We start from the raw sequence: 57,671 nt of genomic DNA on the forward strand, positions 1-57,671 counted from the left end.
GAAGATCACGCCCGCGCTTTGGTGCTGGTTGCAACGACAGGGCAAGTGGGCGAAACCTACAATATTGGTGGCCACAACGAGAAGCAGAACATTGAAGTAGTCACTACACTCTGCGCGTTGTTGGAAGAGCTGGCGCCACACAAACCAGCCGGTGTGGCAAAATTTGCTGACCTCATCACTTATGTCAAAGACCGGCCCGGCCATGATGTGCGTTATGCCATTGATGCCAGCAAAATTGCCAGTGAACTGGGATGGTTGCCGCAGGAGAGCTTTGAAACCGGCTTACGCAAAACCGTATTGTGGTATTTGCAGAATCAGCTTTGGTGGCAAGCAATTCTGGACAACACTTATCAACAAGTACAACAACAAAATCAGGCAGGGCAATGATGATGCGCCGCATTGTATTGTTAGCGCCAAATGGCCAGGTCGGTTTTGAGCTGCAACGTAGTTTGGCACCACTCGGGCAGTTATTTTGCCTGAGTCGCGCTGATGTAGATTTTAGCGATACGGCAGCAACCAGCGCTCGCGTGTTGGCATTGCAACCAGATCTGATCGTCAATGCTGCGGCCTGGACAGCGGTAGATAAAGCCGAAACCGAGCAGGACGCGGCCTATCTGCTGAACGCGGCGTTGCCGGCCGCGCTGGCTGCCATCGCCCGGCAACAAAACTGCTGGCTGGTGCATTATTCCACCGACTACGTTTACCCAGGCACAGGTGAACAACCGTGGCGCGAAGATGACGTCACAGCACCTTTATCTGTTTATGGTGCCAGTAAACTGGCCGGCGACCTGGCTATCAGCCAAAGCGGTGCGCGCCACCTGATTTTCCGCACCAGCTGGGTGTATGCAGCCCGTGGCAATAACTTCATGAAAACAATGCTGAAATTGGCCGCCCAGCGCGAAACTCTCAGTGTGGTTGCTGATCAATTTGGCGCCCCAACTCCAGCGCGCTTGATCGCTAATGTTACGGCGTTAGTGCTACAGCAGCTGTTGCTGCAAAACGATGAGCATAGCAGCGATAAAAGTGGTGTATATCATCTGGCGGCCGCTGGCTATACCAACTGGTATCAGTTTGCTGATGCCATTTTTGCTATGGCGCGCCAGGCGGGAATACCGCTGGCGTTGCAAGAACAGCAGTTCAGCGCGATCACCACAGCACAATATGCGACACCGGCCCAACGGCCGGCCAATTCCAGATTAGAATTGTCTAAACTAGAGCAGACATTTGGTCTGACCCTGCCAGACTGGCACAGCCAGTTAGCGCAGACATTTAATGAATATTACAGTGCAGTATCGGGCTCATAGTAACAACAGTTACAAGAGCAGTGATGAGAATAAGGATGGTTGTTAATGCGTAAAGGTATAGTTTTAGCCGGCGGTTCCGGCACCAGATTACACCCTATTACCTTGGGTGTATCAAAGCAACAGTTGCCGGTGTACGACAAACCGATGATCTATTACCCGATTTCAGTGCTGATGCTGGCCGGGATCCGCGAAATTTTAGTTATCTCTACACCGGAAGATTTACCGGGCTTTCGCAAATTACTGGGCAGCGGCGAGCAGTTTGGTGTGCGTTTCCAATACGCTGAGCAACCTTCGCCGGACGGGTTGGCCCAGGCCTTTATCATTGGTGAAGACTTTATTGGCAGAGATCCGGTATGTTTGGTACTTGGCGACAATATCTTCCACGGCCAAGGTTTTAGCCATCAGTTGAAAAACGCCTCGGCTAGACAAAGTGGGGCAACGGTTTTTGGTTATCTGGTCAATGACCCCGAGCGTTTTGGCGTGGTTGAATTCGACGCCAATGGCCATGCTCTTTCTATTGAAGAAAAGCCAGCACAGCCCAAATCTCCTTATGCAGTAACTGGCTTGTATTTTTATGATAATCAAGTGATAGACATCGCCAAATCGATTAAACCTTCGTCGCGCGGTGAGCTGGAAATTACCTGCGTCAATAACGTCTATTTACAGCAACAACAGTTAGAAGTGGAACGGCTGGGGCGCGGTTTTGCCTGGCTGGATACCGGTACCCATGACTCACTGCTGGAGGCCAGCTCTTATGTGCAAACCATTGAGCACCGTCAGGGGTTGAAAATTGCTTGTTTAGAAGAGATCGCTTGGCGTAATGGCTGGATTGATAATGAACAATTAAGACATCAGGCCAGTTTTTATCTGAAAACACAGTATGGCCAATATTTAATGAATCTTCTAAAACATTCTGCGTTTTAAGTAGAAAACTTATGCTGAACCACGTTAGCAGGACTACCAACTTAATTATATTTTTCATGTTGCAACGCGGCTATTAATGAAATTTCAACAAAAATTAGTAAAAGACACTGAGCTAACTGAGTTATATACACCGACTCAGATAGAAAAATTGTATGGTTACTATTTTATTGTTGACTGTTGGCATCACCGTGTTTTGTATTCTGAACATATGTATGATGCTGTTTGCGATTGGCAGGTGCTAGATGATATTACATTGTCTGGACCTCACAGTATTGCCAGTGATGGTGAGTTTTTTGTCGTGGACAATACTGACCGGCACCAACTAAATGTTTATAAATTGGTGAATGGTTCGTTTGAACTCATTCAGGTCGTTATTTCTGTGGGTAGCAGGCCGCATAAAGTTGTTTTTTGCCAACAGCGGAAAATATTTATGGTACTAAGCAGCTATACGCAAGAACTATATACCTTTGTCAATAACAACGGGTTACTAAAGTTGCACGGCAGGCATAAGCTAAATGAACTGTCAGGGGTCTATTGCCGCTCTTTTAGTATTGTTAATTATGATTTGTTGGTTTGTGGTGCTAATGGAGATATCTGTACTTACGATATAGACGCAGGTTTTAGTTTTAAAAATAAGATTACGATATCTGAAAAGCTGACTGGCAGACATGGTCTCAATGAAATTGCATTTATCGATAATGAGTATTACCTGTCAGCTACACCATCGGTATTACTAAAGGCTAAATGTCTCGACGGTTTCACAACTGGGGAATATGACGTAGTTGAATTTCCTGTTGCGATGAGTACACCTTATTATTTTTCGAGTTTTGATAATGCTACTTGGGTATGTTCGATTGCATTACCAACTGAATTCGTGCAGCAGGAAAACGAGCAGGCCAGTTATATTATTGGTATGCCTGAAAAAAATGAATCTGATTATTCAGCTGAGTCAAATAGGGTGATGTTTTTCTCGCCTAAAGCAAATGACAAATCAATCACAAGAAAAAATGTATACCCAGAAAGTAAATCTGGTTTTGACAGCTATGCTGGAGTGACTCTTAGTGTATTTCACCCTGCAAAAATGGTTGAATTTAATAATGAGTACGTTGCTGAACATTACTTCATTACAGCAGAAACAAACCTGGTAAAAGGGAATGCTGCTATGAAACTAAAAATGAATGACTTAGCTATATATTACTACCATAAAGTAAAAGAAGAGTCTGATTTACTCTATCGGCTTTTGAATGTGAATATAGATATCATTAAAAGAAGAGCCAATGCTTAATTTGCAAAAATTAGAAGGTTTATATAGATGGAATATGTGAAAACCGAAATCCCTGAAGTTATTATTATCACACCAAAAGTTTTTGGGGATGAGCGAGGTTTTTTTATGGAAACCTTCCGGCACGAAGAATTTGTAAAAAACTGCGGTAATTACAATTTCGTGCAAGATAATCACTCCAGCTCTGGGCACGGCATATTACGCGGATTGCATTACCAATTGACTCAGCCACAGGGCAAATTGGTGCGTGTTACGCGAGGCGAGGTATTTGATGTTGCGGTGGATATGCGCAAAGATTCCCCGACTTTTGGTAAGTGGGTAGGTGAATATCTCAGTGAGCAAAATAGAAAAATGCTTTGGGTTCCGCCAGGCTTTGCTCATGGATTTTATGTAACTAGTGAAATGGCTGAATTTCAGTATAAATGCACAGACTATTATGCGCCACACTCTGAATGTTCACTTTTATGGAACGACCCAATAGTCTCTATCAAATGGCCTATTTCTGATCGGCCGCCACTGCTTTCAGACAAAGATTCAAAAGGAAAGCTGTTTATAGAATGTCCCTATTACTAATATTTATTTAAGCGCCATATTGAATAACGCAGTGTTTACCTGAGAAAGTACTTGAATGATGAATAATAAAGAATGTACAAATTTACAAAAAGCTAATATTTGTTTTAGGGCAGGTGATTATTCTTCTGCATTAGAGTATTACTCAAAAGTTATAGAACAGCAGCCAGAGCTTATAAGTATGGTTGAGGTAAATGTTGCTCTGTGCAAGTCACGAATGGGTACTTCACATTCAGTTATATCAGAGATTTCACAGACTGATTTGCAAGTTAACGGTTCTACTGAAGACCTTCATAGTGCATACGTAGAATCATTTGATATTGAATTCTACTTGAAACGTTATCCCGACATAATGAATTCTGGAACTGACCCGTTTTCTCACTACTCTACATGGGGGTGGCGAGAAGGTCGTCTTCCGAATGCATGGTTCGACCCAGTTTATTACTTAGAAAAGTATGACGATGTAAAAGATTCAGGCTTTGAACCGTTGTTGCACTATGTAAAGTTAGGGGTGCATGAAAAGAGAAAGACAAAAGAGTTCTCAATTTCTGCAGTTTCTGAATCGGTAAAGGCGAATATTCAGAAAATTAAGTTTGATGACGTTTCTGAAGGTTTCGTTGAATACAAAGAGAATGTAAAAATTTCACCTGGAGTGAAGCTTTTAGCATTTTACCTACCTCAGTTTCATCCATTCCCTGAAAATGATACATGGTGGGGCAAAGGTTTTACTGAGTGGACAAATGTAACCAAAGCACAGCCAAATTTTTCAGGTCATTACCAACCCCACTATCCAATCCACAATGGGTATTACGATCTTCGAGTTCCTGAGGTTATGGCAGAACAAGCAGAACTAGCAAAAAACTATGGAATTCACGGATTCAATTTCTATTATTATTGGTTTGATGGCAAAGTTCTTATGCATCGACCATTTGAGATTTTATTAAAACATAAAGAAATCGACATAAACTTTTGTATAACATGGGCTAATGAAAATTGGACTAGGCGTTGGGATGGCGCAGAAAATGACGTTTTAATTGGTCAGAATCACTGTGAAGAAGATTCCATAAAATTTATCGAACACATGTTCCAATATTTTAATGACTCTCGTTACATTAAAATAAATAACAAACCTGTTCTCATTGTTTATCGGGCCAATATTATCCCTGACATGGCTGCAACAATTTCTTTATGGCGTCGTAAAGTCGAACAAGCAGGGTTTGAAGGTATATATGTGATTGGCGCGCAAACTTTCGGATTTAAAGATCCTAAAGAATATGGTTTTGATGCAGCAATGGAGTTTCCGCCGCATACAGTCAAGAGTAATAGAATAAATGACATGTTAGAAATTACGAATGACAATTTTGAAGGTAACATCTACTCATATGACGAAGTAGTTAAAAATTCTTGCACGCAGCCTCGTGTAGATTACAAAAAATTTAGGACAGCAATGTTGTCTTGGGATAACACTGCGAGAAAGCAGAATGCGAGTCACATTTTTGCGAATTTTACGATGTTAAAGTACAAGCAGTGGTTATCCAACATAACACATCAAGTTTTCAACGATGATCAATTTAATGATGATGAGAAAATAGTGTTTGTAAATGCTTGGAATGAATGGGCAGAAGGCACGCATTTAGAACCAGACAGGCGCAAAGGTTATTCATATTTACAAACGACTTTCGACGTGTTGAAAGAGTTTGATGCGAATAACTCAAAAGTTCTAGGCAAGAAAATAAAAAACCGAACAAACGCATACGCTGTTGTAATACACATTCATTACACAGATGTTTGGTTTGATATTCTTAAGTACCTTGAAAACATGAGCAGTATTGGTTTTGATCTTTATGTGACAATCACTAATACGAGCAATAATATTGTCGAGAATATACTCTGTAGCTTCCCTAACGCTCAGATTACACTTGTTGAGAACCGAGGTCGCGATATAAGGCCATTCATTGAGGTGTATAGTCAGATTAAATATTTTGGTTACTCAGCTGTCTGCAAGATTCATTCAAAAAAGAGTGTTTACCGTCAGGACGGTGACAAGATTAGAGATGAAATATTTGATGCATTGCTAGGAAACAAAGAACGAATTTCTGAGATAGTTCAGATGCTTAAAAATGACAAAAATAAAGTCGGGTTAATTACACTGGAAAAATACCTGATTGAGCATTCTGACAAAAACATGATGTATGACAGGGATATCGTATACTCTTTGGCAGAATTGCTTGAAATTGAATTCGAATTTAGCGTTTTTCCTGCTGGGTCTATGTATTGGTTTAGACCCGAAGCGTTGAATGGCATTGAGAAAATACAAGATCATCTATTTGAGCCTGAAGAAGGGCTTGCTGATGGTACTCTTGCACATGGAATCGAGCGTATATTGCATACTATTGTCTGTAGTAATGGATTTAATTCAAGTGTAGTACCTGGGGTCTAAAATGGTCGATGCATTTTTAATGGCATATGACAAAGAAATGCATGTTAGTTTGTATAATAAAGTTATTGGTGGTTTTGACTTTCCAAGTGGCGAGATACAATTAAGTCTAGACGAAGTAACATTCTCTGGTTGGTTTTTCTCTGACTCTGAGGATTGTATTTACATTCAAGTTACGACTGGTTCCGATATACTTGGGATATATGACTTAGATTTCATTAGACCCGATGTCAATGCAACGTTGAATTTGGATGCAGATTTCAGACTTGGATTTTTTTTCAAGATTGAACCTGAACTTACGAGCTTAGCCTCTGCTTTTGATGTGTCTATTGTCATAGGTGCTGATGTTTTCACAATATGGCATGCTAGTAAATTTACACTTACTAGTGTGCAAGAAACTCAGTTATGTCGTAGTTTTCTCGAGCAGTTGCACTCAGATAGATTTTCAAGCAGGGAATTTTACCAGAATAATTTAATAACTGAACAATTGTTCTTTGGTTTCTTTAAGAGTATATCGGCACAATTTTCTGTGAAGAATATTGAAGAGTGCCTCGAATACTACAATGCAGAAATGTCTATCGATTACTTTAATATAGTCGAAGACTATCAGTCGCATGATTTTTCTATTCGCCTAATAAATATGAGTTCTCAGGCTTGTTGCCGTATAGCGGATATATTTTCTGGTGATTATTTCAGTCCAATACGGAGTTATGTCGTTGGGGACATTAATTATGTATTATTTTCAAATGGCGAGTGTTGTTTTTACTTGGCTCAGCATAGTGGTGTGGTGTGCTTGATTTATCCTTCACGTTATTTGATTTTAAAGCTGTCTGTTGAGTCTTGGGTGAATGTTGTAGTGGACTCATTGTTTGATTTGTTTTGTAATGTTTCGAAATTTCATCCGGGTAATCTATCTTGCGATAATCAGAGCTTTCTTGGTTTGAACGTGTCGCATTCGAGGCCTTATCATTATTTTTACGACTATTTAAATGGTGTTTTTGAGCTTAGTCAAAGTTCTGAATTAACATTCGATGCAGTTTCTGTTTGTGGATTTGATTTTTATAATTTGGCGTTTTTTCCAAATATTTCTAATTTTACATCTTTGCCTGAATATGGTGTTAATAGTTTGGCACATGAGAAATGTGGTTATTTCCTAGCTCCGAGTCTACCAATTGTTAATCTTACGAAAAGCGAATATTCAATTGATAGTTTCAGAGATGAAGTTCGAGCCCGCTTTACAGATTTATCTAATTTTGTAACTAAATCAATAGAGTCAGATTTAGAAGCGTTAGAGAATTTTAGTCCGCTAACAAGCGGAAACCTAGTTATATGGATTGGCGTCTCATCTGAAAAGCGACAATGGGTGGAGCAAGTTTCTGGGGTTCGTTCGTTAATAAATGAACTTAAAAATTCGTTTAAGACTATTACTGTCATTATTGATGGTAGAACTTTTCCGTTGAACCCAAATGATCAAGATTTTTATATCTCGGCAAGCGAGAGGGTTATTTTTGATGCCATTAGTTCGGGGGTTGACGATGTGTTATTTATTAATTCGTCGGGTTTAACAGCTCGGCAGAAATTAATTTACGCTAGTTCTGTTGATATATTTTTTACTTCATACGCCACTGACTCTATGTACCCATCAGCATTTCTCCGGAAAAAGGGGGTTGTCTACGTATCACCCGTTATTTTGGAAAGTCAAAAACTGTTACATGTGCATTATTCTATTATTGAAGTACCATCTTCGTTGGTTCGACAGGTTTCAGTTGACAAGTCGTGGGACTTTTCAAATGTCAGCATGGATTGGCAGGATGTATACAAGTGCATTGCAAATATTCTTAATATAGGTGACTAATATGGTCGTGCTCGATTGCACTCTTCGTGACGGCGGTTATTATAACGACTGGAATTTCCCTTTAGAGGTTACTAACCAATATTTGAATGCCATGAATACTGCTGGCATTGATATTGTTGAACTAGGTTTGCGTTCGTTAATTAATACCGACTTTAAAGGTGCGAATGCTTACACGACAGATAGCTATCTTAGAACTCTGACTATTCCTGTTGGTTTGAAAGTAGCTGTAATGGTTAATGCTGCAGAGTTAGTTGGTGAAATTCCGCAAGACGAAGTCTTGAAAAAGTTATTTCCCCGAGACTCTCAAGAATCGTTAGTTGATGTTGTTCGAATCGCTTGTCACACGCATGAGTTCTCAAAAGCCCTACCTGCCTGTAATTGGCTAAAGAAACGTGGATTTATCGTTGGCTTTAATCTGATGCAAATTGCCGGACGTACTCAGGCTGAAATAGAATGCTTATCGCACGAAGCAAGTCATTATTCCATAGATGCTTTGTACTTTGCTGACAGTATGGGAAGCATGAACCCAGCACAAACAACACAAATAATCGGATGGTTGCGTAAGCATTGGCAGGGTGCTATTGGCGTGCATACTCATGATAATATGGGATTAGCTCTATCAAATACTCTGCAAGCTATAAATGATGGTGCAACTTGGCTGGATGCCACTGTAACTGGTATGGGGCGCGGCCCGGGTAATGCCCGTACAGAAGAGCTTGTCATAGAAATCGCTGAAAAGCGTTGTCAAAGTATCAACTTAGTACCGCTGATGAATATTATCCGCAGCTACTTTCAGCCACTTAAAAATCAGTGTGGGTGGGGGACAAACCCATATTATTATTTGTCTGGAAAATATGGTATTCACCCGACTTATATTCAGGAAATGCTGAGTGACTCACGATTCTCTGAGGAAGATATCCTTGCCGCCATTAGCCATTTAAAGTCGGAAGGTGGCGCTAAGTTTAGTTTTAATGCGCTGGACGCAGCCAGACATTTGTATCAGGAGGAACCTCGCGGCAATTGGGCGCCTGCGGCTTTGATGGCTGGAAGAGAGGTTTTGGTTCTTGGTGCCGGTTCAGGTGTATCTGCTCACAAGTCAGCGATCGAACGTTTTATCGGTTTGTATAAGCCGATTGTCATCGCTTTGAATACACAGTCTGCAGTTATGCAGGGGTTGATTGACTTTAGGGTCGCTTGTCACCCGGTCCGTCTTCTCGCTGATTGCGTTGCACACACTGCTTTACCTCAGCCTTTGATCACTCCGGTTTCTGCATTACCTGCAGATGTTCTGGCCGCGTTAGGTGATAAAGCTCTGCTTGATTTTGGGTTAATGGTTAAGACCGCGACTTTCCGGTTTTCTGAAACTAATGCTGTATTACCAAACTCGTTGGTCATCAGCTACGCCCTAGCGCTTGCCACAAGCGGGAAAGCAACTCGAATTTTACTAGCAGGGTTTGATGGCTATGGTGCTGACGATCCAAGAACCAAAGAAATGCAAACCGTTTTTGAGTTGTATAAAGACGCGTCTATGTTGGATGTAATTTCGATAACGCCAACCAGCTACAATGTTCCAACAATATCAGTGTATGCGATGCAGGAGGTTGAATGAGGGCCGTAGTGTTGATCCCCGCCAGATACGCTTCCAGTCGCTATCCAGGAAAGCCGCTCATTCCGTTATTGGGAAAGCCTATGGTGTTATGGGTTGCAGAACTGTCTGCTAAAGCCGTTGGTAAAGAAAATGTGTACATCGCAACGGATGATACTCGAATCGAGTCAGTTGTGAAGGATGCAGGTTTTCAGGCATTGATGACATCTACTTCGTGTCTTACCGGCACTGACAGGTTAGCGGAGGCTGCATTACAGCTAAACGCAGATATTTTTATCAATGTTCAGGGCGACGAGCCTATTGTCGACCCGGATGACATTCGTAAGGCAATTGCGATTAAAAAGCAGGACATGAGTAATATTGTGAATGGATATTGCTGGATCTCCGAGCACGAATGCCCTGAAAGCGTCAATATACCTAAGGTTATTACGACTGAAGACAATATATTGGTGTATATGTCACGTAAAACCTTACCGGGTTTCAAAGAATCAAAATACGCACCAACACGGTTTAAGAAACAGGTGTGTATTTATGCCTTTACTGCTGAAGAACTTTTGGCCTTTAAGGCTTTTGGTCGAAAAAGTGAGCTTGAGTATAGTGAGGATATTGAAATCCTACGTTTTTTTGAACTTGGAAGAAAAATTCAGATGTATGAAACTCAGTCTGGTAGTTTGGCAGTGGATGTACCGGCTGACGTGGCGCCAGTAGAAGCAGCATTAAAGCGGTTGCATGTTGGATGAATTTAAATTCGTATAAAACACTTGTATTCGATTGTGATGGCGTCGTACTCGATTCCAATAAAGTTAAAACTGCTGCGTTTTATCAGGCTGCATTGCCTTATGGTGCTGCTGCCGCGCAATCGTTGGTCGATTATCATCTCGCTCGGGGTGGTATCTCCCGGTATAAGAAGTTTGACTGGTTTTTAGCCAATATTGCTGGAAACAGGACAGGACCAAATCGACAAGAATTGCTTGAAGCATATGCTACGCAAGTGCGCCTCGGGCTGCTTAACTGTGATATAGCTGATGGATTGTGGCAGCTTCGTCAGTATACTTGCAATGCTAATTGGGTAATCGTGTCCGGCGGAGACCAGCAAGAATTGCGGGAAGTTTTTGCGCTTCGGGGTTTGGCTGAGCTTTTTAATGGCGGTATTTTTGGCAGTCCGGATAGTAAAGAAGAGATTTTGATGCGGGAGTTAACAAATAACAATATTCACGTACCTGCATTGTTTTTGGGGGATAGTCGTTACGACCACGTCGCGGCTGAGAATTCAAAACTTGATTTCTTTTTTTTACATGGCTGGTCAGAATTTGACGGTTGGTCAAACTACTGTGCCTCAAATAAAATCACATCTTTTGAATCAATTCAAAAACTATTGTTGTCAGCCAACCAGTGACTAATTGTTAGTTTGCTGTTTTTTGCGAGAATCAACCAGTAATGCCAGCTACCTCGAAAACTGAAAAGATAAAGCAGCCCCGTAAATCGGTTACGAGTCGGAGCGCAACAATACCGGGCAAAGCGCCTAGAGCTGCCGACTTTGGTGATACCTTATTACAAAAACTCAGATTACATTGGCAGTTAGGTGACTGGCGTGCCCTTGAAATGTTTTCGGAGCAAGACATTGAAAACGTTGATGGACGTGCTGAGTGTGCACTTTACATAGCCGCAGCTTGTTATCAACTTGGGGATTTTAATAAAGGTGAGATCTTCCAGACATTAGCTCTGCAGTGGGGCGGACACAAAGCGGATATAGCCAGAGTGATGGTTAGTGGTGTGTATAACACCCTTGCTATTGCGTCGGTAATTGCATACCCGGATAATTTAGCCGGTGCCAAAGCTCGTTTCAGCGAGGCTGCTGAGATCGCGTTGCCGGGCATCGCTGTTCCTGCGGTAGTAACTGCAAGGACCCGCCATCAAATTGAGCAACTTCAGTCTGATTTTCGAAACAAAATTAAAGGAATGGTTCCGTCCATTGAGTTTATCCAGCCTGTCTCCGTAGCTGAGATAGAGGACGTCGATTTAATGCTCAGATCACATTATGTGTTTGACGACACATTGCAGATTTGGCGTAAAGATCAGTCGCATGAATTTCTATATACCGATGGCGATGCAATTGAACAGCGAATACTTCATGCAGTAAAGGGTTGTAACGATGTCAGTGTGTTCTCACAGGAATTACTGAAGCATCAGACCGACTGGCCCAGTGAGTATCACTTGTCTGCTGACCGGGTCAATCTGCTGCGGCCTTTTACCGACAAATTACGCCAAAGTACAGTACTTGAATTAGGGTGTGGTTGTGGTGCTATTACTCGCTTTCTTGGTGAAACCGCGAAAATGGTAGTCGCAGTCGAGGGGAGTCAGCAACGTGCAACTATCGCAGCAGAACGTTGCCGTGATCTGGATAATGTAACTTTTGTATTGGACAAGCTGCAGGATGTTCCATTTGCGGGTCAGTTTGATGTTGTCACATTGATTGGTGTGTTGGAATACTCGAATATTTATGTTGAGGCGGATGAGCCTATCCAATATGTTTTGCAAAAAGCATTGTCCTATCTGAAGGATGATGGGGTGCTGATTGTTGCGATTGAAAACCAACTGGGGCTCAAGTACTTCGCCGGCGCTCCGGAGGATCATGGCGTTGGCGTGATGTCTGGTATCAATGATTTATATCAACATAATACAGCTGTGACTTTTGGGAAGAAGGAACTGGAAGACAGGTTGGTTCAAGCCGGCTTTTCTGCAGTTGAAACCTATCTACCTTTCCCTGATTACAAACTGCCTTGTTTGATTGTGCATCCGCAAGGTTATAAAACCAGGCAAAATTGGGATCTTGGCACGTTGTTGTCTTGTTCCGTATTTTATGACCGGCAAGGTGTTGCATCTCCTCTATTTTCTTTGGAGAGTGCCTGGCCATTGATCGCCAGAAATGGGCTGGCGGCGGATTTGGCAAATTCTCATCTATTTGTTGCACATAGACATGGCGCGTTGAACACAACTGACTCTAAAGTGCTGGCATCTTACTATTCGCCAAAACGAACTGAGTCTACCAGTCAGGAACTGATATTCTTTCAAGAGAACGAAGAAATCAGTATTGCTCGTCGCAGATTGTCGCAAACTGTTGGCAGTGCAGAGCAGACGATTGAAAATTATCAACATGGCACCTTACACAGTCAGATGTTGCACAAAGTGTTACAGCGCAATGGCTGGACGCTTGCCGAAGTTGAAGCCTGGTTACAACCTTGGCTGGATGCGTTGATACTTGCTGCGTCACCTGAAGCCGAGCTTCCCCTAGACTGGTCAGGTTATGACCGCTATGTGCCGTCAAATTACATTGATGCGATACCGAGAAATTTAATGGTGATAGACACAGGCTTTCATCAATTTATCGATCTGGAATGGACGTTACCGCACCCATTACCATTGCCGATGGTGCTGTATCGCGGGTTAGTGGTGACACTTAGTGCAGTTACTTCCGTTGCACAACCAGCTGATCCAACATTCGTGCGGCGCGATGCATTGTTAAATGCGTTGATGCGATATTGTGGTTACCAGTTGACCGAGCAGGACTACGCGCTTTTTGTTCCAGTCTTTGAAAACCTCTCCAGAGCCTCAAAAGGATATGAGCCAGATGATAATCTGAGCAAGGCTGCTATTGAATTAAAGCCTTTTAAGGTAAGACGTACCGGCAACGCGAATACTGATGAACGTCATATTGGTATGACAGCATACTGGTCCACTTCTGATGACGGATTCTCTGAAGACAGAAGTTATAAAAAAACATTTAGTTCGAGTAGCAAGGTTCAGCATGTTGTTCTGAACATTGCCCGAAAGAGTGAATCCTATCGCAGATTCCGGCTTGATATCGCTGACTGCCCTGGGTGCTTTGTCTTGTCTGCATTGGCGTTGCATGATTCTAATGCGAAGTTGTTATGGCAATGGGATTTTAACGTTAGCGGGTTAAAGCACGTAGGACAGTTGTCGTTCTACCGGACTGGTGGTGAAAACAGTCCGATTTGCTTATTAAGCGAGGGATATGACCCGCAGTTCGAGTTAGATTTGCCAGAGCAGGTACTCGCTGCCTTATCGCATGGCGGGACGCTGACCGTCAGCCTGCAGAGTTTTTTATAAGGCACTCTGCGTTTCTCATAGGATTTAGTGATTGTTGGATTTATGAAATCTATTGTTGCCAATCAGGCTTTGCTTAATCGTCTTACTGGGTCAGCACTTTTTGACCCGCACTGGTATCAAAGCCGCTTCCCTGATGTAGCACTGACCGGGATGTCACCTGCGATGCACTACTTGTTGATCGGTAGTGTGTTACAACGCGATCCAGGTCCTGGTTTCAATTGCCGTCAGTATCTTATTGCAAATCCTACAGTCCAAGGCAGTGCGTTTTTGCATTATCTTATTCATTGTCAAGCAGATGCGGCACCTTTGGGTACAGGTGCTTTGCTGACTGCGGAAATGATGTCTGATGCAATTCATGTTAGAAAGTTAGTGTGTGACGAATGGCAGTCTTTGAATGAAGATCCGCAGTTTCATTTTGATCTGTCAAAACGAAATCTGGTCGCCGGATATTATCTATTCGAACTTCACATCAATGCGCAAGCTGAGACTGCTGGTACGGCCAGCAAACTCTATATCGATTATGGTGATGGTTTTAACGAAACTGATTGCATTCATTTTTCGGTGCCTTTTAATACCGAGTCGTCGCGTTTTATTTATTTACGCGCTGGTGCAAAGCATATTCGGTTTGATCCGCTTGAAATCACAGTACATTTTGAACTTGCCAAATTTAGTCTGACTGAAGTGGACTCTTCAGCATTCAGCCTTTATTGCCAGCAGTACTTATCGAAACATCGTCAGGATTTGTCTTCAATTCAGTCGGTTGATTTAGTTTCGTTGTATCAGCGCTATGATGCATTTGTTAGTGATAGTAAAAGCAGGCTCAGTTATCAGCACTGGATCAATGACAAAGAGCAACCTGGTCTTCTAACCAGAATACAGGTTGAACAGCGGATTGATTCGTTCGATGCCCAGCCACTGTTTAGCGTCATCATGCCCACTTACAATACGGACGCACAGTACCTGAAAGCATGTATCGATTCAGTGCTGGCGCAATCGTACCCACATTGGGAGTTATGCATTGCGGACGATTGCTCGCCAAAGCCACATGTAATGGAGATACTGCAGGAATATGCAGCCAATGACCGCCGGATCAAAGTGTTTCAACGTGAAGAGAATGGTCATATTTCCCGCGCATCGAATTCTGCTATTGCGTTAGCCAGCGGCGATTTTATTGCACTACTTGATCATGATGATCTGTTGGCAAAAGATGCGCTGTTTTTTATGGCAGAAGCGATCAATCAATACCCCGATGGTCAGATTTTCTACAGTGACGAAGATAAAATTGATTTGCAGGGGCGGCGGTCCGAGCCGCACTTTAAAAGTGACTGGAATCCGGATTTGTTTTTCGCTCAGAACTATGTGTCGCACCTGGGGGTATACCGCAGCAGCCTGATCGAAAAAATTGGTGGTTTCAGAGCTGGTGTTGAAGGTTCACAGGACCAGGATTTGTTGCTGCGCTGTCTGCCACATGTACAGCATGATCAGATCCATCATATTCCACGGATTTTATATCACTGGCGGATGCTGGAAGGCTCCACTGCCTTGGCATCTGGAGAAAAAAGTTACACAACGCTGGCAGGCATCAAAGCGCTGACTGATTATTTTGCGGTGCAGGGGCCTGCCGGGATCCGGGTTGAAGCCGGTATTGTGCCAAATACCTATCGGCTGTACTGGCCGCTCCCTGTGCATGCGCCAAAAGTCAGTTTGTTGATTCCGACCCGCGATCGTTGTGAGCTGGTCGAAGTTGCGGTGCGCAGCATCCTGGAAAAAACCAGTTATCCCAATTACGAAATTGTCATTCTTGATAACGGCAGTGTTGAAGATGAGACCTTACAGTTTTTTGCCGAGATCACTCAGCAAGACCGCAGGGTTAAAGTGCTGTCGTACGATTATCCGTTTAATTACTCAGCGATTAATAACTTTGGTGTCAGTTCAACCGATGGTGAATTGGTCGGCTTAATCAATAATGATATCGAAGTGATAAGTCCAAACTGGCTAACGGAAATGGTCAGCCATGCCATTAGGCCTGACATTGGTTGTGTCGGTGCGAAGCTGTATTACAGCAATGACCTGATCCAGCATGCCGGTGTCATTTTGGGGATTGGTGGTGTTGCAAACCATTCGCACAAAATGTTCCCACGCAGAGCCTTTGGTTATTTTGCCCGGCTGGTCTGCCCGCAAAACTTGTCGGCCGTAACTGCTGCTGTATTGCTGGTGAAAAGAGAGATTTACCAGCAGGTTGGCGGATTAAATGAAACCGCGTTAAAAGTGGCTTTTAACGATGTCGATTTTTGTTTAAAGGTACGTGAGGCTGGCTATCGTAATCTGTGGACGCCGTATGCTGAGCTTTACCACCATGAATCGGTCAGCCGCGGCGCTGAAGATACACCGGAAAAGCAGGCCAGATTTAAAGCCGAAGTGGACTATATGATGACGGTCTGGCAGCGACAGCTTGCCGAAGATCCTTATTACAATCCGCATCTGACCAGAACCAAAGACGACTTTTCTATTGAACTATGAGATGTTGCGCCATTTTACAGATATGGCGCAACAACTCCCTGGAGATGTAAATGCAAATGAAGATCCTGCGCAGGATAACAGTAGTGGCGTTGTCCATCTGGCTCAGCGCTTGTGGCTCTGGTTCTACGTCAGCACCTGATGTTGTGGTGCCGCCAGAGCCGACAGATCCGCCATTTAGTAATGCTAAAGTCAGTTGCGGTGGCTTTAAGGTGAAGTTGTCGCAGACATTGCCCTGGGCGGTAAGTCCGCCGTCTGATTGGGTGGTGATGGGCTCATCATCAGCTTTTGGCGCCGGTGCATCTGTGCCGGAAAAAAGTTGGGTTGGGTTGTTAAAAAAATCCACAGTGGCCGCCACGGCAACCATTCATAATATTGCGCGTGGTGGCGACCTGACTTATCAGGCGCTTAGTTCGGCATGTGTGGTCAGCAGCGATCGGCCAAAAACTGCACCTGAACATAACTTCGAAAAGGCACTGGAATATAAACCGGATCTGGTCATTTTGTCGTATCCGAGTAACGACATTGCCGTGGGCTACAGTGTGACTGAAGCTGCCGCCAACCTGCTGCTGTTGCGTTGGCAATTTGCGCAAAAGAACATTCCGGTATTGATGTTGTCGGCTCAGCCCCGAAACATCGCCAAAGAACAACAGGCAAAACTACTGGAATTGGATTCTATACTCCGGCCGTTGGTTGGTGCCTGCTATGTTGATGTCTATCAGCAGCTTGTCGATGCAGAAGGGAATCTTGCCGCGAAGTATAATGCCGGGGATGGCGTGCATCTGACAGACGCTGGCCATCAGATTGTGTTTGATGCGGTGATGCAGCGTATTTCCAGCCGCCAGTGTGTTTCTGTTAATTAGGTGTTGTTTTGAGTTCATATCATATTTCGCTGACAAAGATGCCGCCTGCATCGTCAGGTCACATTCGGTGGTGTTTAGATTTTCCGGCAGTTGAACAGGCTGCAACCATGACTGAGCTCCGTGATAGTGGGGTGTATTTTCAGGGCTGGCTGTTACATGCACCGCAAGGGACACAGGTTTACCTCAAACAGGGTGAAGAACTCAGTTATTTTCCGTTAGCGAACAAAAGATCAGATGTGATCGAGCGTGTGTTGCATGAGCAGGCCGAAGGCCACCCGCAGTTACACTGTGGTTTTGCTTTTCACGCTGCGCTACGCAGTGCCGAATTTGAACTGGGAATTGTCAGCGTTGATTTCAGCTGTGTATTGGTGCAAGGCCGGGTTTGTGGTGAATTCAAAGTATTGTTTGGCACCGACAATTGGTTGTTTCTCGACAATGATACTAACCAGAGCGTGGAACAACACACCGGCAGATTGTTACTGAGTAAAGAAACTAAAGCGGGCTGGCAGAATTATCTGCAGCAGAGCCAGGATTTTTGTCAGCGCTTGCATATTCCGCATGCGTTATTAATAGCGCCATCAAAAGAAGCGGTGTTTCCGGAGCACTATCCGTACCCCAAAGCCGATGTCACTGCGGTTGAACAGGTACTGGCGATGGCGCCAGCCAATTTTCCTCTGGTGTATCCGGTGCAGCAGTTAAGGCAGACACAGCTTCGTAGTTTCCGGCTGAATGATACCCACTGGTCGGCTTTTGGCGGCAAAATTGCGTCAGTATTAGTAGCTGAGCAGCTGGGTTACGACAAATCTGCACTTGAGCTGTTATTTCAGCATGATCAGTATCAGGGGCGGCAGAGTATCGGTGATCTCGGCAATAAAATTTACCCGCCAATTTTTACTGAAGAGTTTTTTCTGACCACCTTTTTTCACCATAAATTTATTAAATATGACAATGCGTTACCTAACTTTGGGCGCGCTATGGTCATTGAAAACCAAACTGCTGCGGTAGACAAACATTGTCTGATGTTTGCGTCGTCGTCGGGTTATACCATGTTGGAGTATCTGGTCAGGATTTTCCGCCAGATCACTTTTATTCACACTTCAGGCAGTATCGATGAAGAGCTGTGTCAGCTTTTGCAGCCTGATATATTGGTCAGTCAAACCAACGCGCGTTACGTGCTACGGTCTCCGGTGTTTAAATACCGGCTGAAATCGGTGTTGCAACAAAAACTCAATGTCATGACACCTGATGACCGCAGCATTTTCGTCGCAACCGCAGCATCTAAAGCTTCGACCGCGGCGATACCTGCAGCCACAATTTTGCAAGATTATCTTGAGAGTGCGTCAACCAGCTAACGGATGCGTATCGTTGTTGGATGCGATGGAATATAGGGGCGTCGTATTTGGCGTCCCTGCTGTTGGTTTTTTACAATATCTTGCAACGTTAACGGATGATACCGACAACCGCAGCCGGTTCATCTGCCGCAATCGAATAGTCCTCGCGCTGTCGTGTCAGATGTGGGCTGTAGCAGGGGTCATCAGCGATTTGTGTCGGCCAGGTTTGTTGCATGTAATTGATTTCAGCGCGCTCACGTGCCTTTTTCTCTGGCGTGTCTTCGCGGCCGCGGCTTTTCGATTCGAAGTGATAGAGTGCCGCGTAAGGGGTCCACAGGTTGCGATAGCCGGCGGCCTGAATCTTCAGACATAAATCTACGTCGTTAAACGCCACCGTCAGTGCTTGTTCGTTCAGGCCGCCGACCTGCCAATATAGCTCGCGGCGTAGCAGCAGGCAGGCCGCGGTCACTGCGCTATAGTTCTGTACCAGTGCCAGGCGTTGCTGGTATCCACCAGCATCTGACAGTGCGTGTTTATGGCTGTGACCGGCCAATCCCCATAATCCCAGTACCACACCGCCGTGTTGCACTGTGTTGTCGTCAAATAACAACTTGGCACCAACACAACCAATATGTGGGCGCTGTGCATGCTGCAGCATTTCGTCCAACCAGTCGGGTGATATCACCGCAGTATCGTTATTTAATAAACAAACAAAAGGGGCTTGCGATTGCGCCACAGCGAAGTTGTTGATGGCCGAGTAGTTAAATGCGGCGTCAAAATGCAGCAAGCGCACCTGCGGATGTGCGGCAATGGTGCTGAACCAACGCAGTGTGTCCGGATCTGAGCTCTGATTATCCACTAGCAGCACTTCAAAATTGCGGAAGCTGGTCTGGGTCAGCAGGGACTCGACACAAGCGCGGGTCAGCGCCAGTTGATCGCGGGTCGGGATAATGATACTGACCTGCGGGCTTGCCGCGCTAAAAACTGGGGCGTTAGCCAAGGCGCCGGTTCGCGTATAACGCAGCCGGAATCCATCGGCCCCTTGTGATGTCGCAATGCAGCTTAACCCTTCCTGCTTTTGCACTAGTTGCTGCCGTAAATCTGCCAGTAACACGTGGTCGGCCTTTGCGCGGATGGCGCTGGCAAGCTGCAACAGTGGCCATGCCAGGTGCATGATTTGGTCCGACATTGACCCTTGTAGCTGTAGCAGCGCACGGGCCAGTTGCAAGGCGGGCTGTTGTTGCCAGAAATCGACAGGCAGCTGTTGCAGCAACGATCCGCGGTATAGGACTGCCGGGCTGATATAGTCGCGGCTCAAATAACTGTCGTAACAAAACGCCGGCTTAAACTGTGGTTGGCGCTCACAACCGTCAAAACCTGGTTCGTCGTGATCGCTATACAGGATCTGTAGTTGGGGTTTTGCGGCCAGTGCCTGCTGCAGCAACCGGACTGTATCCGGGCATAACAAGTCGCCGGCGCGCAGAGGCCAGTAGTATGCGGCAGGATCCAGCTGGTGTTGTTGCAAAACCCGTGGATCAGGCTCTGCTAACAGAGTGGATGCTGGTGTTGTCGCGGGGCCGTGCCAAAGCTGCCAGTTTGGATCGGTCTGGCTCAACAACGATTGCAGGCTAACCCGCCACTGTCCGGCTTGATCAGGTTGCATGACAAATATCAGTGAAACAGGCTGAATCCGCAGTGATGCAGTAGGTGGCTGCGCTTTTTTTTGCCATTGCTGGTATGGCTGTTCATAGGTCAACAGTGCCGGCAGGAACGGCTGGTGCGCTTCGAGCAGCTTACGCCGGACTTGTTGCATACCGGCGCGTTTATAGCGCGCCAGACAAAGATCAAATAATCGCTGCCGGTGCATGCCAGTTTGTTGGCGTACCCGCCAGAACAACAGCCAATATGCCCGCCAAGCTGGCAACTGCTGTAGTGACAATTGGCGGAGATCTGCCCCCTGGATGCTCAGATCACGGACACCGGTACAATACCAAATCAGCAGGTAACGGTCTGTAGAATCCGGCTGTAAGGCAATATCGCAGTGCAAACCAGGTAAATGAAGACTGACTGGGTTGTCGGCACTGACGGTCAGGCGAAACCAGCCACTGATGGGGGCAACGCGCTGTAAGCGGGTTCTGTCAGAGGTGACTGTCAGCTGCCAGCCAAGTCTGGCGATATCAGCTTGCCAAGACATTATTGCGCTCCCAAATCACGCAGCTGTTGCCACCATTGTTGTTCTGCTTTCCAGTGATGGCGAAGGCTGGGCTGATGCGCCGGTAAGGCAAAATGGTAGCGGTTGCTATCGGCAGGGTTCAGTCCAAACAGCTGTAGCTGTGTCGGTTTTACACCCTGAGACAACAATAACTGCGTGACTAATGGCGCTGCACTCGGAGGCGCGGCAAACTGTCGGACCATCTTGCGCCAGCAATCCAGCGGCACCTGTAACAAGGGGGAATTGACCTGCTGCAAATAGCTAAATTGTTGCTGATGCCATAGCATGGCCGGACCTGACAGGATCGTCAGGCTGGTCTGTTGTTGCGGACCGCGAAAGCCGGGGGCAACCACCCAAATGTCGGTTTTCTGCCCGGCATCTGCTGCGCTGGTGTGGTCGCTGAAACAATGATTAAAACGGATCACCAGATCTGCCTGGTCAATCTGAGCGCCGGCACCGCTGCCGGCCAGACTGCCACTATTTCCAACAATTGCAATACGATTAGCTTGTCGGCAACGTTGCATCCAGTGTTGCAACAGCTGGTCCTGCTGTTGTAATTGTGCTGTCAGCCAGTCTGATTGCTCCGGCAGTTGCTGCTGATATTCCTGCAGCAACTGGGCAAACTGGCGTTGTTCTGCCGGTAACACACCGTGCTTCCAACGCAGCCACCAGGGGCCTTGCAGCAGAGAGGCGATTGCCTTGGCGCGGTGCGCTGTCAGCGGATAACCCAGCGTTCGTCTGAATCTCAGGTATTGCAGCCAGTCTTTTGCATGACCGCTTTGCTGCCAGACCTGCCGAAAGCGGCGCAGTGTCGTCGGTTGATACATACCTTGCTGTCGCGCGGTAATGGCTTGTTGCCGGCATACACTTAATGTCGCATCGTCCTTCGACGCCAAGGCTCGCGACCAACAGTGCTGAACAACGGTCATCGAAACAATGCCGCCTTAATCAACTGGCTGGTCTGATGTTCAATTCTGCTATGCGCTAGCAGTCTTTCACGCAGTCCTTGCGTTTGGGAAATGTAAAATTCGGGCTCTGCCAGTTTGGTCAGTTGCTGGTACCAGCTGTTCAAATCGTTGGCCAATAAAGCGCCACAGCCTTGTAATCTGTGCATGTCCGGGATTGGACTGGCCAGTGTCGGCGCATGCCAATAGGCGGCTTCAATCGCCTTGATGGCAGACTTATGCTGGTTAAAAAAAGTTGCTTCCAGCGGTGCCAGATTGACCCAGCTTTGTGCCACAAACTTGTGGTATTTACTGAATTTCTGCTTTTCATGCTGCACCAGCTGTTGTGGCCGGCAGCGTAGCTCGTAATCCAACACGCCGGTGATATGCAGTTTAATCGACGGGTGTTCATCCAGAAACTGTTCCAGTGGTTGGCGGATCATGGCGAAATCACGGTCGTGACTACGGGTACCGGGGAAATAGGTCAGATTCCAGTGCTCAACCGGCAAGGTTTTGGTGATGGCACTGTACCAGCTGTAATGCACGGTATTTGGCATTACTATCACTTTGGCATGCGGAGCTTGTCGGCTTACGGCATTGGCAAGCGGAATGGTTGATACTGAGACCAAATCAAATTTTTTCAGCGCTGTGGCATGAGATCTGAACATCTGTTCAGTTTTTTTGAGCGTGACTAACGAATTCAGTACACCAGGACTTAAATAGGCGACAGTAGGGTCAAACACCAAATCGTCAAAATCGGCGATAGTGACAGTGCCGTTGCGGTGCAAACGGTGCAGCAGATAACTCAGGCCAAAACGGCGTTTCGGCCGGTGGAAAAATACCAGATCGTAATGCTCAGAGCTTGTCAGATTACTATAGTGCAGCAGATCGGCGTGATGACCTTCAGCGCGAAGCGCCAAAGCGAGATTTTCACAGCGATAAATAAAGGATGGATCGGCAACAAACTTATCCTTGCTGTTGCTGAACGCGACAAATGCGAAGCGGAGTTTCTTCAAAATTCATTCCATTTCATTTGAAAACGGATTATTGTAAACAATATTGACACTGCTGACCATGCGACATACCTGATTTTCAATACAATTAGGCGCTTGTTACAGGAAATTGGATGTTTTGTAACCAAATCCCGCAGATATTTTTGTCTTCTGCTGCTTTGCTGACCACTTCGGCCGGTATTGCGAAGCTTAGTTCAGTTTCTAGTTTATTAGCAGGTACTGTTCAATATGTACCTTTCTGGAAAACAGCCCTGACACCCGCAGCAAACAGCCTGGTGCTGGCCTGGGGACGCAAAGCCACTGCCCGTCGTGCTGAAGCCTACGCCAATCGCCACCAGTTGCCCTTGTTACGTCTGGAAGATGGTTTTTTGCGTTCAGTCGGTCTTGGTCATCAGGACGAACCTTTGTCAGTCGTGCTGGATGATATTGGCATATATTACGACGCCAGCCGACCGTCCAGGTTGGAACAACTTATCGGTATGCCGTTAACGCCAGCTGAATCCGCGCGCGCGGCTGCATTGCTGGCGCGCTGGCAAAGCGCGCGGGTCTCCAAATACAACCATAACCGTGACTATAGCGGGGTACTCCCGGCGTCCTTTGTGCTGGTCGCTGATCAGACCTTGGGCGATGCTTCCATTGCTTTTGGTCAGGCGTCTGCTGCCAGTTTCCAGCTGATGATAGAGCAAGCGCAGGTTTTATTCCCTCAGCATACGATTTTACTGAAAGTGCATCCAGACGTGATGGCCGGCAAGAAATCCGGCCATTTTGATTTGGCTGAATTACAACAGCAAGGAGTGGTGCTGTTAGCCGAAGATGTACATCCGGCGAGCCTGTTGCCGCATGCCAGTGCCGTGTTTTGTGTGACTTCGCAGCTCGGTTTTGAGGCGCTGTTGTGGCAAAAACCGGTGTTTACTTTTGGTATGCCGTTTTATGCCGGCTGGGGACTGACCACCGATGCGTTGGCGCCACCGGCGCGCCGCCAACCGGTGGATTTGTTACAACTGGTGTATGCCGCTTTAGTGCGTTACCCGCGTTATCTTGACCCTGAAAGCGGCCAATGCTGCGAAGTGGAGCGTTTGATTGATTGGCTGGCCTTGCAACGCCAGCAGCAACAGCGTTTACCGGCCGAGCTTTATGCCGTTGGTTTTTCCTGGTGGAAAAAATACCTGTTGCGCCAGTTTATTCGCGGTAGCCGGCTGCATTTTGTTAAGGAGCCGGCCCAGGTGCCTGCTGCCGCCCGCTGGCTGAGCTGGGGGAGCCGCTATCCGGCTGCTGCCGGCCAAATCCGTGTCGAGGATGGTTTTATCCGCTCCGTTGGACTTGGTGTGGCGCTGCAGCGGCCCTTGTCCTGGGTGTTTGATCCGGCCGGGATCTATTACGACAGCTCGGTACCGTCATTGCTGGAGCAGATCCTCATTCAAACGGATTTCACTGCAGAGCAGTTACAGCAAGCGTTGGCTTTGCAACAATTGTTGTTGCAAAGCCAGATCACCAAATACAACCTTGGGAGTCGTAGCTGGCAGCGGCCTGTGGAGAAAAAAGTGTTGCTGGTGCCGGGGCAGGTCGAAACAGACGCGTCGATCCGACTCGGTTCGCCACAGATCCACAGCAATGTGCAGTTACTGGCGCAAGTCCGGCAGCAAAATCCGCTAGCATGGCTGGTGTATAAACCACATCCGGATGTGCAAGCTGGCTTGCGTAAAGTCGGGCAGACGGAGAACCTGGCGCAGCAATATTGCGATGAAATAGTGCTCGCCGAAGATATGGCGCATTTGTTAACGCAGGTGGACGAAGTACATACCATGACGTCGCTTACCGGTTTTGAAGCGTTGTTACGTGGTGTTCCAGTGTATTGTTATGGTCAGCCGTTTTATGCGGGCTGGGGATTAACCAATGATTGGTTGCCGCTCAGCCGCCGGCAGCGTCAACTCAGTCTGGCGCAGTTAATTGCGGGTGCATTGTTAATTTATCCAATGTATTTTCATCCAAAATCAAATGGTTACACTACAGCTTCAAATATAGTGGCGTGTCTTGCCGAGCAGCGTAAGCAGGAAGTAGCCAAACCGATTTGGTGGCGTCGCTTGCTGGAATGGTACTTACGATTGTCCCCATTTTAATTGTAAAGGTTGGGGGTGAGCGCTGCTCTGTGATAAATTAACGTCAGTTTAATGATTTCAAGGGATTTGCTGCATGTTAAGCCGTATATGGATTCTGGGTTTGGGTTTGTTGTCCGGGGCTTGTAGCCAGTTGACTTCACAGACGTCACAGCAACCGGCTGAATCGCTGCAATATATCAGCCAGGCGTCTTCCGCTGATTTAGCCGCTGCGTTGGAAGGGCAACGCTTAACACTGGCAGATTCACCCTGGGGCCCATCAGTTGAAGTGCTGGTACTAAAACGCTATTTTGCTGCAACTGGCCGCGTTTGCCTTGAGGCAGAGATCGGGCAACAACTCGCATTAATTTGCGACTATCAGCAAGCCGGTTGGGCATCACAACGGCTGCTTAGTCAGCAAGACCAATAATTCTCCGTTTTTTGATTTGCAAGGAATCAATGCAGATGTTTCGATTTATTCTAATTGCTCTGTTTTGCTGTGTGTGGCCATGGAATTTGGCAACCGCGCAGAGTTTTGGCGATCTACCCGCGGACCAGCGTGCCAATGCAGTGAGGGCTGTCGCCGACTTACAGCAGCCTGTCAGTCCAACGAACTGGAAAGCCGGTACTATCGGTAAGGGTGCTGAAGCAGGCATTGTCAGTCCGAAAAATATCAAACCTTTTGGTGCTGAGCTGTTTAGCGGAGGTTTTCGTGGTACACGTGCGGACGGCCTGAATCCGGACTACAAAATCCTACCTGGTGATCAAATCACTTTACGGGTCTGGGGCGCGGTGGAAATCGACCGGATCCTACCGGTGGATGCGCAGGGCAACATATTTATTCCGACAATTGGTCCAGTAATGGTGATGGGTGTTAGCCATCAGCAGTTAGAACATATAGTTCGGGCCGCCGTAACCGCCGTTTATCCTGGTAGTGTACAGGTGTACACCAACCTGCAAGGCGTGCAACCTGTTGCGGTCTATGTAGCAGGTTTTGTCGCAAAACCGGGGCGTTATGCCGGTATCCCGTCTGATTCCGTGTTGTATTTCCTCGACCAGGCTGGAGGCGTTGATGAACAACTCGGCAGCTACCGCCAAATCAAATTAATGCGCCGGCAAAAACAAATTGCAGTGATGGATCTGTACGATTTTATCCTGAAAGGTCAGCTGTTACACGGTCAGTTACAGGACGGCGATACCATTATGGTGGAACGCCGGGGCCCTGTGGTGACGGTCAGTGGCAATGTCGGACGCGCCTATCAGTACGAGCTGACCAATACCGCCTTATACGGCAAAACGCTGATGGAACTGGCACAACTGAATGCGACTGCCTCCCATGCATTGTTGCGTGGTAGCCGACATAGCAGGCCTGTAGCGGAATATTTGTCACTGGATAAGCTAGCTGCGACTCAGGTAAGCAATGGTGACGACATTCAGTTTGTCGCCGATCAGCGCGCTGATATGTTAGTGATCCAACTCGAAGGCAGTTATCAGGGGCGTTCACATTTTGTCGTGCCGAAAAATACTACGCTCAAAGAATTGCTGAATAATGTGCCGGTAGATCCGCAGTCCAGCGATTATGCCAATGTGTCGCTGCGCCGGATCAGTGTGGCAGAGCGGCAGCGTCAGTCGCTGGAAGACAGCTTACGCCGGTTGGAAACTACTTATTTAGGTGCACCATCTTCTACTGCAGACGAATCAGCAATCCGGGTACGTGAAGCAGAATTGATTAGCCAATTTGTTGCAAGAGTTCGTGAGATCAAACCTAACGGCCGGATGGTATTAAGCGAAAATGGTGAGCTGCAAGACCTGCGTTTGCAGGATGGCGACATCATTACCTTACCGCCGCGTACTGATGCCATTCTGGTCAGCGGTGAGGTGTATATCCCACAGTCCAGTATTTTTATTCGTGGCAAAACGGCACTCGATTATATCGAATCAGCCGGTGGTTTCAGTCAACATGCTGACGATGACAATATTCTGGTGTTAAGACCAAACGGCGAAGTGCGTAAGGCTGACGACATAGAATTGCAGCCTGGAGACGAAATTTTGGTGTTGCCAGCCGTAACAACGAAAAATCTGCAACTTGCGACGGCACTGACACAAATTCTGTATCAGGTAGCGATCGCGGCGAAAGTTGCGGTGGATTTATAAAATGCTAGAGCGCAGTAGCCTGCAAATTACCTGGCATGTCTGGCATGCGGTATTTATGCGGGAAATTATGGCCCGTATTACTGCAGATCGGATGGCGACACCTTGGTTGATTATTGAGCCACTGCTATACATTGGATTAATGATCGGTGTGCGTAAGTTAATGTCGCAAAATGAATTAATTCCTGGGGCTGACGTAGTTGGTTGGCTCCTGCTTGGTATTATGGCGTTTTATTTATTCAGAGATGCTCTAACACGCAGTATGCATGCCATTGAGGCCAATCATGCGTTGTTTGCCTATCGCCAGGTCCATCCATTTGATCCGGTCTTCATTCGCGCGATTGTTGAGTTATTGTTACGCACAGCAGTTTTGCTGTTGTTGCTGTTCTTCATAAATCTCTTTGGGCATGAAATGTTACCCATAGAAGCTTTGAGAGGAATAGAAGCTTGGCTTGCATTATGGTGTCTTGGGTTTGGACTGGCGTTGATATTCTCTGTCGCGATGGCTGTTTTGCCTGAAATAGGCAAAGTAGTTCCGTTATTAATGCTTCCGATGTATGTATTGTCTGGAGTGATGATCCCGTTGCAGTTTTTGCCTTATAGTTTGCGGGAAAGTCTTGTTTATAATCCGTTAGTACACGGTATCGAAGCGGTCAGACTCAGTTTTTACCCCACATATCATGTTCCTTATCCAATTGATATGACCTACCTGTGGTTCTGGGCATGTAATAGTCTTTTGTTGGGTCTGATACTGCATGTTCGCTACAAGCGGAGACTCACGGCACAATGATTGAAATTCGCAATTTATACAAAAGGTATCATGGCCCTTTTGGTGGCGACTGGGTGCTCAAAGACATCAATTTGACGATTCCACAAGGCGTGAGCGTGGGCTTAATTGGCCGAAATGGTGCTGGTAAGTCGACCCTGTTGGGGTTGATCGGCGGCATGGATACGCCGGATCGGGGGACTGTTACCAGAACTGGTAAGGTCTCTTGGCCCATAGGTTTATCCGGTGGTTTTCAGGGGTCGATGACGGGACGGCAAAACGTCAAATTTGTCAGTAGGGTGCATGGTGGTAATCCCCAAATAAGTCAGATAATTCAACAGGTACAGCAGTTTGCCGAACTAGGTCCGGCTTTTGATAAACCAGTGAAAACCTACTCCAGTGGGATGCGTAGCCGGCTGGCCTTTGGCTTGTCGCTGGCCTTTGATTTTGATGTTTATTTGTCTGACGAAGCGACCTCAGTAGGGGATGCCGCATTTAAACAAAAAGCCACTGAGGCTTTTCGGTCCAGGGTCGGTAGTGCCAGCCTGATTATGGTGTCACACAGCAATAGTATTTTAAAAGACCTGTGCCAGGCCGGTATTTGGTTGAATGATGGCAAGGCCATCTGGTATGACAAATTAGAAGACGCGATCCGCGATTATCATCAGAGTATTGGAAAATGAAAACATTTGTGAAGGATCAACCGCATTGGGCGCTAGCCGCTGTTGCGGTATTGCTGGTGGCATTGTATTGGTGGTTACTGGCGACCGACCGTTATGTGTCGGAAAGTCATATTGTTTTGCAAAGCCCGGAAGTGAGTCAAGCTTCATTTAATGTAAGTTCTTTATTGTCCGGTACCGGCGGCGCAGGCGAATTGTTATTGCTGCAAGACCATCTTCATTCTGTTGATATTATGCAAAAGCTGGAAAAGCGCCTGGCGCTGCGTCAGCACTATAGCAACACAGACATCGATTGGTTTTCTCGTCTATCTGCTGCAGATTTGCCACAGGAAAAATTTGTCGAGTACATGCAAAAGCGTATTGTCATCGAATTTGATGACTATGCAGCGATCTTGCGGGTAAAAGTCGAGGCCTATGATGCGCAAAAAGCCCAACAGATAGCGCAGGCGCTGCTGGAAGAAGGTGAGTTGCATATGAACCAGATGGGGCAACGGCTGGCGGCAGAGCAGGTCACATTTATTGAAACTCAGGTTACCGCACTGGAACAACGATTATTTGCTGCGCGTCAGGCGCTGCTTGACTACCAGAATCTACACGGTCTGATCTCACCAACCGGTTCAGTGCAAAGCATTGCCACTATTGTTAGTCAGTTAGAAGGGCAGCGTGCTTTGCTCGAAGCCCGGATCAGCAGTCTGGCAAAATTTCAGAGTAAAAATACACCGGACATGTTGCGGTTTCATGCGGAACTACAAGCGCTGAACCAGCAGATCAGCAGTGAGCAACGCAAAATGGCTACTGAAAGTGGTGATGCACTGAACAAAGTCTCTGCGGAATATCAGACGTTGGAATTGAAGGCAGAATTTGCCCTAAACCTGTATTCCAATGCCTTGTTGGCGCTTGAAACCACCCGTGTCGAGGCCTCACGTAAACTGAAACAGGTTTCAGTGTTACAAAAGCCAAGTCTGCCAGAGTATTCAACAGAACCGAGACGGATTTACAACTGGTTGGTGTTCAGCTTTTTTATCCTGTTTGTGGCTGCTATGGTGCATTTGATCCGAGCTATTGTGCACGAACATCGTGACTGATCGGGTTGAGACAGTGCGACAGCAAGTTCGTTGTTTTCTGCTGCTACAAAGCGTCTGCTCGCCATTTTTCCGCCGCCTGGCCACAGCTTTGGAAGCTGCTGGCCATCAGGTGATTAAGCTAAATTTTAATGTTGGTGATAGTTGGTACCACTGGCCGTTGCCGGCGTTGAGTTTTCGTGGCCGGCCGGCGCAACTGCCGGCTTATTTGCAGCAGCTTTATCTGCAATACGGCGTGACGGACCAGGTGTTATTTGGCGATCAGCGGCCTCTGCATCAGCAAGCGCTACTTGCTGGCCGCGCGGCCGGTGTGCGCAACTTTGTCTTTGAAGAAGGTTATTTCCGACCTTATTGGGTGACGCTGGAGCGCGAAGGCGTCAATGCTGACTCGTTGTTGCCACGAGCGCCGCAATGGTATCTGCAAGCAGCAGCATTGCTGTCAGCTGAGCGGCCAGAAGCGCCGGTCTTGCAGACATTTGCCAATCCGTTCTGGCTGCGGGCGTTGCACGATGTGTTGTATCACTGCGGTAATTTCTGGAACCCGTTGTTTTATCCACGTTATCGCAATCACGCATTGCAGTCCGCGCCGCAAGAATATCTGGGGTATTTGTGGCGTTTGCCGGCGCAGCGTTGGTTTGCGCGCTGGGATGCACCGGTATTTGCTGCTTTGGCCGGTAAACACTGGTATCTGCTGCCGTTGCAGCTCGATGGTGATGCACAAATCCGGCAACATTCCGCTTTTGATGATATGCGTGAGTTGATCAGCGCAGTGCTGACAAACTTTCAGCAACATGCACCGCAGGGCAGTCATTTACTGGTAAAAAACCATCCGCTCGATACCGGCTGGGTCAACTACGATGCTTATCTGCGCCGGCAAGTGCAGCAGCTTGGCTTAGAGGGCCGCGTGCATTATGTGCAAACTGGTGATCTGGCGTTATGGTTGCCAAAATGCGCTGGTGTGGTCACCGTGAACAGCACCGTCGGGTTGCAGGCGTTACAGGCTGGCTGTCCGGTGCTGACTTTAGGCAAGGCCTTATACAGTCTGCCGGGCCTGACGTTTCAGGGGGCTCTGGCTGATTTTTGGCGGCAGGGCCAAGCCGCAGATGTGGCGCTGTTGGCCGCGTTCGTAGCGGTACTAAGGCATTGTACGCAGCTCAATGGCAGTTTATATGCGGAGCCTGGTTTGTCTTTGTTGGTGACGCAAAGTGTGGCCGCATTGTGCCGGGACCAAAGCCCGCTGGAGGAATTATGCACGAAGATGCAATAAAACGGATTTTAATTACCGGCGCGACCGGTGCTATTGGTCAGGCGCTGGTGCAAGCTTACGCGCTTGCGGGGCGGCATTTGTGTTTGCAGGGCCGCAATCAGGTCATCCTGACGCAGCAAGCTGACTGGCTGCAACAGCAAGGGTGCAGTGTGGAGCTGGCAGTACTGGATCTGACTGAGCAACCGGCACGGCAGCAATGGTGTGACCATTTGCTGACGCAGGATTTCGATCTGGTGATCCTCAATCATGGTATCAACATTAATCATGGCCCGGACGATGCCGGTGAGACCTGGCCCGACGTGCAGAAATTACTGCAGCTGAATGTCGAAGCCAGCTTTGCCCTGGTACATGCCGTATTGCCGGCGATGCGCCGCCGAGGGCAGGGGCAGATCGCATTGATGAGTTCATTGGCTGCCTGGTATGGCTTGCCCGTTACGCCGAGTTATAGTGCCAGCAAAGCGGCCTTAAAAGCGTATGGCGAAGGTCTGCGGGGTTGGTTAAAAACTCAAGGGGTGCAGGTCAACGTCGTGATGCCGGGCTATGTCGACTCAGACATGAGCAGGGCGATGCCGGGGCCCAAGCCGTGGCTATGGCCACCTGAGCGTGCAGCGGCTTATATCAAACGTGGTCTGGCGGCCAATCATGCCCGCATCAGTTTTCCGTTTCCGTTAAATTTAGGTTGTTTTTTGTTGGGATTCAGCCGGCCCTGGCTGGCTGAGCGGATCCTGGCCTGGTTGAATTATCGTGGTTGATTTTGTAGCGCTGGCCGTGACGGCTGAATCTTGTGTAACGGTACTGCAGTCCTTTGTCCTGGCCGCGTTGTTATGTCTTGTATTGGAGTTTTGTCTATTGCCAGCCGGTGGCAGGCTGTGGCGTCGCAAAGGCGCGGTCTGGGCTGGCCATTTGGCAGTGCTGCTGCTGATTTATCTGGTGGAACTACTGATCTTCCGCCGGCCTTGGTTTGCTGCCAGTCAGGTGGTGTTCTGGCAGGCGCTGATGCTGGTGGTGAATCGCGTTAAACTGGCTCAGCTATATGAACCTTTTGTTTATCAGGACCTGCATTATTTTGTCGATATCTTCCGCCATCCGCGTTTGTATCTGCCGTTTTTCGGCTTTGGCCGGCTGGCACTAGCGATATTTGTACCGGTGGTGCTGGTAGGTCTGGCATTACAACTGGAAGCGCCAATGGGATTACTGCAGCTGGCGTGGCCGCTATTGAGCCTGCTGGTGATCACGCTGCTACTGATGTTTGGCAGCTGGCATTATGTGTCGCCATTGGTGGGCATTGATCCGACGCTGGATCAGGTTGAAATGGGCATGCTGGGTGGTTTTATCGCTTACGCCAAGGCCGAACGGCAACTGGCGTTGCTGGCCGAACCGCTGGACTGTGTGGAGCCGGGCGGAGTACAACCGCACTTGGTGGTGGTGCAAAGTGAATCCTTTTTTGATGCGCGCCGGTTATGGCCAGCGATCCATCCGCAGTGTTATCGCTGGTTTGACCAACTGAATGCCGATGCGCTGCTGCACGGCGAACTGGCGGTGCCGGCGATCGGCGCTAATACATTACGGAGTGAATTTGCCTTCCTCACAGGCCTCACCAACAGCGAGCAGGGCATCCATCGGTTTAATCCATACCGGCGGCTGGCGCGCCAGCAGCTAACCACACTGGCCAGCCGTCTGAAGGCCGAAGGCTATCGCACCGTCTGTGTGCATCCGTATCCGGTCAGTTTTTATCAGCGCGACCGCGTGTTTCCGCATCTGGGTTTTGATGAATTTATTGACCGTAAAGGCTTCAGTCATCACAGCGACAACCATTATGTCGGTGATGAAGAAGTGGCAGAGCGCGTCCGGCAGATCCTGCAGCAGGCCACCGAACCGACCTTTGTCTTTGTCATCACGATGGAAAACCACGGGCCTTTGCAGTTGGAAAAAGTCAGCATTGAAGAGCCGGCGCAATACTTAACCGCATTGCCGCCTAAATCGGTGCAGGAGCTGACCGCCTACCTGCGCCATGTGGTGAATGCTGGCAAGATGGCGCAGATCTTATGTGACACGCTGCAGCAATCGCCGCGGCCCGGTTTGTTATGTTGGTATGGCGACCATTTACCTATTTTGCCGGAGTTGTATCAGGCGGAGCAATTCGACAGTCATCGTACTGACTATCTGATTTGGGCATCAGCACAACAACAAAGTGGCTTGCAACGGCAGGCAGTGGCCCAGCGTGAGGTGCATGATCTGGCCAATCTGTTACTGACATTGTTGGCGCAACATAAGTAGGCCAATGGCCGAAGTGGATTTTGGCATTCAGCAGAGCCTGTTAAACTAGGCAGGTCGGCACGACAAGATTATGGAGTCATCAGTTGCCTGCGAATTTGAAACCATTCATGATCCCGCTGTATTTCGCGCTGTGGCTATGGGTTGCATGGTTGCCGGAATACAGTGCCGCGCCGCCACTATATTGGTTACTACTGGCTGTACTGGCCTGGCTTAATGCCGATTTTTACAGTGGGCTGATCCATATCTATCTGGACTACAGACCGCTCGACAAACACAAAGGCTTTGAACGCTTGTTTCATTATCAGGGAGATCGCAGCAGTGCTGAATTTGAACTGATGAAACAGCAGGTATTAGCACAGGCCAGCTGGCTGGAAGAAATCGTCTACAGCTTTAAAATTCACCACCGTAATGTGCGGCCTTATCTGCAGTTCACTTACAGTCACTTCTTTTTTGAAACTTTCCCCGCAGCGGCATTTCTACTGGCGCTGGCTGCATTGATGCTGCCGCTGACCAGCGGTTTGCTGGCGGATTCAGTGTGGTTTATTCTGCTGCTGTGCTCGGTCATCGCGCTGCACACCAACCATATTCATGCTTGTGTGCATGGTTCCAAACAAATGCGGCGAGGGGTGAAACTGATCAGGTTTTTACAAAAGATCGGGCTGATGTATAGCGCACGGCGCCATCATGAACATCACAAGGCTGGATTGCAGGGGTTTTGCCTGATCAGCGGCCACACCGATTTTCTGGTGGACCGCATCTGTGGCTGGTTATTACAAAAAGGCTGGATCAGTCAGGCCGAATGGCGCGGTGAGCGCTAAACCCTGGACGATCATTCGGCTGAACCTGTCGTGGTACGACGCGGCTGATAGCTAAACGCCGGCGTTGTCTGTGCCAAAAGCTGAAAATAATCAAAGCCATACCCGGTGCCGCTGGCACGTAAATACTGCAGATGCAGCGTGAAAAACTGCAGCACCATTTTGTGGTATTCCTCTGGCGCCAGCGCTTCGCGTAGCAGCGCGGATTGCAGTTTGATCTTGCCGCTCAAAGCGCCTGGTAGTACGCCTGCATCAAACCGACCTGAACTGATAATATCCTGCGGTGCAAATACTTCCTGCCAGCGCAGCTGCGGCGCGCGTGTCAGCGCGGCCACACTCTGGTGAAACGGACCGGCAAAGTTTGCCAGCCCAGTACTGGCCTGATTGCCTAAGGTCAGTAACGACCATTTGTGCGCATCTTCCGGCGCCAGCTGTTGTTGCAGCTGGTGCGCCAACCGCGCCGCTAATAAACCGCCGCTGGAATGGCCAACAATCAGTAATTCACCGTCAGGCTCCAGAGCACGAACATCGTCAGCCAGTTGAGTTGCCCATTGACTCAGTCGTTGTTCAAGCTCCGGCCAACAGGCCGACAAAACCGCGCGGGTAAACAAAAAATCACCGAGCAGATAATGCAGATATATTTTATGGTCAAAGCGGCGCAGCAGCATATCTGCACATAACATCAGCACAGGCAGCAGCAACCAGCCTAGCCATGGCTGCTGTAACAGGCCGGTCAGACCGACTGCCGCGGCTGCGCACAAGGCCAGCATTAGCGCGGGTAACAGTAACGGATACAGCATAAAACAACTGAACAGCATAGACTGACCGCGTGGTCGCCATAATGAACTGTTGCCCAACATCAATTTGCATAAATGCAACCACCACCACCAGCCGGCGCCCGGCGTTGGCCGGAAATGCGGCTCGATCAAATCGAGCATTTCGGCAAAGCGGTAATCCCCGGTCGGGCCGTGCTGTTGTTGCCAGTCACACTGACTGAAGTGTTCGCCCGGCTGCAACGGGCCAATTGTCAGCGCCGACATCTTGCGTCTTTTACTGCGACTCGCTTCGCGTTTTAACAGCTGATAATAAAAACTGCTGCCGCGTGGGTCAAATCCCATCAGGTAAACCACTCGGCGCTGGCGGATCTGCGGTTCTGCATTCATGTGCGCGTGGCCTCAACCAGCAATTGAACTGCATGGTCCAGTTCGGCTTCGGTGTGGCCTTCACAGATAAAATAGCGCAGCCGCGCCGATTGCTCCGGTACTGCCGGGTACAAGATCGGCATCACACTGATACCGAGCTGCTGCAGCCGGTTCGCCAGCTGGGTGACCCGGATCGAACTGCCGAAAATCGCCGGCACCACGGCATATCCGCTGGCATGGCCGGTATTAAAACCGGCTTGCTGCATGGCGTGCAGGAAATATTTGCCGTTGTGCTGCAAACGTTGCACCCGGTCCGGCTCTGAGATCATCAACTGCAAGGCAGCCAGTGCTGCAGCCGCCACCGGTGGTGGCATGCCAACACTATACAAAAAACCTGGTGCGAGGAATTTCAGGTGTTCAATCAGCGCATAACTACCGGCGATATAACCGCCACAGCCGGCCAGACTTTTACTCAGCGTGCCCATCCAGATATCAACGGCATGACCCGGCAGGTCAAAATGTTCCCGAATACCCAGACCGCGTGCGCCCATCACACCAAATGAATGGGCCTCGTCGACCATCAGTAGCGCGTTATATTGTTGTTTCAATGCCACTAAAGCCGGTAAGTCGGGAAAATCGCCATCCATCGAATAGATGCCTTCTACGACGATCAGGACACGTTCATAGTTGTGGCGATGTTCACGCAGCATTTGCTGTAGCTGAGCCAGGTTGTTATGGCCAAACGGCAGCCGGGTGGCACCGGAAAGCTGGCAACCTTGCATAATGGAATTGTGCACCAGCTCGTCATGCAAAATCAGGTCGCGTGGGCCAAACAAATAACCAATAGTAGTGACATTGGTGGCATGGCCGCTGACCAGCACCACGGCGGCGTCGACCTGATACGCATCAGCCAGCGCCTGCTCTAATTCGCGATGCAGTGGCCGTTCACCGGCGACTGGCCGGCTGGCGGAGACCGACGTGCCATATTGTGTAATGGCGGCGATCGCCGCCTGATTCACCGCTGGATGGCCGGAACAGCCCAGATAGTTATAACTGGCGAAATTCAACAGTGGCTGGCCGTCAATGCAGGTGTGTGCGCCGGCTGTGCCCTGATGCAGTTTAAAAAACGGATTGGGCAGACCAAGCCGGGCGGCGCCGTCATGCAGGATACGCAATTGCTGATACCCCGGGTGGCGGCTGAAATCAGTGCGCGGGTCTGGCCCCGCAGCGTTGTGCTGCGGGGCAGGCTCCAAACTTGTTTGTTCGACCTGCGCCAACTGACGCTGCAGTGCCTGTTGGATCAGTTTATCTTTCAGTGCGCCGGTCAGGCTGGCGACAGATTTTTTCATCAGCCTTTATCCTTTGATCAAACGTTGCTGGGGCTGACTGGTCAGCTGTTGCTGCAAAGCCTGCAGCTCTGCGGCACTGATCTCACTGCCATGACTGCCGGCAACCTGGCGGATTTGGGCACTGAGCGCGTCTTCCGGTGCCGCGTCAGTACTGAGCAGGCCAAGTAGTTTTTGCGCCAGACTGTGCAGCGTTGGTTGTTCAGAAATAGTCAGCACCGGCAGACGGACACCGAGCTGATTTTCAATCGCCACTACCAGTTCTACGCCCATCAGTGAGTCGAGTCCCAGGTCCTGCAGCGGGACCTGCTCGGCCAGTTTGTCCGGATTGGCACGCAGAATTCCGCCGACCACTTGCTTTAACACCGACAACAGATAGGCCTGCGCCTCTGCTACCGGCATCGTCGCCAGCAGTGCTGCGACGTCCTGCTGACTGGCATCCTGGTCCATTTTGCCGTGCGTATTGTGTTGCGCACGCAGTTTGGCAAAGCGTGGATCTGCGGCCGCCGGCAGGAATTTTTGTAAGGCGGCAATATCAATATCGAGCACCGCCGCCTGCGGCAAGTCGCGTTGCAGTACTTCAGATAACGCCTGCATTGCCTGTGCAGTGCTGACCGACTGACCGCCCATCCGGCTTTGCAGTGCTGCTTTAATCTCGCTGTTGCGGGCGAGGAAACCGGCATCGTCAATGGCGCCCCATAACAGCGCAGTGGCTGGTAAACCAGCGGCACGACGGGTCTGACATAACATTTCCAGGCCATAGTTGGCAGCGACGTAAGCGGCCTGGCCCGGGTTGCCAAACAAGGTCGTGGCCGAGGAGTACACCACAAAGAAATCCAGTGGCGTGTCCGGCTGCAGCGTCCGCGTCAGTTCGTCCAATAACCAACCGCCCTGAAGCTTGGCGGCCAGCACTTTGTGCAGCGTCTGGGCATTGAGGTTTTGCAGCAGGCTGTCTTCAATGACGGCGGCTGCATGGACCAGGCCACCGAGCGGCATTAGCTGTTGTCTGGCGTCGCTGAGCACTTGCTGCAATGCCTTACGGTCGCTGACATCACAAGCCGGTGCGTGGACTGTGACGCCCTGCGCGGCAAAATCGGCCAGCGTGCTGGCTGCGTCCGGGCTTTGGCTGCCGCGACGGCTTAACAGTAACAACTGCGTAGCGCCCATGGTGGCCAATGCTTTGGCGGTAGCAAGGCCAAAACCATCCATGCCGCCGGTCACCAGATAACAACGGTCCGGCCGCAGCTGCAGCTGTTGCTGGCGTGGCTGTACCGGTAAGGCTGGCGGATACTGCACCACAATTTTGCCGATATGGCGGGCTTGCTGCATCTGGCGGAAGGCGCTTTCAATCTGACTGGCGGCAAAACTTTGATATGGCAGTGGCCATAAAATTTCGTCGGCAAACAACTGCATCATTTCGGCAAACAAGCGCGCAGTCAGCGCTGGCCGACACGCCATCATCTGATCGGCATCGATGCCAAAGTAACTGATGTTATTGCGAAACGGTCGCAGACCAATTTTGCTGTTGTCGTAAAAGTCGCGTTTACCCAGTTCGAGGAAACGGCCAAATGGCTTCAGGATCTTCAGATTGCGGTTGACTGCTTCGCCGGCCAGCGAGTTCAGTACCACATCGACACCCTGACCATTGGTCAGCGCCAATACCTGATCGGCAAATTGCAACGAACGGGAATCGAGAATGTCCGTGACGCCTAACTGGCGCAAAAATGCATGTTTGGCGGCAGCCCCAGCGGTGGCAATAATGCGTGCACCTTTCCATTTGGCAATTTGGATTGCGGCGATGCCAACACCACCGGCGGCGCCGTGGATCAGTACCGTTTCGCCGGCTTCCAGTTGCGCCAGCTGATGTAAGGCGTAATAGGCAGTAAAGAAAGTACTTGGGATGGTGGCGGCTGCGGCAAAGTCAATTTGCGCCGGCAAGTGTGCCACCGCACTGGCACTGGTGACCACCTGTGCTGCGAAGCTGGCTGGGCCAAAGCCCAGCACGCGGTCGCCCGGCTGATAACCGATCACGCCAGTGCCGACAGCGCTGACCGTACCGGCAAATTCCAGACCTAACGTCGGCCCGGCAAAACCTTGCTCCAGCGCTTCGTCAGATAATAATCCCAGCGCGTACATCACATCGCGGAAATTAAGACCGGTCGCCTGCACGTCGACCCGGATTTGGCCTGGACCTGCCTGCAGCGCTTCACATTGTTGCCATTGCAGATGGCGCAGCTGGCCTGGCTGGCTGATTTGCAGCTGATAATGGCTGGACGCCAGCGGCAGCGGGATCGGCTCCAGCCTTGGCGTGTAGCGGACCTGGGCGCGGTCGTAATGCACTTCACGCGCGGCGCTTTCTCCCTGGGATCCTGAGCCTTGAAGTTCTGTGCTAAGCAATCGAAGTGGGTTTTGCTCGCGGGCAAAGTCCAGCATCGACACCGGCACCGGATGTTCATTGCGTAGCGTACGGCCGAGACCCCATAACAACACGCTGACCGGGTCCGGTGTGGCACTGCTGTGCAGACTGGCATCCGGCAATAACAACCAGATGGGCTGGCTCAGGTTTTGTTGCAGTGCCCATTGCTGTAATTGCACCAGTGCCAGCGCGGCCTGTTCGCAGTGCGTCAGCGCCGCTTGGTCTGCTACTGCAGGGTTCGGCTCTGGCTGAAACAGCACTATGGCATCGGCCGGCCAGCCGGTGCTGTCAATCAGAGCAAGCTCACTGATGCTGCTGCGGGCGACCACAGTGCAGCTATCGGTTGAATAGTGGCGGGCGCCATCCAGTAAGACCAGTGGCGGCAGCTGGAAACTCGGCGCCGCCATTAGTGGGGCCGTCGCGATCAGCAGTTCCAGCCCAGCGTTGGCGAAATCCAGCACCTGCACAGTCCAACCGCTCAGCTGTTGTTGCCAGAAATTAGCTGACTGCAGGCTCAGCAGTGGGTGCTGCGGGCCGCAGAATAAATCTGCCCACAGCCCGGATTTCTGCAATGGGATCAACAGGTAACCACCGGGTTGCAGCTGCTGACAGGCCTGTTGTAATGCGCTGTGCGCAGCGGCGACATCGCTATAATGGGACCAGAACCACAGCGCATCGGCGTTGCATCGTTCATCGGCAATCGGCAGCTGCAGCGCCGGATAATGCCCGGCCAGCTGCTGTGCATCCAGACTCGGTTCGGCGCTGACAAAGGCCAGCTGCAGCGCAGTCGGCGCCGCCAGCAAGGCTGTACAAAGCAGCGGTGCTTCCGGACTGAATTCCAGCAGTTGCAGCGGCCGGCTGGCCTTTGCAGCCCAAAGGTTCAGGCTGTCACCAATCGAAGGCAGCAGGTCATGCAGGCGATTTTGTAAGAGCTGGCTGATGCTGGTGTCGTCGGGCAGACGCAGCGCCTGGCCTTGTAGCAGCAGCGGTACTTGTTGTAAGGCCTGACCCGCCTGCAACAGTTGCGGCCCATAAGCCGGATAAGCTGTCAGCAGCGCGCGCCACAATTCTTGCGCGGACAGATCATCGTCCGCTGTTGCGCAGAAGTCCGCAGCGCTCAGCGCAGTATGGGCCAGCAATTGTTGCAAATAACGCGCATTGACTGGATAGCGTAAGTCCAATTCACTGAACATATCGGCCCAGTTGTGCTGCCACGGTTGCAATTGTTGCTGCAGACTGCGGCGTACCAGCTCGTTCAGTAATGGTTCCAGCTCCTGACACAGTTGCTGGCGGCTTTCGGCCAATGACGCAAAATCCGGCGGCGTCAGACTCGTGGCTGGTGTTAACGCATCCGGGCGGGTGATCTGTTGCCACAGCTGCGGTGCCTGGCGGGCATTTTTCAGTTTGGTGCGTTTAAAGCGTGCCTGCGCCAGGTGCGCTATCAGCTTGCCGTCTGCATCAAACAACCAGAAATCGGCCAGAATGGAAAACGGGGAATGGCGGCGCAGCGTGAGTTGTGCCAGCACCGGCACTGCCCGGCGCTGATGCAGCTCCAATCGGCCAATTGCTACCGGAATATAAGTAAACTCGGCCGATTGATTCGGGTATAACGCCTGAATAATCAGTTGGAAACTGCTGTCCAGTACGCCTGGGTGTAACAGGTAATCCGGGAAATCGCTGGCACCGCCATCCGGCAACGCCAGCTCGGCGACAATGGTCTGACCGGCGCTTTGTTGCGGTTGCTCAGCAGCGCTCAGGCGCCAGCCCTGGCTGACCTGGCGAAAATGTGGTCCGTATTGTAAGTCGAGTAGCCGGGTGGCGATATCTTGCTGACTGCGGTCAAAATCGACGGCGCGCGTCGGCTTTGCGGGGGCCGACACAGTGGTACTTGCCAGATCAGGTTGCAACAGCAGCCGGCCTTTGCCGTGTGGTTGCAACGCGGTGTCTGCCAGCAGCAGACGTGAGCTGAAGCGAATACTGCCATCCTGCGCATCGACCTCGGTGCGTAATAACCGGGTCTGACCGGATTCGAACAGCAGCGGCGCCTGAATTTCCAGGTCTTCCACTACCAGTGGCCCCGTTGGGCACAACCGCGCCGCTGCGGCTAATGCCAACTCGGCAAAGCCACTGCCGGGCAGCACCACGGCATTGCCGACCTGATGCTCGCTCAGCCACGGCAACACTGCGGTATCGAGTGACTGTTGCCAGCAAGTTGCCTGTTGCGCCATCGCCGTACCCAATAACGGATGTACAGTTGGCCGGTACAGCTGACCGACAGATTCAGCATCCTGATCCAGCCAGCAGCGTTGTCGCTGCCATTGATATGGCGGTAAAGTTTGCTGTGGCGCCACCAGCGGGAAAAGTCCGGACCAGTCGACCGGCGCACCGGCCAATATCAGCTGATCGCGCAGCTGTTGCACCTGAACGATGCCCGCCTGCTGGCGCTTCAGTGAGCCAAAACAGGCGCCGGGCAGGCCCTGCAACGCTTCTGTCAGATAACTGCGCAGCACCGGGTGACCACCGAGTTCGGCAAATAATTGCAAACCATCCTGCACCAAAGCACTGATAGCGGCATGGAACTGCACTGGTTCGCGGATATTGAGCCACCAGTAGTGCGCATCGAGTGCTGTGCCAGCGGTTTTTGCGCCGTACACGGTCGAATAAAACGGCAAATGGCCGGTTTGTGGCTGCAAGTCTGCCAACACTTGTTGTAACTCGCTGGCAATGGGGTCCATCGCCGGGCTGTGGAAGGCATAATCTAATGCCAGCCGGCGGCAGAACACACGTTGTTGCTGCAGATGGCTCTCGATCACGCTAAGCGCAGCCGGACTGCCGGCCAGCGTGACACCGCTGGCGCTGTTGATGCCGGCGAGGGTCAGTTGGTTTGTAAGGCCAAGCTCGTCGATGAGCGCATTGGCGTGCTCGGCACTGATCGCGGCGGCGCTCATCTGGCCCTGTCCGCGGGTCTGGCCTTGCAGGCGGCTGCGATGATAAATCACCTGGCAAGCCTGTGGCAGGCTCAGAATGCCGGCGGCCCAGGCCGCAGCCACTTCACCGACGCTGTGACCAACCACAGCGTCTGCAGTCAGACCAGCGGCGCGCAGCATGTTCGTCAGGCCCACTTGCACTGCAAACAGCGCCGGCTGAGCATATTCAGTCGCGTCAATCCGTTCTGGCGCTAACTCACCGGCGAGTTCTGCACGCAGCGAATAACCGGCTAGCGGCAGGAAGATTTGGTCAATGTCATCGATAGCGGCGGCAAAGACTACATCTTTTAACAAGGCTGCGCCCATACCGTGCCACTGACAGCCATTACCGGAATAGGTCCAGACCAATGGTTGTTGGTCTTTGCTACCGGTTTGCAGCGTGACTGCCGGATGTTGGCCATTGGCCTGATACTGGCTGAGGATGCTGGCGGCGTCTGCTGGCGTGTCGGCCCAGAGTAATAAACGCTGATTAAACCAATCGCGGCGAAACAGCGCCTGATAACAGCTCGCGTACCATTGCTCTGGCGGCAAGGTGCGCAGATATTCTGCCATCACCGCAACAGTCGCGCTGAGCCCTTCCGCTTGTTGGCTGCTCAGTAACAGCGGCAGTTGTTGTCCACTGTGACCAAAGGCTTTGGCGGGTAAGGCTGGTTCGGGCGCACTTTGTAAAATAACGTGGGCATTGGAGCCACCAAAACCAAATGAATTGACCCCGATCGTCAGCTTTCCAGTCGCTTTTAGCGCCAGTGGCTGTTGGACTACCTGCAGATTGCCACCGACGAAATCAATGGCCGGATTGAGTGTGCGGATGCCAATAGTGGCAGGCACAGTGCGTTGTTGCAGGCTGTAAATAGCTTTGACCAGGCCGGCAACACCAGAGGCGGCTTCCAGGTGACCGAGGTTACTTTTGACCGAACCAATATACAGCGGGTTGCCGGCGGCTCTTTTACTGCCGATGGCGCGGCCCAGCGCTCGCGTTTCAATCGGGTCACCAACCGCAGTGCCAGTGCCGTGTGCTTCGATGTAGTCAATGTCGTGCAGGCTGATGCCGGCATCGGCATAGACCTGTTCCAGCAAAGCGGCCTGACTGTGGCAACTCGGGACTGTGATGCCGGACTTGCGGCCATCGGTGTTGACGGCTGTGCCGGCGACAACGGCCAGAATAGGGTCGCCGTCTGCCACAGCCTGTTGATAGTCTTTCAGCAGGAATAAACCACCGCCTTCAGAACGGACATAACCGTCGCCGCCGGCATCAAACACCTGACAACGACCGCGCGGCGACAGCATGCTGGCTTTGGAAAAGATAATAAAACCATAAGGATGCAGGTGCAGACTAACGCCACCACACAGCGCGAGTTTGCTTTCACCGGATTGGATGGCTCGAACGGCCTGATGAAAGGCAACTAAAGACGACGAGCAAGCGGTATCAATCGCCATGCTCGGGCCACGTAAATCAAATACATAAGACAAACGGTTAGCGGCGATACTCGCGGTATTACCGGTGGCGACGCCAGAATCTATCAGAGTCAGATCGTCCGCCATCCGATAGGAATAGTCGGCGCTGGCGATGCCAATATAGACGCCGGTGTTGCTACCACGCAGCTGTGCCATGGTATAACCGCTGGCGCAAATCGCTTCGTAGCCAAGTTCCAGCAACAGCCGTTGTTGCGGATCCATCTGTGCCGCTTCACGCGGCGAAATACCAAAAAATGCTGGGTCAAACTGACTGACATCACCGATTGTGCCGGCAGCGAAAGTATAAGCTGTGCCCGGATGTTGCTTATCCGGATGTAAAAATGCGCTGTGCGTCCAGCGATCTGCCGGAACCTGACTGACCAGATCCCGTCCTGCCAATAAGTCGTTCCAGTAATTTTGTGCATCGGTTGCAGGAAATCGGAACGCCTGGCCAATAATCGCCACGGGTTTAGTCATACTTCTTCATCCATATCCATTGAAACTGCAGCAGTCACGGCCAGAAATACAGGTCGGACTTCAGAGAACATCTGCCGGCAACAACATCAGCAGAATTGTGCGGCAGGTCCAGAGAAAAACGTCCATTTTACCAAAAAAGCCCGCTTCGGACAAACGGCAATCTTCGCCTTATTCGGTCTATCTCGCTGTTGCGGCGGTTTTTCTCAGGCTGGCCGGATGGATAGGCGTGTCAACGCACATATCCGCTTGATGCAGACTGTTATCGTTGCAACAAACAACGCTGACCAGCGCTGTTACAGCGGGGTGTTGGCAATGCATAGTGCACAAAAACAGCTGGTTGAACCGCCAGCTTTAAACAGGGATGCAAGCAGTCCGGTGGCAGGTCTGTCTGCTACAGCAGCCGCATTAAAACTGGCAGCCGATGGCCCGAATGAGCTGCCCGGCAATGCACCCACATCGAATTTGCTGTTGTTGCGTCAGGTGCTGACTGAGCCGATGTTTCTGATGTTGCTGGCCGCCGGCTCAATCTATTTCGCGCTTGGCGATCGCACCGAAGCGCTATTACTGCTTGGCTTTGTCGTGCTGGTGATAGCTCTGACCTGGTTGGAGCAACACAAAACGCAGCGTACGCTGGAGTCGTTGCGTGATTTGTCGGCGCCGCGGGCGCTGGTGATCCGGGATCAGCAAACGTTACGCATTGCTGCCCGCGATCTGGTGTGCGGCGATATCATCATTCTGCGGGAAGGCGATCGGATCGCCGCCGACGCCACGCTGTTATCGGGACAACTCGCCGTCAATGAATCGCTGTTAACCGGTGAAGCAATGCCGGTACAGAAAATGACCCGGCAACAACACCAGGATGCCAGCGTCCCGGCTGCAGCTGTTGCCGGGGCGGCTGCTGATGTTGCTGCCGATGTCAGTACATTATTTGCCAGTACTGTAGTCGTCAGCGGGCTGGGACAAGCCGTGGTGCATGCGACGGCGGGGGCGACTGCCGTGGGTCAGATCGGCAAAGATTTGGCGAAGAGTCAAATTCAGCCATCGGCGCTACAAACCGCGTCCGGCCAGTTAGTGCGCCGGCTTGGCGTATTGGCGTTGCTGATCGCCCTCTGCCAGGTGCTGCTGGCTTGGGGCTGGGACCAGCAGCCACTGTTGCCCAGTTTGCTGTCAGGTATTGCGCTGGCGATGGCGATTTTGCCGGAAGAGATCCCGGTGATCCTGACGGTTTTTTTAGCGATGGGCGCCTGGCGTCTGGCGCAGCAAAAAGTGTTGACGCGCCGTGTCGCAGCAGTGGAATCGCTCGGGGCAGTGTCGGTATTGGCGGTCGATAAAACCGGCACACTGACATTGAATCAGATGCAGGTTGCGGCGCTGGCGATCCCAACGGGGCAAGACAGTGCTGAGCAGTTCAGTCCGGCAGACGCTAAGTCCTTGCCAGAGGCCTTTCACAGCCTGACCGAGTTCGCCATGCTGGCGACGCCGGGCGATCCTTTTGATCCGATGGAACAAGCCATTCAGCAATTCAGTGACCGTTGGTTAGCCGGCACTGAACATGTGCGGGATGGCCGCCAACCCGAACGGGAGTATCCGCTGAGTGCCGATATCCTCGCGATGACCAAAGTCTTTGCCGGCAATACTCCGCGCCAATATGTGCTGGCGGCGAAAGGGGCCCCGGAGGCGATTGCCGACCTGTGCCATTTAACGCCGGCACAGTGTGGCCAGATCCAAACGCAGGTCCACGCCATGGCCCAGCGCGGCTGGCGTGTATTGGGCGTGGCGCGTGGTCTGTGGCAACAGGCGAACGGTCGTGACAGCGGCTGGCCTGACAGCCAGCATCAGTTTGATTTCAGTTTCTGTGGTCTGGTTGCGTTGGCCGATCCGCCAAGGCCCGAAGTGCCGGCTGCGATTGCGGAGTGTCGTCAGGCCGGGATCCGCCTGTTGATGCTGACCGGCGACCATGCCGACACGGCGCGGGCGATCGCCGCTCAAATCGGCTTGTCCGAGCGTCCTGAAGTGCTGACCGGTGTCGACCTTGCGGCGCTGGATGACACGGCATTAAGCGCGCGGCTGCATAAAACTGATATCTGTGCCCGGCTGCAACCGAGCGACAAGTTGCGGTTGGTCACGCTGTTGCAACAGCAAGGCGAAGTGGTGGCGATGACCGGTGATGGTGTCAATGACGCGCCGGCGTTAAAAGCGGCCGATATTGGCATAGCCATGGGGCAACGTGGTACCGACGTGGCACGGGAAGCGGCTGCGTTGGTGTTACTCGATGACAGTTTTAGCCGCATTGTCAGCGCCATCCGGCGAGGCCGGCGTATTTATGACAACATCGGTAAAGCAACCCAATTTACCTTTGCTGTGCACATGCCGATTATTGCGCTGGCACTGGTGCCGGCATTGCTGCATTGGCCGGCGTTTTTATTGCCGGTGCATATCGTATTACTGGAACTGATCATTAATCCGGCCTGTTCGATCATTTTTGAAGCCGAACCCGGCGCCACCGACCTGATGCAACGGCCACCCCGCGATCTCCACACCTCGCCTTTTAGTTTGCACCAACTGGGGCAGGGCTTATTGCAGGGCGCTGGCATTGCGGTGATTTTACTCTGCATGTACGGCTGGTTATTGGCCCGGCACGGCGCCGGTGTGCGCAGCAGCAGTCTGATTGTGCTGATGTTATTACTGAGTGTGTTTCTGCTGATCCTGGCCAATCGTGATCGTGCGCGTCCGGCTTTGTCGGGGCTGTTCAGCCAGAATCGCTGGGTGATGCGGCTGGCGCTGATCATGATTCTGCTGCTGGGTCTGCTGATGTGGTTGCGGCCACTGGGTGCCGTGATGGGGACTATGGCGCCTGCTGGGGCGGATTTTATGGTAGCTGCGGTTGGTATTGTGCTGATGCTGCTGTGGCTTGAATTGCTGCGCCGGACCAGTGCTGTGGCGCCGGCCAAGCCCGTCGTATGACCAAACCAACAGCCCCTGCATCGGCAACAGCGGAATCGCCCAGCGCTGCTGCTCCTGCTGCAACGGCGGCTATCGCGGCGTCTGTCCCGGCGGTTGACGCGGAGATTGACACGGCCGATGGCCAGCCAGCGCGCTGGCGCCTGTTGATCCAGCAATACGGCCGCGGCGTGCTGCTGATCGCAGTGCTGATCGGCGCCATCGTCTGGCTGGGGCCGCGTTTATTACGCGGGCCGGAAGTGGCGTTGCTGCAGGTGGTGCAACAGGATTTTGTCCAGTCGGTGGTTGCCAGTGGCCGGGTGGAATCACCGCACCGGGTCAGTGTCGGTGCGCAAATCACTGGGACTGTGGCGCGGGTGCCGGTTGATGAAGGGCAACAGGTCGACGTAGATACCATCCTGATTGAGCTAGACGCCAGCGAATTACAGGCTGTGGTGACACAAGCCCAAGCCAGCGTGGCGCTGGCCCGGGCGCAGTTACGCCAATTACAGGAAGTTCAGGCGCCGGTGGCGGCGCTGGCTTTGCAGGAGGCAGAGGCGAATCAACGTGCAGCGCTGCGGATCTTGCAACGTCAGCAAGAATTAAAAGCAGACAGAATGATCAGTCAGTCGGTGCTCGACGAAGCGCTACGCGCGGAACAAGTGACGCGCAGTAAAGTCAGCAGCTTTCGCCAGCAGTTGCTCAGTACCGGCGCACAGGGCAGTCAAGCCGAACTGGCGGCCGTGACGTTGCAACAGGCGCAGGCCAGTCTGCAATTGGCGCTGGCGCGGTTGGCTTACACCAGGCTGACCGCGCCGGTCGCCGGAGTGCTGATCTCAAGGCAGGTGGAACCCGGCAGTGTGGTGCAGCCGGGACTGGTGCTGATGCAGCTGGCGCCTTCGACCAGCACCCAACTGGTGGTGCAAATTGAAGAGAAAAACCTGCATTTACTGCAACTCGGTCAGCTGGCGCTGGTCTCGGCAGATGCCTATACGGACCAATCTTTTCCGGCGACCCTGACCTACATCAATCCCGGTATTGATGCCGGCCGTGGCGTGGTTGAAGTCAAACTGGCGGTCGCGACGCCACCGGCGTATTTACGCCAGGACATGACGGTGTCGGTGGATATAGTGGTGGCATCGCGGCTGCAGGCGGTGTTGGTACCGGCTGGCGCCGTGCATGACAACGATCCGCACGCACCTTGGGTATTGTTGCTGGATGGCTGGCGGGTGCGGCGGCAGGATCTGCAGCTGGGCCTACGCAGTCAAGGCTGGTCTGAAGTGCTGAGCGGGTTGCAGCCGGGAGACTGGCTGGTGCCGGTCAGTAACGGCCAAATTCAGCCAGGCCAGCGCATCCGGCAACTGCCAGCTGTGGCAGGTGTCAGCAAATGACAGAGAGCAGATCGGTCGCTTATACCTTGCCGTCCTGGCAACCCTTTGAATGGATTGTGGCGTTACGTTTTTTACGCGAAGGCCGTATTCAAACCGCATTTATTATCAGTGGCATCGCGCTCGGCGTAGCGGTCATCGTGTTTATGTCGGCGTTGCTGGTGGGCGTTCAGGCCAATTTTATGCAGCGTGTACTGACCGGGCAGGCGCATATTCAGTTATTGCCGGCCAAAGAAGTGGTGCGGCCGCAGCAAGGTAAAAACGCCGGTCCAGCGGCGACTGTGTTGTATGACGCGATAGTGCAGGCGCCACTGCAACGGCTGAAAAGTATTGATCAGTGGCAAAGCATTGCGCAGCAGATCGGCCGGATGCCGGAAGTACTGGTGGTGTCGCCGGCGGCAACCGGAGCCGGTTTGATCCTGCGCGGCGACACCAGCCGGGCTATCTCAATCATTGGCATCAAACCCGAGCTGTATTTTCAGATAGTGCCGCTGGCGGACAAAATCATCCGCGGCAATTTACGCCTGACCGGCGCTGACATGTTAATTGGCTCCGAGCTTGCGACCGATCTGGGGGTCAGCACCGGCGATCAGTTACATGTGACGGCCGCATCCGGCGGCGCCACTATCCTGCGAGTGACCGGCATCTTTGATCTTGGCAATAAAGGCGCCAATGCCCGAACGACCTTTGTTGCACTGCGCACTGCGCAGAGTCTGCTCGGTCTGGTCGGCGGCGTGTCAGTGCTGGATGTGACGGTGCAGGACATTTATGCCGCCGAAACCATCGCGCTGCGGATCCGCGCCGCGACCGGCACCGACGCACAAAGCTGGATCGCCACCAACGCGCAGTTTTTTGTCGCGGTCGGCGCCCAACAGAGTTCCAATACGGTGATCCGTTTATTTGTCGCTTTGTCGGTCGCACTTGGCATCGCCAGTGTGTTGGTGGTTTCGGTGGTACAAAAGTCGCGGGAGATTGGGATCCTGCGGGCAATGGGGATCAGTCGTGGCCAGATCCTGCGGCTGTTTTTATTGCAGGGCGGTGTATTGGGGCTGGGCGGTGCTGTTCTTGGCGCCGTGCTGGGCGCGCTCGGTCTATTGCTGTGGCAGCAACTGCAACGCAATGCCGATGGCACGCCATTATTTCCGCTGAGTTTCGATCCGGTGTTATTTATCAGTGCCTTAGGTCTGTCGATGCTGACGGGTTTAGTGTCGGCATTTATCCCGGCACTGCGGGCCGCCCGGTTAGACCCGGTGGTGGCTATTCGTGGCTGAATCCGGCGATGTGCCCGCGCTGGTGCTGCAACTGCAAGGCGTGCGTAAAACCTTTAATGCTGACCTGCCAAATGCGGTCGAAGTGCTGCATGGTATCGATTTGACACTGCACGCCGGCGAATTTTGTGCCGTCGTCGGGCCGTCAGGCTCTGGTAAAAGTACCTTGCTGAATATTGTCGGGCTGCTGGACCGGCCTACGGCCGGCACTGTCACCATTTGCGGTCAACTGACGCAAGGCTTGGCAGACCGGGCGTTGACCCAATTGCGTGGCCATCGGATTGGCTTTGTCTTTCAGTATCATCATTTGCTCAGCGCTTTTACCGCACTGGAAAATGTGTTGATGCCCATGCTGGCTGACGCCGGCTCCGTCAATCAGCAGATGGTGCAGCGCGCCACGGATCTGTTGGATCAGGTCGGGTTGCATGCTTATCTGGCACAACCTGCCACCCAATTATCGGGCGGCCAGCAGCAGCGGGTGGCTTTAGCCCGGGCGCTTGCGATGCAACCGGCGTTGTTATTGGCTGATGAGCCGACTGGCAACCTCGATACGGTCAGTGCCGATGCGGTGTTTGCACTGTTACGTGACATCAGCCGCAATGCCGGCATGGCGGTGTTGTTTGTCACGCATAACGAGGCACTCGCCAGCCGGTGCGACCGCACCATCAACGTGGTGGATGGGCTGATTGTCGGCTAAACGACGGTTAACAGCGTCGCCTGGCGTGCCAGCGCACCGAGCTTTGCATTTGCAGACGCTAGTCTGGGCAGGGCAGGTGATGACCTGCCGACCTCAAAGCAAGGACAGTCCAATGAAACTTTATTGCTCATACAAATTTGCCGGTCTGCTGTTAATCACTTCAGTGCTCGTTGCCGGTTGCGATCCAGCGCCAACACCGCCGCCCAAAACCGAAGTGGTCGATCTGGACGTGACCACGCAGGTAAAAATGGCGCTGATGAATGACCCGGCACTGAAAAATCTGAATATTGATATTTTGACCACCAATGGTGATGTCCGCTTGGTTGGTGTGGTTGAGACTCAGAGTCAGATGGATACTGCGGTGACCCTGGCGAAAGGGGCCTCCGGGGTGCATACCGTGCACAACGAGTTGACCATCAAACCGGAATAAGTGCGCTGACTGAAAAGGCCAGCGGCAGTTGCTGATAAAAAAAACGCGGCATCTGCCGCGTTTTTGCTTAGTAAATACCTGATCATTCCAGGCGGTAACGCACACCCAGCGCGACACGTGGGCCGTATTGGCGGGCAAACAGGAACTGCTCTTCGAAGCGGCCATAACCCCGTTCGGTTTCGTTGTTCAGGTTAATGCCCTCGAGGAACACGGTCAGCTCTGGCAGGATGTCGTAGTTGACGCTTAAATCCCACTGGCCGAAGGTTTCCGCAAACTGCGGTGGTGCATCGCTGGAACCCTGCGCCTGACCAACGCCAATCAGGTACGAATCCCGCCAGGCGTAAGTGACTTTGACTGACAGGCCGTCTTTTTCATAAAACAGCTGCATGTTGGCTGAGTCACTCAATCCAGTCAGCGGCGCTTGCTGGCTCAGGCTCATCACGTCAAATTCGACATCACCTTGCACAAACGTCGCGTTGGCGCCAAGGCCAAAACCGGTTTCGCCAAGCAGATGCTGGAATGCCACTTCAAACCCGTCGACTGCTTTACTGTCGGTATTGGCCGGTTGACTGATTTGCCACACCATCAGCGGGTCGTCTGCGGCAGGTTCAATTTTGCCCTGTGCATTGCCATTACCATTCGCCAGCATTTGCGCATAGATCGCGCTGCTGGTGGCTTGTTCGCCACGGGCCGCGAGGTCTGCCACCGCTTTTTTGTAGCGCGGGCCGTTCAGGATGTCGCGCAGACCTTCGATGGTGGTTTGGGTGATCGTTGTCTGGATAAAGTTATCCACGTCTTTACGGAAATAACCGACGGCGGCATAACTGCCTTCAGCGTAATAGTATTCCAGACTCAGATCGAGGTTGGTCGATTCAAACGGCAACAGATTGGTATTGCCCTGACTACCACTGCGTGCATCTGGTTTCGGACTGCCGCTTAAGCTGCGGCCACCGGCGAGGAAACCCAGCGGTGCCCTGGTGATGCTCTTGCCGTAAGAGAAACGGCCGATCAGGTCATCGCGTAGTTCCGCTTTAAGGTCAAACATCGGCAGTAACACGTCGTGTTTACCTTCCTGTGCCAGGAAGTTAGCGGTACCGCCTTGCTGGTATTGCGTGATCCATTCCGACGGGCTTTCCCAGTTCACCTGGGTTTCGACGCGCTGACGCACTGTGCTGTCGACCGTGGTCTCTTCGTAGCGCAGGCCCACATTCAGTTGCAGTGGGATGTCTTTGACGCTGAAATCAAAGCGGCCTTGGACATAGACGCTATCGGTGACTTCATTGACATAACTTTCGCTGTCGATGCCGTCAATGTACGGGTCAATTGAATATTCGTCTGCGCCCATTACACCTTTGGTCAGGAACGCCAGTTGACGGGCGACCGCTTCATCAAAGTCATAGCTGTAGTAGTAGTTTGGCTGCAGGTTATTCCCACCGCCGGCGAACTGGTCGAGGAAGTTCGCGGTGCTATGACGGATAAACATGGCATCCGGGAATATCTGCGGATAGGCCGGGTTAAAGCCCGGACCGCCACGCAGACCACTCCAGCCCTGTTGGCCGCCCATGGTTTGGTCAGTGCGCGCAATACCAAAGCCGACATCGGTCAGCGGGAAGCTGAAGAAGTCGTTGTCCCATTTACCATCGAGCTGATATTGCTGAATTTCAGCTTTACCCGGCGAATGGATAAACTGGCTGAAGTTGGAATCCATTTCACCTGGATTCAGCGTGGTGGTGCCGTTTTTCCAGTACACCAGCGCTTGTGGGATCTCGCCGTTGCGGTAGTCATAGACTTTACGCAGCAGCTGGTCTGAACCCAAAATCACCTGGCCTTGGCTGCCGAGACCTTTGTCGGCGCCATTGTCGGCTTTATTGTCTGAATCATGGTAATCCAGCGTCAGTTGCAACGCGTCATACACCTGCCAGTCAAAATTGACGCCAACCGATGCCGCTTTGACTTCAGTGGTGCCTTTGCTGGCAGTGAAAGAGCCGTCGTTGCCGCTGATATCGGCATACAGTGCGGTACCGTTGGCGTCTAATTCATAGCCATTGATATTGCCACCAAACTCGTTCCAGATGCCCCAGCCGATGCTCTGGCTGCCGGTGATGGCGCGCGATGCGGTGTAATCGATGGTTGCGGTGAAGGCGTCAATTGGCCGCACCTGTAACGTCAGTTGGCCGTTACTGCGCTCACGCTGCACATCTTCGATGCTGTAGTTCATGTCTTTGGCAAAATAATAATTGCCGGTTGGTTTGCCGTCCGCGCCTACCGGGCGGGCGTCTTTGACTTTATCCGCAGCTAACGTTGGCAGCGCCACGTTGGCTTGCCAGCCTTGGACGTTGGCCTGTTGCTTCTGGAAATCACGTTCCTGATGTGACAAAGACAACGCCAGACCGACTTTGTCGTCAAACAGCGTCGAGCTCAGTACTGTCGCCAGTTCCGGCGTCACGTCATCGCCGATTTCATTCGAGCTGTCGTAGATGCCTTTGGCCGTGGCCGAGGCGTGCAGCCCAGGCTTTTGCAATGGCCGGCTGGTGATGATATTAACCGTCGCGCCTAAGCCACCGCTTGGGTTGGAGGCGCGGGCGGTTTTATAGACTTCCAGCGCACTGACGCCTTCGGAGGATAAGTTTTCCAGATTGTAAGAGCGGGTGTAGCCGGTGCCCGGCATTTGCCGGCCATTCAGTGTCACCAGGTTAAAATCCGGGCCAAAACCACGCACCGTGATCTGGCTGCCTTCACCGTTGGCGCGGCTGACCGACACCCCGGTGATACGCTGCAGAGATTCCGCGAGGTTGGTATCCGGGAATTTACCCATCTCTTCAGCGGAAATGGCATCGACCACACCGTTGGCTTCGCGTTTGATATCCATCGAGCGGATTAAACTGCCACGAATACCTTTGATTTCAATCACTTCTACTTTTTCTTCTGCCGTGCTGGTGGCCGCTTGCTGCTGTGCAGCATAGGCCGGCAAGCCAGCGCCGAGCGTCAGCAATATGGCGCTGGCGAGCTTGGTTTTACTAAACATTGTTTTGTTCATACGCAATCCTGTATTCACTGCATCCGGCGGCGACACGACAGCTGGCCGGGTGGTGGTGATTTGTTTTATGATCAGATGTTTTTTGTTCAACTGTTTGATCTATAAACTTATTTAATCTACACGCTTATTTGATTTGCACATTATCAAGCCGGTAGACAGCACCGTTACCCTGGCCCCAGGCCGGGAATACCATCACGATATCGATAGCACTGACGTCGAGGCCTTTGTCAGCCAAATCTTTTAAGCGATAGCTGTAGGTTTGCCACTGGCCAACTACCGGCGCTTTGCCTTCAAGGCTTTCGCTCAGTTTCAGCTGAACGGCACTGGCAGCATCTTTGGCTTCAATCTTGAACAGCCAGTCGGCGCTGCTGTCACTCGGTGGTGTGACGACTTTCATCTCAAATTTCACCATCGCGGTGGCGAGAATGTTGCTGGCGTCAAAATAAGTGCCATCTGCGGCAAAAATGCCCATGACTGTTGGGGCGCCACCGATTTTGTATTGCGCGGTTTTGCCATGTGCAGCATCGTCATCTTCAACCGTTGGTTTACTGCCACCACAACAATCCCACAGTGACCAGTTCGCAGCCGCAGCGTCGGCAAACAGCGTCAGACCGCTATTGCTCGGTACAGCCGGCTCGCCAATGCTGGCGTTGTCGACGCGGTACACTGCGCCATTGCCAGTGCCCCAGGCTGGGAAGATCATCACGACGTCGATCGCGCTAACATCTAAACCTTTCGCGGCTAAATCGCTGAGCTTAAACGTGTAGGTTTGCCATTGACCGGTAACAGGCGCTTTGCCTTCCACGCTGTCGGTCAGATTCAACTCCACAGCGCTCGCGGCGTTGTTAGCTTCGACTTTAAATTTCCAGACGGACGCCGGGTCATTTGGCGCAGTCACCACTTTGAGGTCAAACTTCACCACGCCTTTTGCCAGAATGGCCGAGGCATCAAAGGGTTTATTGCCGCCGTTATTGCTTGGACGGGTAATAAAGCCCATCACTGTGGGTGCACCGCCGATAGTAAATTCTGCGGTCATGCCATGCGCGGCGTCGTCCAGCTGTTCAGTTGGTTTGCTTCCGGCACAACAATCCCACATTGGCCAGTCCAGATTCTGACTGTCCTTAAACAGAGTTAATGACGGGGCCGCGCTGCCTGGTCCGGCGATTTTCACATCGTCAACCTGATACACGGCGCCTTCGCCAGTTCCCCATGCCGGGAAAATCATCACCACATCAATCGCGGATAAATCCAGGCCGGCATCGGCCAGTTTTTTTAACGGGAAGGTGTAGGTTTGCCAGACACCGGCGGCCGGCGCTTTGCCTTCATTACTCGCCGTTAAGTCCATTTCTACCGCACTGGCGGCGTTGTTACTTTCTACTTTCAGTTTCCACACCGCTGCGGCGTTATTCGGCAGCGACACGGCTTTCATCGCGAAACTCAAGCTACCGGTATTGGCTAGCGGAGAGGCATCAAACGGTGACGGGGTACCGGCTGGATCTTTGATAAATTCCGCACGACTGATAAAGCCGTTGACCGTTGGCGCACCACCGACGCGGAATTCCATCACGCCACCACGTTGGTTGTCGTTGACCACTGTTGGTTTGCTGCCACCGCAACAATCCCAACCTGGCCAGCTTGGATTTTCGGCATTGTCAAAAATAGCCAGATTGCGGGCCACACCATCTGATGGTGGAACCGGAATTGGTGCTTTGCCTTCGACTAAGGCGTCGCTGGTTTTGTCATAACCTGGCCGTACCGTTTCACAGCCTTTACCGGTGTCTGGGTTGGCGGCGCATTGATAGGCGCGGACATAATCAACCACAAAGCTTTGTCCGTTGGTAAAAGCTGCCGCGTCGATGCCTTTGTTATTAACGTTTTCCGGCCAGTTGCCTCCGACCGCGAAGTTCAGGATCAGGAAAAACTTCTGATCAAAAGGCGCGCTGGTCCAATAGGTATTCAGCTTGCCGCTGGTCTGGTCAAAATATTCAGTAAACCAGCCGCGGTGTTTTAAGCCTACCGCCTGATCTTTACTGTTCAGCCGCACTTCGGACTGACGTTGTGTTGCATAGAGGTAGTCGTCGACATACCAGCGGATCTCGCCCTGTTGCCATTCCACTGCATAAGTATGGAAGTCATCGGCCGGATTTTTACCGCCGGGCAGCGTGTAGTTTTTGCCGGAGCTGCTGTTATTTGGCCAGGGTTTACCGTAATGCAGCGTACCGTGCACATTGGATTCGACGTTGCCTTTGGCGTCTTTGACCTTCAGGTTCACCGCTTCCATGATGTCAATTTCGCCGGAACGTGGCCAATCGCCATACACAGAATCGGTTGGCATCATCCAGAATGCTGGCCAGGCGCCTTGACCTGATGGCAGTTTGGCGCGCATCTCAAAGCGACCATATTTAAAATCAGCTTTTTTCTTCGTGGTGATACGGGCCGAGGTATAAGGTTTTTCAGCACCTGTTGCCGCCGGTTTGGCGACAATATTCAGCATGCCGCCGCTGGTAAAGGCGTTGGCTTTGTCGGCGGTATAACATTGTTTTTCGTTATTGCCGCCGCCGGCGCAGTTCACTTCAAAGTTCCATTTATTGCTATCGATACTTTGGCCGTCGAATTCGTCGCTCCAGACTAAATTCCAGCCGGTGGCTGGTTTGCTGGTATCGGTTTTGCTGAGATCAGTCTGGGTGGCGGTGTCGCCGCCGCAGCCGGTCAGCAGCGTGCTGCTAAGCAGTGCCGAGCAAAACAGCGTTTTACTGAGCCGGGCGCCGGACAGGCCGCCTGTCAGTGTCAACGTGCGCGCCGGCGTCATTCGCGGGTGTCGTTTGGTCATTGTGCTTGTCCTGTTAACTGGTGAACTGCTGATGTGGTTCGGCGGCTGAATAACAACCAACCAGCCACGCCTCAGTTTGTATTTATCTTTTTGTGTTGCGTGCAATTTACTGTAAGCGCTTTCTGAAAGCGCTTACAAGAGGCTATTGCTGAAATGCATTGCCGTCAACCAACTGTGGTCAGTTTCGTCGCAAAAACCAGCACATTTTGCTATAAACTCATCTGCCACCGGTGGCTGAATAAAACAAAAAAAGCAAAAAGGTAACGCATTTTGGCAAACACTTTCGAGGAGCTTCCTCTCTAGAATGTTTTGGGTGGGACAGATCCGTCTGATTAAGAAGTACAGGTAAAAGATACTGCAACCCCACACCCCGAACCGGCAGCAGAAGCTAGGGCGTGTTGACGATTGATGGTTGATTTTTGTTCGAATTGGTGGCGTTTTGGGCGCGAAACGAGGCGCGTGGCATAGTGATTCTATGTGAGCAACGAGTGACAAAGCCCAAAACGCCACCAAACGAACCCGCAGGGCAGCGTTTGGCAGCTCTTTCTGCTGCGTTAGTGCTCGTTTGTGTAGAGTAACTACACGGCTCTCGCACTGCCTTGCATAAAAAGCTGCCAAACTGCTGCAAAAACAAACACCAAACGTCAACACGCCCTAATAAGTACAGTCGTATCCACATGAGCTGCAGAAACGGTTTGAGTTGACTGACTCACAACAAATCAATAGGGAACGGATAGATGCACAACAAAAAACCATTTACCAGAACCGCGTTAGCCAGAGCGATTTCGCTGCTGCTGACCGGAACTGCGGCCCTGCCGCTTTATGCCCAGCAAGCACCGGCGACCGACAAAAAAGCTGAAACCAGCGACATCGAAGTGATCCAGGTGCGGGGTATGCGTGGCAGTCTGCAACAAGCCACTGCCATCAAACGCGAATCGATGGGCGTCGTCGACGCCATCTCGGCCGAAGACATCGGCAAATTCCCGGACACCAACCTGGCTGAGTCACTGCAGCGTATTACCGGCGTATCAATCAGCCGCACCAACGGTGAAGGTGCGGAAGTAACAGTGCGTGGTTTCGGTGGCGACAACAACATGGTGACGCTGAACGGCCGTACTATGCCGTCAGCCACTACTTATGG

The 57,671-nt window shown here is 51.2% G+C and carries 37 protein-coding genes and 1 pseudogene (1 of these 38 only partly in view); 30 read left to right on the forward strand and 8 right to left on the reverse strand.

What is annotated here, in order from left to right:
• The 14 genes and pseudogenes from ACFFJP_RS02860 to ACFFJP_RS02925 form a co-directional block, all read left to right on the forward strand.
• A partial coding sequence (locus ACFFJP_RS02860; protein WP_377240296.1) for a GDP-mannose 4,6-dehydratase occupies positions 1-387 on the forward strand: 387 nt, incomplete at its 5' end.
• Positions 384-1,304: a dTDP-4-dehydrorhamnose reductase gene (rfbD, locus tag ACFFJP_RS02865; protein WP_377240299.1), complete on the forward strand. Its 921-nt coding sequence runs from the start codon at positions 384-386 to the stop codon at positions 1,302-1,304. The genes ACFFJP_RS02860 and rfbD, both read left to right, overlap by 4 nt.
• A gap of 45 nt (positions 1,305-1,349) precedes the next feature.
• The gene (gene rfbA, locus ACFFJP_RS02870; protein ID WP_377240301.1) at positions 1,350-2,228 is read left to right on the forward strand and encodes a glucose-1-phosphate thymidylyltransferase RfbA; all 879 of its coding nucleotides are present in this window, start codon (positions 1,350-1,352) and stop codon (positions 2,226-2,228) included.
• Positions 2,229-2,304: 76 nt separating this feature from the next.
• A complete protein-coding gene (locus ACFFJP_RS02875; protein WP_377240304.1) occupies positions 2,305-3,513 on the forward strand; it encodes a YncE family protein in 1,209 nt (402 codons plus the stop codon).
• Between the two features lie 27 nt (positions 3,514-3,540).
• Positions 3,541-4,083, forward strand: coding sequence for a dTDP-4-dehydrorhamnose 3,5-epimerase (gene rfbC / locus ACFFJP_RS02880; protein WP_377240306.1), 543 nt, complete (start codon positions 3,541-3,543; stop codon positions 4,081-4,083).
• 55 nt (positions 4,084-4,138) lie between these two features.
• Positions 4,139-6,520 carry a glycoside hydrolase family 99-like domain-containing protein gene (locus tag ACFFJP_RS02885; RefSeq protein WP_377240308.1) on the forward strand — a complete coding sequence of 794 codons (2,382 nt, stop codon included), beginning with the start codon at positions 4,139-4,141 and terminating at the stop codon, positions 6,518-6,520.
• A 1-nt stretch (position 6,521) separates the two neighbouring features.
• A complete protein-coding gene (locus ACFFJP_RS02890; protein ID WP_377240310.1) occupies positions 6,522-8,372 on the forward strand; it encodes a hypothetical protein in 1,851 nt (616 codons plus the stop codon).
• 1 nt (position 8,373) lies between these two features.
• Positions 8,374-9,981: an aldolase catalytic domain-containing protein gene (locus tag ACFFJP_RS02895; protein WP_377240312.1), complete on the forward strand. Its 1,608-nt coding sequence runs from the start codon at positions 8,374-8,376 to the stop codon at positions 9,979-9,981.
• Positions 9,978-10,718: a 3-deoxy-manno-octulosonate cytidylyltransferase gene (locus tag ACFFJP_RS02900; protein ID WP_377240314.1), complete on the forward strand. Its 741-nt coding sequence runs from the start codon at positions 9,978-9,980 to the stop codon at positions 10,716-10,718. Before ACFFJP_RS02895 ends, ACFFJP_RS02900 begins: the two co-directional genes overlap by 4 nt.
• Positions 10,715-11,374, forward strand: a complete 660-nt coding sequence (locus ACFFJP_RS02905; protein WP_377240317.1) for an HAD family hydrolase — start codon at positions 10,715-10,717, stop codon at positions 11,372-11,374. Before ACFFJP_RS02900 ends, ACFFJP_RS02905 begins: the two co-directional genes overlap by 4 nt.
• Before the next feature lie 626 nt (positions 11,375-12,000).
• A pseudogene (locus ACFFJP_RS02910) lies at positions 12,001-12,561 on the forward strand (class I SAM-dependent methyltransferase); the annotation flags it as partial.
• Between the two features lie 1,587 nt (positions 12,562-14,148).
• A complete protein-coding gene (locus ACFFJP_RS02915) occupies positions 14,149-16,626 on the forward strand; it encodes a glycosyltransferase family 2 protein (RefSeq protein ID WP_377240320.1) in 2,478 nt (825 codons plus the stop codon).
• 50 nt (positions 16,627-16,676) lie between these two features.
• A complete protein-coding gene (locus tag ACFFJP_RS02920) occupies positions 16,677-17,486 on the forward strand; it encodes an SGNH/GDSL hydrolase family protein (protein ID WP_377240323.1) in 810 nt (269 codons plus the stop codon).
• Between the two features lie 107 nt (positions 17,487-17,593).
• Positions 17,594-18,838, forward strand: a complete 1,245-nt coding sequence (locus tag ACFFJP_RS02925) for an alginate O-acetyltransferase AlgX-related protein (RefSeq protein ID WP_377240326.1) — start codon at positions 17,594-17,596, stop codon at positions 18,836-18,838.
• Between the two features lie 88 nt (positions 18,839-18,926).
• On the opposite strand, the gene ACFFJP_RS02930 is transcribed toward ACFFJP_RS02925, so the two are convergent.
• From ACFFJP_RS02930 to ACFFJP_RS02940, 3 genes are read right to left on the reverse strand one after another with little or no spacing between them, the layout of a single operon-like run.
• On the reverse strand, positions 18,927-21,011 hold the full coding sequence (locus ACFFJP_RS02930; protein ID WP_377240328.1) for a glycosyltransferase family 2 protein: 2,085 nt from the start codon (positions 21,009-21,011) through the stop codon (positions 18,927-18,929).
• Positions 21,011-21,958, reverse strand: coding sequence for a glycosyltransferase family 29 protein (locus ACFFJP_RS02935; RefSeq protein WP_377240330.1), 948 nt, complete (start codon positions 21,956-21,958; stop codon positions 21,011-21,013). The genes ACFFJP_RS02930 and ACFFJP_RS02935 overlap by 1 nt, the downstream gene beginning before the upstream one ends.
• A complete protein-coding gene (locus ACFFJP_RS02940; RefSeq protein ID WP_377240332.1) occupies positions 21,955-22,989 on the reverse strand; it encodes a glycosyltransferase family protein in 1,035 nt (344 codons plus the stop codon). Before ACFFJP_RS02940 ends, ACFFJP_RS02935 begins: the two co-directional genes overlap by 4 nt.
• Before the next feature lie 110 nt (positions 22,990-23,099).
• Here ACFFJP_RS02940 and ACFFJP_RS02945 point away from each other — a divergent pair, with 110 nt between their 5' ends.
• The 10 genes from ACFFJP_RS02945 to ACFFJP_RS02990 all read left to right on the forward strand — a co-directional run bounded on the left by ACFFJP_RS02945 (position 23,100) and on the right by ACFFJP_RS02990 (position 34,120).
• The gene (locus ACFFJP_RS02945; protein ID WP_377240334.1) at positions 23,100-25,103 is read left to right on the forward strand and encodes a capsule polysaccharide biogenesis protein; all 2,004 of its coding nucleotides are present in this window, start codon (positions 23,100-23,102) and stop codon (positions 25,101-25,103) included.
• 73 nt (positions 25,104-25,176) lie between these two features.
• Positions 25,177-25,509, forward strand: a complete 333-nt coding sequence (locus ACFFJP_RS02950) for an RT0821/Lpp0805 family surface protein (protein ID WP_377240336.1) — start codon at positions 25,177-25,179, stop codon at positions 25,507-25,509.
• A gap of 35 nt (positions 25,510-25,544) precedes the next feature.
• Positions 25,545-27,233, forward strand: a complete 1,689-nt coding sequence (locus tag ACFFJP_RS02955) for a polysaccharide biosynthesis/export family protein (protein ID WP_377240338.1) — start codon at positions 25,545-25,547, stop codon at positions 27,231-27,233.
• A 1-nt stretch (position 27,234) separates the two neighbouring features.
• Positions 27,235-28,020 (forward strand): ABC transporter permease, encoded by a 786-nt coding sequence (locus ACFFJP_RS02960; protein WP_377240341.1) that lies wholly within the window; start codon positions 27,235-27,237, stop codon positions 28,018-28,020.
• Positions 28,017-28,679: an ABC transporter ATP-binding protein gene (locus ACFFJP_RS02965; protein WP_377240343.1), complete on the forward strand. Its 663-nt coding sequence runs from the start codon at positions 28,017-28,019 to the stop codon at positions 28,677-28,679. Before ACFFJP_RS02960 ends, ACFFJP_RS02965 begins: the two co-directional genes overlap by 4 nt.
• A complete protein-coding gene (locus ACFFJP_RS02970; protein WP_377240346.1) occupies positions 28,676-29,761 on the forward strand; it encodes a KpsE/RkpR family capsule polysaccharide export protein in 1,086 nt (361 codons plus the stop codon). The genes ACFFJP_RS02965 and ACFFJP_RS02970 overlap by 4 nt, the downstream gene beginning before the upstream one ends.
• Positions 29,762-29,774: 13 nt before the next feature.
• Positions 29,775-31,025 carry a capsule polysaccharide biogenesis protein gene (locus ACFFJP_RS02975; protein WP_377240349.1) on the forward strand — a complete coding sequence of 417 codons (1,251 nt, stop codon included), beginning with the start codon at positions 29,775-29,777 and terminating at the stop codon, positions 31,023-31,025.
• Positions 31,007-31,777, forward strand: a complete 771-nt coding sequence (locus tag ACFFJP_RS02980) for an SDR family NAD(P)-dependent oxidoreductase (RefSeq protein ID WP_377240351.1) — start codon at positions 31,007-31,009, stop codon at positions 31,775-31,777. Before ACFFJP_RS02975 ends, ACFFJP_RS02980 begins: the two co-directional genes overlap by 19 nt.
• Complete coding sequence (locus tag ACFFJP_RS02985) at positions 31,770-33,302, forward strand: LTA synthase family protein (protein WP_377240353.1); 1,533 nt, start codon at positions 31,770-31,772, stop codon at positions 33,300-33,302. Before ACFFJP_RS02980 ends, ACFFJP_RS02985 begins: the two co-directional genes overlap by 8 nt.
• Positions 33,303-33,385: 83 nt before the next feature.
• The gene (locus ACFFJP_RS02990) at positions 33,386-34,120 is read left to right on the forward strand and encodes a fatty acid desaturase CarF family protein (protein ID WP_377240355.1); all 735 of its coding nucleotides are present in this window, start codon (positions 33,386-33,388) and stop codon (positions 34,118-34,120) included.
• Between the two features lie 11 nt (positions 34,121-34,131).
• Here the strand turns inward: ACFFJP_RS02990 and ACFFJP_RS02995 are convergent, their stop codons facing one another.
• The 3 genes from ACFFJP_RS02995 to ACFFJP_RS03005 are packed head-to-tail and all read right to left on the reverse strand — an operon-like array spanning position 34,132 to position 43,940.
• On the reverse strand, positions 34,132-35,280 hold the full coding sequence (locus ACFFJP_RS02995) for a hypothetical protein (protein ID WP_377240358.1): 1,149 nt from the start codon (positions 35,278-35,280) through the stop codon (positions 34,132-34,134).
• Complete coding sequence (locus ACFFJP_RS03000; RefSeq protein ID WP_377240360.1) at positions 35,277-36,608, reverse strand: aminotransferase class I/II-fold pyridoxal phosphate-dependent enzyme; 1,332 nt, start codon at positions 36,606-36,608, stop codon at positions 35,277-35,279. Before ACFFJP_RS03000 ends, ACFFJP_RS02995 begins: the two co-directional genes overlap by 4 nt.
• 6 nt (positions 36,609-36,614) lie before the next feature.
• Positions 36,615-43,940, reverse strand: a complete 7,326-nt coding sequence (locus tag ACFFJP_RS03005) for a type I polyketide synthase (protein WP_377240362.1) — start codon at positions 43,938-43,940, stop codon at positions 36,615-36,617.
• A 216-nt stretch (positions 43,941-44,156) separates the two neighbouring features.
• On the opposite strand from ACFFJP_RS03005, the gene ACFFJP_RS03010 reads away from it, so the two are divergent.
• From ACFFJP_RS03010 to ACFFJP_RS03030, 5 genes are all read left to right on the forward strand, one after another.
• Positions 44,157-46,904: a cation-translocating P-type ATPase gene (locus ACFFJP_RS03010; protein WP_377240365.1), complete on the forward strand. Its 2,748-nt coding sequence runs from the start codon at positions 44,157-44,159 to the stop codon at positions 46,902-46,904.
• Complete coding sequence (locus ACFFJP_RS03015; RefSeq protein WP_377240368.1) at positions 46,901-48,271, forward strand: efflux RND transporter periplasmic adaptor subunit; 1,371 nt, start codon at positions 46,901-46,903, stop codon at positions 48,269-48,271. The genes ACFFJP_RS03010 and ACFFJP_RS03015 overlap by 4 nt, the downstream gene beginning before the upstream one ends.
• On the forward strand, positions 48,268-49,539 hold the full coding sequence (locus tag ACFFJP_RS03020; protein ID WP_377240371.1) for an FtsX-like permease family protein: 1,272 nt from the start codon (positions 48,268-48,270) through the stop codon (positions 49,537-49,539). The genes ACFFJP_RS03015 and ACFFJP_RS03020 overlap by 4 nt, the downstream gene beginning before the upstream one ends.
• On the forward strand, positions 49,532-50,233 hold the full coding sequence (locus ACFFJP_RS03025) for an ABC transporter ATP-binding protein (RefSeq protein WP_377240374.1): 702 nt from the start codon (positions 49,532-49,534) through the stop codon (positions 50,231-50,233). The genes ACFFJP_RS03020 and ACFFJP_RS03025 overlap by 8 nt, the downstream gene beginning before the upstream one ends.
• Before the next feature lie 112 nt (positions 50,234-50,345).
• The gene (locus ACFFJP_RS03030) at positions 50,346-50,663 is read left to right on the forward strand and encodes a BON domain-containing protein (protein ID WP_377240377.1); all 318 of its coding nucleotides are present in this window, start codon (positions 50,346-50,348) and stop codon (positions 50,661-50,663) included.
• Between the two features lie 82 nt (positions 50,664-50,745).
• Here the strand turns inward: ACFFJP_RS03030 and ACFFJP_RS03035 are convergent, their stop codons facing one another.
• Together ACFFJP_RS03035 and ACFFJP_RS03040 are read right to left on the reverse strand one after the other, a co-directional pair.
• Entirely contained in the window at positions 50,746-53,700 is a 2,955-nt protein-coding gene (locus ACFFJP_RS03035; protein ID WP_377240380.1) for a TonB-dependent receptor, read from the reverse strand.
• A gap of 124 nt (positions 53,701-53,824) precedes the next feature.
• Positions 53,825-56,530 (reverse strand): family 16 glycosylhydrolase, encoded by a 2,706-nt coding sequence (locus tag ACFFJP_RS03040; RefSeq protein WP_377240383.1) that lies wholly within the window; start codon positions 56,528-56,530, stop codon positions 53,825-53,827.
• Positions 56,531-57,267: 737 nt separating this feature from the next.
• On the opposite strand from ACFFJP_RS03040, the gene ACFFJP_RS03045 reads away from it, so the two are divergent.
• Positions 57,268-57,671: the beginning of a TonB-dependent receptor gene (locus ACFFJP_RS03045; RefSeq protein ID WP_377240386.1), read on the forward strand. It continues 2,680 nt past the right edge of the window; only the first 404 of its 3,084 coding nucleotides appear in the window; its start codon is at positions 57,268-57,270; its stop codon lies beyond the right edge, outside the window.

The sequence above is a fragment of the Rheinheimera tilapiae genome, from assembly GCF_042432165.1.
GTDB lineage: Bacteria > Pseudomonadota > Gammaproteobacteria > Enterobacterales > Alteromonadaceae > Pararheinheimera > Pararheinheimera tilapiae.

Bases quoted from the DNA above. Each gene is read 5' to 3' on its own strand.
- rfbD (WP_377240299.1), top strand. From the start codon at position 384: ATGATGATGCGCCGCATTGTATTGTTAGCGCCAAATGGCCAGGTCGGT.
- rfbA (WP_377240301.1), top strand. From the start codon at position 1,350: ATGCGTAAAGGTATAGTTTTAGCCGGCGGTTCCGGCACCAGATTACAC.
- ACFFJP_RS02875 (WP_377240304.1), top strand. From the start codon at position 2,305: ATGAAATTTCAACAAAAATTAGTAAAAGACACTGAGCTAACTGAGTTA.
- rfbC (WP_377240306.1), top strand. From the start codon at position 3,541: ATGGAATATGTGAAAACCGAAATCCCTGAAGTTATTATTATCACACCA.
- ACFFJP_RS02885 (WP_377240308.1), top strand. From the start codon at position 4,139: ATGATGAATAATAAAGAATGTACAAATTTACAAAAAGCTAATATTTGT.
- ACFFJP_RS02890 (WP_377240310.1), top strand. From the start codon at position 6,522: ATGGTCGATGCATTTTTAATGGCATATGACAAAGAAATGCATGTTAGT.
- ACFFJP_RS02895 (WP_377240312.1), top strand. From the start codon at position 8,374: ATGGTCGTGCTCGATTGCACTCTTCGTGACGGCGGTTATTATAACGAC.
- ACFFJP_RS02900 (WP_377240314.1), top strand. From the start codon at position 9,978: ATGAGGGCCGTAGTGTTGATCCCCGCCAGATACGCTTCCAGTCGCTAT.
- ACFFJP_RS02905 (WP_377240317.1), top strand. From the start codon at position 10,715: ATGAATTTAAATTCGTATAAAACACTTGTATTCGATTGTGATGGCGTC.
- ACFFJP_RS02915 (WP_377240320.1), top strand. From the start codon at position 14,149: ATGAAATCTATTGTTGCCAATCAGGCTTTGCTTAATCGTCTTACTGGG.
- ACFFJP_RS02920 (WP_377240323.1), top strand. From the start codon at position 16,677: ATGCAAATGAAGATCCTGCGCAGGATAACAGTAGTGGCGTTGTCCATC.
- ACFFJP_RS02925 (WP_377240326.1), top strand. From the start codon at position 17,594: ATGACTGAGCTCCGTGATAGTGGGGTGTATTTTCAGGGCTGGCTGTTA.
- ACFFJP_RS02930 (WP_377240328.1), bottom strand. From the start codon at position 21,011: ATGTCTTGGCAAGCTGATATCGCCAGACTTGGCTGGCAGCTGACAGTC.
- ACFFJP_RS02935 (WP_377240330.1), bottom strand. From the start codon at position 21,958: ATGACCGTTGTTCAGCACTGTTGGTCGCGAGCCTTGGCGTCGAAGGAC.
- ACFFJP_RS02945 (WP_377240334.1), top strand. From the start codon at position 23,100: ATGTTTTGTAACCAAATCCCGCAGATATTTTTGTCTTCTGCTGCTTTG.
- ACFFJP_RS02950 (WP_377240336.1), top strand. From the start codon at position 25,177: ATGTTAAGCCGTATATGGATTCTGGGTTTGGGTTTGTTGTCCGGGGCT.
- ACFFJP_RS02955 (WP_377240338.1), top strand. From the start codon at position 25,545: ATGTTTCGATTTATTCTAATTGCTCTGTTTTGCTGTGTGTGGCCATGG.
- ACFFJP_RS02960 (WP_377240341.1), top strand. From the start codon at position 27,235: ATGCTAGAGCGCAGTAGCCTGCAAATTACCTGGCATGTCTGGCATGCG.
- ACFFJP_RS02965 (WP_377240343.1), top strand. From the start codon at position 28,017: ATGATTGAAATTCGCAATTTATACAAAAGGTATCATGGCCCTTTTGGT.
- ACFFJP_RS02970 (WP_377240346.1), top strand. From the start codon at position 28,676: ATGAAAACATTTGTGAAGGATCAACCGCATTGGGCGCTAGCCGCTGTT.
- ACFFJP_RS02980 (WP_377240351.1), top strand. From the start codon at position 31,007: ATGCACGAAGATGCAATAAAACGGATTTTAATTACCGGCGCGACCGGT.
- ACFFJP_RS02995 (WP_377240358.1), bottom strand. From the start codon at position 35,280: ATGAATGCAGAACCGCAGATCCGCCAGCGCCGAGTGGTTTACCTGATG.
- ACFFJP_RS03000 (WP_377240360.1), bottom strand. From the start codon at position 36,608: ATGAAAAAATCTGTCGCCAGCCTGACCGGCGCACTGAAAGATAAACTG.
- ACFFJP_RS03005 (WP_377240362.1), bottom strand. From the start codon at position 43,940: ATGACTAAACCCGTGGCGATTATTGGCCAGGCGTTCCGATTTCCTGCA.
- ACFFJP_RS03010 (WP_377240365.1), top strand. From the start codon at position 44,157: ATGGATAGGCGTGTCAACGCACATATCCGCTTGATGCAGACTGTTATC.
- ACFFJP_RS03015 (WP_377240368.1), top strand. From the start codon at position 46,901: ATGACCAAACCAACAGCCCCTGCATCGGCAACAGCGGAATCGCCCAGC.
- ACFFJP_RS03020 (WP_377240371.1), top strand. From the start codon at position 48,268: ATGACAGAGAGCAGATCGGTCGCTTATACCTTGCCGTCCTGGCAACCC.
- ACFFJP_RS03030 (WP_377240377.1), top strand. From the start codon at position 50,346: ATGAAACTTTATTGCTCATACAAATTTGCCGGTCTGCTGTTAATCACT.
- ACFFJP_RS03035 (WP_377240380.1), bottom strand. From the start codon at position 53,700: ATGAACAAAACAATGTTTAGTAAAACCAAGCTCGCCAGCGCCATATTG.
- ACFFJP_RS03040 (WP_377240383.1), bottom strand. From the start codon at position 56,530: ATGACCAAACGACACCCGCGAATGACGCCGGCGCGCACGTTGACACTG.